The following is a 57,671-nucleotide window of genomic DNA, read 5'->3' as shown; positions in this document are numbered from 1 at the left end:
ATGGGATGGGGAATTTGTTTAGCGTGAGTAAAGCACTTGAGCGACTGGGCGCTGATTATTTTATTTCCGCCAATAAGAAGGAATTGCTTCAAGCTGATGGATTGATTCTTCCTGGGGTTGGTTCCTTTCGTGATGCGATGGAACTCTTGCCAGTGGAGACAATCAAGGAATTTGTGGCAACGGGTAAACCGCTCCTCGGTATCTGCCTTGGGATGCAGCTGTTGTTTGAGCAAAGTGAGGAAAATGGTCCAACGAAAGGGTTAGGATTGTTACCAGGAAGTGTTCGCCGCTTTCCAGGCCGAACACCTGAGGGAGCGACTTACAAGGTTCCTCACATGGGCTGGAATCGGCTTGAATTTGTTAACAACTCACCTCTGTTGAAAAATGTAGAAGAGGATTATGTGTATTTCGTCCATTCCTATTATGTGGATGCAAATAACAGCGATGTTTTACTGGCAAAGGCGGATTATCACGAACAAGTTTCAGCAGTTGTTGGCAGAGACAATGTGATGGGGATGCAATTTCATCCAGAAAAAAGCAGCAAGCTTGGGATGGCTCTTCTAGGTAATTTTTTACAAATGGTGGAGGAAAGGAAGACAGTCCGATGAGTTTAACAATATATCCGGCAATTGATATGCGGGGCGGCAATTGTGTCCGTCTCCTCCAAGGGGACTATGATCAAGAAACGATTTACGGGAACTCACCGTTTGATATGGCCAAGAGTTTTGCCGCTGACGGCGCAGATTGGATCCACATGGTGGACCTTGACGGGGCAAAGGATGGCAAGCGGGTTAATGACCGGTTCGTGATTGAAGCGGCCAACAAACTTGATGTAAAAATTCAAATTGGCGGCGGGATTCGTTCGGAAGAGGACATCATTCACTACCTTGAAAATGGTGTGGATCGGGTCATCATCGGAAGCATTGCTGTATCGAATCCAGAGTTTGCAATTGAGATGATAAAGAAATACGGTGGGAAAATTGCGGTTGGCATTGATGCGAAAAATGGCTATGTCGCCACACACGGATGGCTGGATACATCAGAACTAAAAGCTGTCGATCTCGGCAAGCGCTTTGCAGAAGCAGGTGCTGAGACGTTTATTTTTACCGATATTGCCACAGATGGGACACTTGCAGGTCCTAATATTGCCGCGGTTTGTGAAATGGCAAAAGTGACTGGAAAAAATGTTATTGCCTCCGGCGGGGTAAGCAGTCTTGCAGATTTAAAGGCGATAGCGAAAAACGGCATAAGCGGTGCAATTGTAGGTAAGGCGCTATACGAAAATCGTTTTACCCTGAAGGAAGCATTGGAACTGGCAGGAGTATAACACAGGAGTTTACATAGTATTCCCTGCAAAAAGAGGCATTGGAAGGTGAGAGTATATGACATTAACAAAACGAATCATTCCCTGCCTTGATGTAAAGGACGGTCGAGTGGTAAAAGGCATTCAATTTGTCCAGCTGCGGGATGCGGGGGACCCGGTTGAATTGGCACGATTTTACGACGAGCAAGGTGCAGACGAGCTTGTTTTCCTAGATATCTCAGCATCGGTTGAAGGTAGAAAAACGATGGTGGAAGTAGTGAAGGCTGTCGCTTCCGAACTGGCGATTCCGTTTACGGTTGGCGGGGGAATCAATGCCTTGGAAGATATGAAGAGAATTCTTCGGGCCGGGGCAGATAAAGTGTCACTGAACACAGCTGCCGTCTTGAATCCAGAGGTCATTAAAGAAGGTGCCAGTTACTTCGGTTCGCAATGTATCGTCGTAGCGATTGATGCGAAATTTGATGAAGAAATTGGGACATGGCGTGTGTTTACGCACGGCGGGCGGACTCCTACAGACAAACTAGTGGTTGAGTGGGCAAAGGAAGCAGCCGAGCTTGGAGCAGGTGAAATTCTATTAACCAGTATGGACAGTGACGGCGAGAAAAATGGATTTGATCTAGAACTGACAAAGGCGGTTAGTGAAGCCGTTCCGATTCCAGTCATCGCTTCGGGCGGAGCAGGGAATTCGGAACATTTTGAGGAGGCATTTAGTGCTGGGAAGGCAGACGCTGCCCTTGCTGCATCTATCTTTCACTATAAAGAGACATCAGTTCATGAAGTAAAAACCTATTTACGGGAAAAAGGAGTGACGGTTCGATGAATGTACGGTTTGATGAAAAAGGATTAGTGCCGGCCATTATCCAGGATGCTGGAACGAAAGAAGTATTAACGCTCGCATATATGAACGAGGAATCACTCGCGAAAACAATTGAAACGGGAGAAACCTGGTTTTTCAGCCGTTCTCGTCAGGAATTATGGCATAAAGGAGCGACAAGCGGCAATACGCAAACGGTTGTTAGCATCAACTATGACTGTGATCAAGATGCATTATTAGTGCTTGTCTATCCAAAAGGTCCTGCCTGCCATACGGGTGCGGTGAGTTGTTTTTCTGAACGTGGATTTAAGGGGACTTCGAGCTTGGCCGATTATCAGATCCTGCAATCGCTTGAAAAAGTGATCGTCGAACGTGAACGTGAGCGGCCAGAAGGGGCATACACAACCTATCTTTTTGAAAAAGGCGTCGATAAGATTTTGAAAAAAGTCGGCGAAGAAGCGGCCGAAGTGATTATCGCTGCTAAAAACCGTGACCCTGAGGAGCTAAGATGGGAAGCGGCAGATTTGCTTTATCACTTGCAGGTATTGCTTGTGGAACAAGGCCTCCCATTCAAAGATATTTTGAGGACATTAGAGGAAAGACACAAGGACCGGTCGTAAAAAGACCGGTTTTTTTTATTTAATACTGCATTGAGCAAAACTGAAGAGTAATTTTACAAATAGGCTACTATTATACAAAACTGAGAGCTTATTTTACAAAACGCACCGATAATTATACAAAAGTTAGATGAATTCGACGGAAATTGTAAAAACATTTCCATTTCTCCGTATCTTTCTAAAACAATCCGAAACTCCCCCATTACAATCCCTTCTCGAACAACTCCATGATGTGGTATACTACCTTAGTTATGTTAAAAATGTGGAGGACTTCATGGGTAAAGACGCGAAAGCAAGAATGCATATGGGAAAATTACTTTCATTTGTTCCTACGGGGGAATATTATTTCACGAAGGGTTTAAAGGCATTCCATCGACGTGATTTTATAAAAGCAAAAAAATATCTTGGGCGAGCGATGCAGCTTGAGCCGGGTGAACCGATGATTATATGCCAGTTGGCGATCGTGTCAACAGAACTTGGCGAGTTTGAAAATTCCAACCGGCTCTTGCACCTCATCCTTGAAGAACTAGATCAAGAAATGGTGGAATGCCATTACTTTTTGGCGAATAATTATGCCCATTTGGGATTTTTTAAAGATGCTTATCACCACGCCAAGCTGTATTTACAGCTAGATCCGGATGGTGATTTTAGCGAAGATACAGAGGATTTACTTGATGTATTAACATTTGAGTCAGAGGATCTTGAGGATGAACTTTATCCGCAAGATGACCTGATTGTCAAACAAGAACAAGCTCGTGACCTGCTGGAGTCAGGTTACTTTCCAAAAGCAATTGAGCTGTTAAATGATGTGGTCAAAGATTATCCAGAGTACTGGTCTGCTTACAATAACTTGGCGCTCGCTTATTTCTATCTAGGCAAAACAGAAAAGGCGGAATCCATCTTAGACGATGTGTTGGAGCGAAATCCGGGAAATCTCCATGCTCTTTGTAACAGACTTGTATTTGCTCATTATCAGGGCCAATTAAAGAATGTGGCTGGGTTGATTGCAACATTGAAGAAAATTCAACCGCTTCTTAGTGAACAGCAATTTAAGCTGGGTGCCTCGTTTGCATTGGTTGGTGAATATGAACTTGCCTATTTATGGCTGAAAAAATTATATAAACATGGCTTTGATGGCGATGGTCCGTATTATTATTGGCTTTCTTATTCGGCCTATTTCACAGGCCATGAAAATTTTGCAAAAAGCATCTGGAAAAAGGTGCTGGACCTTAATCCTGACAAAGAAGGCTCTGAACCGTGGAATAAAGAAAACGCATCAGCTAATGGTTTTGAGGACCTTTCCGGATCTATTTTTCAAAAGCTTGAAAGCGACTATGTAGAAGAGCGCTTATTTGCCCTTTTCCTAACGACCGTTTCAAGTAAAAAAGAGGAAATTATCACCTCTAAACGGCTTTTTAAAAACCAAAAATTTACGGCCTTGGAAAAGGATTATATCTCGTTAATCAGATCGGGAAAACCATCCAAAACTTCGGATGCACAAGAAATTGCCGAGCTTTTTTATGAAACCCATCAACCAATTGGCACCATTGAGGCTGGGTTATACCTCATGTGGTTTTCCGTGTATGTCGAGGTTTCCAAAGCTAAGCTTCGTTTGAAAAATAAACGAGCCTGGGCTGGTGCAGTTGAGTATATGTGGCACAAGCTGCGCAGTGAAAAGGTATCCCAGCAGGAAGTTGCTGAACGCTATGGGATTTCCACAGCAACGATTGGCAAATATGTAAAAATAGTGAATAGCTATTTGAATTAAGCATATTGGTGGACGATAAAACGATTGTTATATACGATTAAGTAAGGGAACAATATACTTAATCGTATTTTTTTATATTACTGTCTAGCTGCAGCGCCTAGGGGCTCTATGGTCTAAGCCAATCCGACGAGAAGGTAAAGAACAACCTTCCGGCCGGCTCGTCTTATGCTTGTCGCCCCTGACCAAGGCGCTTCCGCTTTTCTATAAAGGAGTGACAAAATATGTCTGAAGAAAAAATTTATGACGTCATTATTGCCGGTGCTGGCCCTGCGGGGATGACAGCGGCTGTTTATACATCTCGTGCGAACCTATCGACACTAATGATTGAGCGCGGGATGCCGGGCGGGCAGATGGCCAATACCGAGGACGTTGAAAATTATCCTGGCTTTGAAAGTATTTTAGGTCCGGATTTATCAACAAAGATGTTCGAACATGCGAAAAAGTTTGGCGCAGAATATGCTTATGGCGATATTAAGGAAATCATTGATCACGGCGACTATAAAATCGTCGTTGCCGGGTCAAAACAATATAAAGCTTACGCAGTTATCATTACTACGGGTGCAGAGTATAAGAAAATTGGTGTTCCAGGTGAAAAAGAACTGGGCGGCCGCGGTGTATCCTATTGTGCTGTATGTGATGGGGCCTTCTTTAAAGCAAAAGAGCTTTATGTGATTGGCGGCGGGGACTCTGCCGTGGAAGAAGGGGTTTATTTAACCCGTTTTGCTTCCAAAGTAACTATCGTCCATCGCCGTGATGAGCTACGTGCCCAAAAAATCCTCCAGGACCGTGCTTTTGCCAATGAGAAAGTGGATTTTATTTGGAATCACACGATTAAGTCAATTAATGACAAAGATGGCAAAGTTGGAAGTGTGACATTGGTTTCCACAGAGAATGGCGAAGAGCAAGTATTACCGGCTGACGGAGTCTTTATTTATATCGGCATGGTGCCATTATCGAAACCATTTACAAGACTAGGAATTACCAATGAAAATGGCTATATCGAAACAAATGACCGCATGGAAACGAAGGTACCGGGAATTTTTGCAGCTGGTGATATTCGAGAAAAAACGTTACGCCAGATTGTGACAGCAACGGGAGATGGAAGTATTGCTGCTCAAAGTGCCCAGCATTTTGTTGAGGAGCTTAAAGAAGAATTAAAACAGAAAAGCAGAAGCTAAAAAATCTTCCATTGTTTTTACAAAAACGTAACTCTGTTTTAATTCTCTTGTAACAGTAGTGAAATATTGTTAGGGTATGATAAAAGTAGTAATTGACCCCCTTTAAAAAATATATTCCTTTCATGCACAGGCCCGTAGCCTGTGCTATTTTTTTAGGCGGATCTGCTCGTAAGTATATTAATAAAAAGTATGTTAGCAATAGTGACTAACTATAATAATAATTACAGAAATATCAAATTTGTATTCATTGTGGCTGTATCCTAAAAATAGTATAATAAAAAGAATGAATTTAAAGTTATAGAGGGTTCTTTTGTAATTCGAGTAGAATTTGAAAAGGTCCTTTTTCAAAAAGGACAAGCGAATGCTTTTTCGAAGACTGCTAAAAACATGTATGCTTTATTAAGAGGGTGAATGTTGTGCAGCGTGTCACCAATTGTGTATTGATAAGAGACGAAAAAATATTGCTGCTGCAAAAACCACGCCGCGGCTGGTGGGTTGCTCCTGGTGGGAAAATGGAGCCGGGCGAATCGGTTCGAGACTCTTGCATCAGGGAATATCGTGAAGAAACGGGAATCTATTTGAAAAATCCACAGCTAAAAGGGATTTTTACAATGATTATGAAAGAAAACGACCAGCTTCTTTCCGAGTGGATGATGTTTACGTTTGTAGCAACTGATGCGGACGGCATCGATTTAGACGAATCTGAGGAAGGTAAGCTTGAATGGCAAATGATTGATCAATTGAAAAATTTGCCAATGGCTGCTGGCGATTATCATATTCTTGATTATATGATTCATGGAAAAGGAATTATTTACGGTACTTTTACTTATACAAAAGACTTTCAACTAATCAGTTATCGATTAGATCCAAGCTAACTAATAGGGGGAATTAATAATGAGTACCGGTGCTGCAAGTGACATTCAAATGGTGATTATTACAGGAATGTCTGGTGCAGGAAAAACTGTAGCCATTCAAAGTTTTGAAGATTTAGGTTTCTTCTGTGTCGATAATTTGCCTCCAACATTGCTTCCAAAATTCCTCGAACTTATGAAGGAATCCGGGAATAAGATGAATAAAGTTGCCCTTGTTATGGACCTGCGAGGAAGAGAATTCTTTGATCATCTATTTAAAGCATTGGATGAATTGGCAGAAACTTCGTGGGTGGCCCCGCAGATCTTATTTTTAGATGCGGATGATTCAACATTAGTGCGCAGATATAAAGAAACAAGGCGGTCGCATCCGTTAGCACCGACAGGCCTGCCACTTGAAGGAATTACGCTGGAGCGTGAACTTCTTGAAGAACTTAAAGGCAGGGCCCAATTGATTTACAATACTTCCCAGATGAAACCGCGGGAACTTCGTGAGAAAATATTAACGGAATTTACGGCGAATAAACAATCACTCTTTACTGTCAATGTCATGTCATTTGGCTTTAAGTATGGAATTCCTATTGATGCGGACCTTGTGTTTGATGTACGTTTCTTACCAAATCCTCATTATATCGAGCATATGAGACCTAAAACGGGGCTTGATGAGGATGTTTCCAGTTATGTATTAAAGTGGAATGAAACGCATAAGTTTTTGGAAAAAGTAACCGACCTGCTTTCTTTCATGCTGCCTCATTATAAAAGAGAAGGAAAAGCGCAGTTAGTGATTGCGATTGGATGTACAGGCGGACAGCACCGTTCAGTGACGCTTGCTGAACATCTAGGTAAATTTTTCCAACAAGACTATAAGACATGTATATCCCATCGTGACATTGAGAGGAGAAAGGAAAAAACAACATGAGCATTTACGGACAGCCTCGAATTGTCGTCATTGGCGGGGGAACAGGATTGCCAGTTTTATTGCGTGGATTAAAACAGTTTCCTGTTGATATTACCGCCATTGTGACAGTCGCGGATGACGGCGGCAGTTCAGGACGCTTGCGTGAAGACTTGCATATTCCACCTCCTGGAGATATTCGCAATGTGTTAGCCTCCTTATCAGATGTCGAACCGCTCGTTGAAGAAATGTTTCAACATCGGTTTAAAACATCGAATGAGCTTTCCGGACACTCGCTAGGAAATTTAATCTTGGCGGCAATGACCTCAATCACGGGTAATTTTGTTCACGCGATTCAGGAAATGAGTAAGATCTTAAATGTTCATGGTAAAGTTCTGCCTGCAGCAAATCAGAGTGTCGTCCTTCATGCTGAAATGGAAGACGGAACGATTGTCTCAGGGGAATCAAAAATTCCATACTCGGGTAAGAGAATTAAAAAAGTGTTTATGACGCCGGAAAATATTCGTCCCTTACCAGAGACCATTCAAGCCATCCGTCAGGCTGATTTAATTATCATTGGCCCAGGGAGCCTATATACAAGTATTCTGCCAAACCTGCTCGTTCCGAGAATCGGGGATGAGTTGTGCCAGTCACACGCCAAAAAGGTGTATATTTGTAATTTGATGACTCAGGCTGGGGAAACCCATGGCTTTACTGCGAGTGATCATGTAAAGGCCTTATATGATCATATGAGCTGTGCTTTTATTAATACGATTCTTGTAAATAATGAAGAGATACCACAGGATATTCAGCTCCGATATAATGAAGAACTGGCTGACCCTGTTCTATATGATCTGCCGCGCCTTTTTGAATTAGGACTAGAAGTCGTTCATGCGGACATCGCTTATCAGGAAAATGGTGCGCTAAGACATGATCCGAAGAAGGTTGCAAAAATTTTATATAATTTGCTTTTAATTGAAACCAAAAAGCGTTATGAAACGTAAATATAGTACTTACTAAAAACGCTTTGTTTTTTTAAGGGGGGTGAAGGGATGTCTTTCGCTTCGGAAACGAAAAAAGAATTAACTAACTTGGAAGTGAAAACGTGCTGCATTCAAGCGGAACTATCCGCTTTAATCCGGATGAATGGTTCCCTTTCATTCTCAAATCGTAAGTTAGTTGTTGATATTCAAACCGAAAATGCTGCGATTGCCAGAAGAATCTACACATTATTAAAAAAGAGTTACGATGTCCAGGTAGAGTTGCTTGTTCGGAAAAAGATGCGTCTGAAAAAGAACAACGTCTATATTGTCCGATTATCCCATCTGGCTAAAGAAATTCTCGAGGATACAAAAATTATTGGTGAGGGTTTTACCATCATCCATGATATTTCACCAGAGCTTGTAAAAAAGAAATGTTGTAAGCGTTCTTATCTACGCGGTGCATTTCTAGCTGGCGGTTCCGTCAATAACCCGGAAACATCTTCGTATCATTTGGAAATTTTTTCGCTCTATAAAGAACATAATGACTCTTTATGCGAATTGATGAATACATTTGGACTAAATAGCAAAACTCTCGAGCGCAAAAAAGGGTATATCAACTATTTAAAAGAAGCGGAAAAAATTACCGAGTTTTTAAATGTTGCAGGTGCCCATAACGCCCTTCTTCGCTTCGAAGACGTAAGGATTGTTCGAGATATGCGGAATTCAGTCAATCGTCTCGTAAATTGTGAGACCGCCAACCTTAATAAAACGATCGGTGCTTCGATTCGGCAGGTCGAGAATATCCGCTATATCAATGCAACGGTCGGGCTGCAAATTTTACCAGAAAAATTGAGAGAAATTGCAGAACTCCGTTTGAATTATACCGACGTGACCCTTAAGGAATTGGGGGAAATGGTTTCCGGTGGTGCGATCAGTAAATCAGGGATTAATCATCGCTTGAGAAAAATTGATGCGATTGCTGAGAAATTGCGTGCAGGGGATATGGTTACTCGAGAGTAGATTATCCTATAGTACAATAACATAGGTATAAGATAACATGTGAAAGACATAACATGTATCGAGTGAAGACTAACCTGAAAATAATAATTATGTACAAAGCTCCAAGAAAAATAGAGTAAAAAAACCATGAGGAGGAATTGTGTAATGTTAGTGAAACAAGTGGAAGTAAAATTAAAAACGGGTCTTCAAGCACGACCTGCGGCTCTTTTTGTTCAGGAAGCCAACCGATTTTCTGCGGATATTTTCCTTGAGAAGGATGGCAAGAAAGTAAATGCAAAGAGCATAATGGGCTTAATGAGCTTGGCCGTTGGCTCAGGTGTCATGATTGATATAGTAGCAGATGGCGATGATGAAGCATCCGCTATTGAAGCGTTAGCTGATTTTATCCAAAAAGAACATTGATCTGAAAGAGGACCGGAGCCAATTGGAACCGGCCTTTTTTGTTTTTTAGCAAAAAAAGCAACCGGCTGGATGCCGATTGCTTCTTTGTACTTATTTGTTTTTATTTTTCTCATCTTCGATTAAATTACGAGTGATGATATGGTCGATTAGACCGTATTCTTTTGCACGTTCTGCTGTCATGAAGTTGTCGCGGTCTGTATCTTTGCTGATTACTTCAAGCGACTGTCCAGTCCGTTCTGCTAAAATTCCATTTAATTTTTCGCGAAGGAAAAGGATACGCTTTGCAGCAATTTCGATTTCAGTTGCTTGTCCTTGTGCACCGCCTAGTGGCTGGTGAATCATGACTTCAGCATTTGGAAGCGCATAACGCTTGCCTTTTTCACCTGCTGCCAGTAAGAATGCACCCATGGATGCAGCCATACCGATACAAATAGTTTGTACCTTTGGTTTGATGAATTGCATGGTATCAAAAATAGCCATACCTGCGGTGATGCTGCCGCCTGGGCTGTTGATATATAAAGAAATATCTTTTTCAGGGTTATCCGCTTCAAGGAATAATAATTGTGCAACAATGCTGTTAGCCACATGGTCATCGATCGCACTACCAAGCATAATAATCCGGTCTTTTAACAGACGGGAATAAATGTCATAAGCACGCTCGCCCCGGTTTGTTTGTTCAATAACTGTAGGGATCAAATTCATTTTTCTTCCTCCTTTGATTGTAAAGATAAAAGTAATATGTATAGTTATCATACACTGATGGTCAATAAAGGTCAAACAATACCTCTTTAAAAATGTTCGACAACTTTCCCTAATTCAGCATAACCATTTCTGACTATTTTAAACAATTCTTTGCTTGCAATGTGACGGAACCTGGCATATAATATGTAAGTCGCAACAATTTAGCGCTCGTGGTGCAACGGATAGCACGTAAGCCTCCGAAGCTTAAAATGTGAGTTCGATTCTCGCCGAGCGCATCATAGATTCAATGAGTTCCTATGTTTGTATGAGTTTTATACAAGCATAGGAACTTTTTTGTTTGGGTGCTTTTCAATTGCGGATACCACGTAACGAATAACACGCAATTGGAGGGAAATAAACATGACAAGAAGAAATGGAACGACAAGCGTTAAAGTATTGGAGCAGATAATTCAAAAACAGGAGAAACCTTCAAAGAGTTTTCTTGAAGCTTCAGAGGAGTTTTTTAAGCATTGTAGAATCAAAGGTCTTTCGCCAGATACGGTCAAATTCTATCAGAAGGAATTGAAGGGTTTATTTAGAGCTATGATTGAAATTAACATACCATTGAGGGATATGAAGACAATGAAGACAGGAGACGTAGAGAGTTGGGTTGAGTTTATGTTGGAACAAAACAGAGCTGTATCCTCAATTAACGCAAGAATGAGAGCTGGAAGAACCTTTATGAATTACTGTTTAAAGAAAAGCTACATAGACCAGAACCCCTTTGACGGAGTTTCGCAATTGAAGAAGCGTCATACAGTCGGAGCAACATTCACAAAAAGACAATTGGAAAAGCTGTTGAATGCTCCAGATATAACCCAATTTGTTGGTCTTCGTGACCTTACAATTATGTTGACTTTTGCTCATGTTGGATTAAGACTAAAAGAACTTTGCTCACTTAAGGTTCAAGACATTTCATTTGACAGTAAAGGGGAAGTCATTATTCAACAAGCAAAGAACCGATATGCAAGACGAGTTCCAATGACTAAGCGATTAAAGACTGTTTTAAAAGCATATGTTGAAGAACGGGGAGTTCTCGAAAATGATGCCTTGTTTATAAGCATAGAGAATGCCCCTATAAACGCACGAACGGTTCAAGAGCGGTTAAAACATTATGGAGTGATTTCAAAGGTTGAGGACGAGGTTTCTGTAAGTCCTCACGCTTTCAGAAGGACATTCTGTCGGTTAAAAGTTGAAGCTGGAGTAAACTTGTTTATTCTCCAGAGGTTAACTGGTCATAGTGACCTTGAGATGCTCCAACGTTATGTTCAGATTTATGGAAAAGATCTTGAACAGGCAATTGAGAAAGGCTTTGAATAAATTCCCATCCTATTGGATTTTAAATATAATGGACTTAAATTTATTAGATATTCAGTGGTGAGAAGGGAGCAGTCAAATGACTGTTCTCTTTATTTTCCAATTAACAATGCGTTTTTATTATATTGCAATACTTTTGCTTTAATCTTGATTTTCACCAGAAACAAGAAGTTTTAAAGGAGATTGGTTAAATAACATTGAAATGTTAATACTTTTGTTTAATAATCAGACTAATCTATATTGGAAGAAAAGTTAGAAAATTCATTGACCAACAATTAAATTTGTGATATTAATATAACTAATAGGAAGAATTTATTTCCAATTTAATGCCATGGGTGGTGGTCTTAATGTTAGGCCAATCTTGCGATTTGTACAAAACCTGTGGAATGTGTGGGAGTACAAAGTGGTACAAGGAGTTCCCTTCCAAATGTTATAGAAGGAGGAGGTCGTATTGTAGAGAATGCAAAAATTTATACTCTTTCGATACCAATCAATTAGAAGTGTCAGATATTGAGGTTCGAGTCAAATTGACATCGAAAAGAAGAATTAGCTACATGGTTTCGTATGAAGAAGCAAAAATCCTTGTAAAGGAAGGTGTGGCGGGGATTGTTCATGAAAAACTAATCCACAAATTTTATGATAAGCAGACATTCAAAAAAAGAATATTAGAACGGGACAGTTATGTTTGCGTCTATTGTGGGCGAGATGGGGACACGGTAGATCACATTGTGCCAAAAAAAAGAGGTGGCATATCCAGCTATTCAAACTGTGTGTGTGCCTGCCAAAGATGTAATACCAATAAAGGTGATCTTTCTCTTAATGATTTTCTGAGTTGTATTAAACCGCTCTGGGTTAATGAACAAGTAAAGAGTAAGCGAGTAAAACAGCAATTATATTACATTAAGGAATTATTCGAATCAGTAAATGATAACCTTGTGTCTATAGAATTTCCAGAATTGAATAACAATGAGCAGATTTACTATCAAGTCAATCAAATTGACCAGTTGTTCAAAGAATTTAAAGATTACATACTCATAGATAGAAATGGGTGAATGAAACAAATCTTAAGTGAGATCAATCAAAAATAAGGGTGGGCTTAACGTTGGAAAAAATGGGGATTGTGTATGCTATTACAAATAAGTTATCTGGTAAAACTTACTTCGGTGAAACAACAAGAGATGGAGAGACAAGATTTAACGAGCATCTCTTAGCCTTATCCAAAGGGCAAGAAAGAAATAAGCCATTGCAAAAGGAGTTTTCTGAGATAGGGGCGAATTGTTTTACATTTGAAGTTATCATTGAAACTAATGAACATAAGCTTTGCGAATTAGTATTAGTTGAGTTGTTCTCCCGTATTGGACTAGGTTATAAACAAAGGCGGGGAGATGGTATTCAGAAGGTAATAAATGGAGAAGAGAAAATACCAGAAGAAGTATATGAGCAAATTGATGTTTACATAAGGCAAAAACTTAATAAAGAATATTACTACCTTCAGTTGCTAGATGAACTTAAAGATATAATGGAGAATGGATTTCAGTCTAAATCAGATGATATATTCAATAGGGAGTTCAAAAACCTTTTTTTGGTCGGATATAAAAATGAAACTCGTAGGGTAGATGAAGTTCGTTTTAAAAAGGTTGCCAGAATTGAAAAACGACTTCAAAAGGATTTGTACCATTTTACCTTCGAAGAAGTGGAAGAATTCTTATACTCACTAAATGCTAAGAGTTTAAGAAGTATACAAAATCACATATCTAGGTTGCGGAAGTATTTACAATTTGCCAAAGAACAAGGGATAACCGTAAACAAGGAAAATTATAATAAAAACTTAAGTAAGAAAGAAAATTGCTATAAGTACCTGTTTCCGAGGTTAAATGAATTTCCAGAATGGGGAGAATAACGCCTAATCACTCGAAGAAGAGCAGGTATAATACCAGCTCTTTTTCGAGTAGAAGTGTCTTTTGCAATGGGTATTTAACTGTTTTTATTTGTCTCTTCTTTTACTGATTTAAGTATTTTATCTTTACACTCTATAGTAAGGACACTTAGATCGTTTTCAAATAACCCAACAAAAAGGTCGAAATTAGTCCTATCTTTTCTCATTGATGTTATCAGGCTATACAGGTTTTTAATAACAGGTTCAAAGGTTTGCATGTTTTTGTTTATATTAAATGAAAGTTCTTTTTTTATTTCTTCGTTTATTTCTTCCATCTTCTCATACAGATCCATCATCCATTGACTTTCTAAGTTTATCTTACCATTTTTTAATGTGACGTTAGGATATTCTTGATCAGTATCAGTATCCATCTCTTCTTGTCTTTGAATCCACATTTCTTCAATTTCAGCTGCTCTCTTTTCCTCCCAGTTAGCTACTTCCTCTGATTCTGACGCAATCCTCTCTGGGGATTTAATTTGATAAAAATTGTCCAAAAATTCATCAATGCCACTCTCTGTAAATCCCAAATGCTTCAATATAGCAAAGGCGGTATTATAATCGGGCTTCTTAATTAATCCTCTCTCTAATTGGGAAATGTATGTTTCAGCTTTGCCTAATAGTCGAGAAAGTTCCCTAGAACCAACCCCTCTTTTTGTTCTTAATGCTTTTATATCTCTGCCAAAGTTATTAATACTCATGGATATGTTCCTCCGCAAACAAAATGTAATGTAGTATATGCAAATTATAACACACTACAATACGCTGTTAAAGTGTAGTATTGAAAATGATTTGTGCTACATTTTTATAAAAAAATATTTACAGTGTAGTATAATATTGCTACAATATGTTTAGTTGATTTAGGAATTGTAATCACATTAATCCAAACACTACGGTGAAAAACTCCGATACGATAAGGATTATTTCCTTTTTCTTTTAAAAGAAATACAGATTTATTTTATTTAACTAGTTGATTTTAGGGGAGGAGTCATTATCAATAAAAGATGAAAACGTGAAAAGCCGAATGGTCAGTAATTGTAAAGAAGAAGTTAGAATATCGTTCCTAAAGCATAATAAAAATAACATTAATTTGGAGGAAATAATTTTGAAAAACACTATGACTATAACCAAAAAGGAATCAAGACATTTACAATTTAACGAAATTACAATGAGTAAACAACAATTTATTTATATGGTTAAGGATGAATTGTTAAAATTTTATACCAATAAGCTTACCGATTTCGATTCTTATTCTAATTCAGAAAAAGAAAAGTTAATTAACTTATTACAGAGTTTAGCATATGGGAAATACAATAAAATAATAAGTGATAAAATTCCTAATGATTTCCCTTTCGATCAAGCCTATAACGCTAAAATTGTCATAACGGACGACCTTGAAGGTTGCGGAAATCTTGAACTTAAGATTAGCTTTAGCCCATCAATGGAAGTCCTGGATTGGATACAAAATTTGGAGGATGATAATAGTTGGTTAGAGGAATTGAGACTTAAATTAGAAACTATTTGAAGGAAATGCTAAGGAATTAACTACCTTAAGTCATCAAAAAGGTAACTTAAGGTATCTATCCGTCTTAATCATTACTATAAAATTCATTGAGGAGTTTTTCTCATTACCATAGTGTTCAACCTTTTAAAGTTCTGTTTGTTTGAATAATATCATCTACCAAATATTAGTCTTGCCATTCTAATTTACGTCTGTACACACAAATTTGTATGGTCATAAGTATGCGATGAATTCGAATTAACTCATTCGACCACTTTTTGATTGCCAAAAAACCTCCATAATTAACCATCTCTTTGATTTACTAATAGAAGATTAATAGTTATAAAGACTATGATCCGATGATTTAAAAGATGGGAATTCAATATTATTTATGGGTCTATAAAACAAACTCAATTTCTATTAATAGGGAAAACTGAGTCTGAATTTTAAACCTTTAGTTGAAAAACTGAGACTGAAATTTAGGTTCAGTTCGGTACTGTAATAAGAGAGAAAAGAATAAGAGAGAAGAAATTAAAAAGATAGAAATGTAACGCCCCTCGAGGGGGTCGTTACATTAATCGATAGAATCATAATAATTTAAAAAGAAAGAGGTATTAAAATTGACAGAAAATTCAACGCCAAGACACCTTGAAAATAAGGAATCATTTATACATGTACCTAAGCTATTTAGGTATGATGATTATACGGAGTTTGAAATATTCCTGTATGCAGTTATTGAAGGTTTATCTAGAAACCCAATAGGCGCAACACAAATAGGAGTGAATCAACTCATTGCACTTATGGGAATGTATGAGAATACAAAATTGAAATCAAAGGTAAAAGGAACTTTAGAGAGTTTAAGGAAGCTTGAATTAATTGAAATTTATGAGGATAACTTACTAACAAAAAAAGTTGAGAAAATTAAACCTGCAAATTCATATTTCATAAGAACAAAAGAAAAAGAAAGGGAAATTGGGTTTACTAAAGTTTTTTATGAAGACTTCTACAAAATTTTAACATTAGATAATAAGTATAAGATGAAAATCTTTAGCGTATATTTTGAAATAATGTCTTATATCTATTATACCAATTCAAATTCAAGAGTTGCTTACCCAAATATCGATACTATTGCTAAGGCAACTGGTATTGATAGAAAATCCATTATGAAGTATTCAAAGATATTAATGGAAAATGAAATACTTATTTGTCTTACAGTTTCAATAGGAAAGAAAAATAAAAATTTTTACGCACGATGGATTCATAAAGAGGAAATAGTACAACAAATTAAACATGAAGCGAAGAATGATGGTGGAATAATTAAGCCTGTATGGGAACAGAACGAAGCTGCTTAGTGGCTAAATAAAACACATGAAGGAAGAGCATATTTTTGCTCCTTTTTTTTTTGAATAAGATGATTAAGTGTGGTGTTGAACCAAATCTTAACACAATAAACTAATAAAACTCGTCTTTTATTGTTTGACATTAGTCTATTTTGATTGTGAAGGAATGTACTTAAGCTAAAGGGGCAGTTTAGTTCAAGAAGACTTTTTTAAAATTGGAGGAAATAAAAAAATCCAGTTTCAATTACTGGATTTTGATCGAGAGATGAATAATTGATAGGGGTAAATAACAAGAGCGAAAAATATGGAAACGTAAAAAATATGTTTGGGCTTATAATTGACTAATTTATATACCTTAAATTTTTGCATTAACCAGTTAATTGGAAATGCAAGAAATAAGTCCATAAACGTATTAGTCAGAAGATATAACCAAAATTTCCCGAAAGTCAAACGGAAAATCCATATTGTGCCTATAAAGAATGGTCCTAATATAAAGCTCAAATCATTAAAAACTTTGTTTAATAATCCGCCTTTTACTGTCCACCATTTAAAAGGAACAGATAACATACTATTAATAACAACAAGTAAACATGCAAAGGCTGAAACGGGTGTATATTTTTTAAACACATTTTTGGGAATAAAGAAAACAGTTAACCATGGTATTAAAAAAAGACCGATTCTAATTATAGCTACAAACATTTTAATACTCCTTAGCTGTTTTCATTTATGTTGCTTTTTACAGGAAAAAATATACACTTTTTTTCTTTATTAAAAAAATCCGCTGTTTGTTGAAATTGTGACTTGTTAAACTAACTGGGTGCAAGAGTTGAAGAACAGGGCTGTCGTTGCGGCAGCTTTTTTCTTATTGTGCTAACGAAGCAGGATAGTTGAAGAAGGGTTTCGAGTTATATAAATAGAATTATTAGTAAAGTTCTTATGATAAAGGTGGTCAAATGGATAAATTAAGAGGGACATCATTACACTGAACATGGCATTTAAATCTGGTTTATAAAGAGTATTATGAAGCAAGCCAAAACAAGATCAAGGTTTAGGAATAAGAGACGAAATAGAAAAATAAAAGCAGAACTAAACGAATAAAAAATTAAGCAATATTCAATTGGTACTTAATCAATAAAGGATTCTAGATAATAAAAATGACCTTATAAACAAGGTCATTTTTTAATGGGTATTTAATGGAAATCAAATGAAAAATCATTATAAATATCCCATTTAGTAAAAAAAGTGTATAATTTTTATTAACGTGTGGCTAGATTTTTTCGCTTGTGTTTCGCAAGTGTTGACAAAAATGGTGGGAACATTAGCTTCTCCGATTCTAATTATCTGCATGGTGGTATATTTCACGGTTTATTCGCCGCCTTTCGCCTAATGAGTAGCCACACGTTTATTTATGAAGGAGTTTTATATGATGGAATTTCACGATATAAAAACACGAAATCACCTTGCTGATTTTCTGAAGATTCCCAGAAAAAATCTTAGTTATCTATTGTATAAAAATGACATTAATACTTTGTACACTTCGTTTGAAATAGATAAAAAAAATGGTGGCGTTCGAAAAATTAATGCTCCATTAGCAGAACTCAAAGACATTCAAAGAAAACTTGCAGTGGCATTGTATAAGCATAAGAAAAAAAACCAGAAGATAAAAAATAATCTCTCTCATGCATTCGAAAAAGAAAAGAGCATCATAACCAATGCAAAAATTCATCGGAATAAAAGATTGGTTTTGAATATTGATTTAGAAAACTTTTTTGAAAGTTTTCATTTTGGTCGTGTAAGAGGTTTTTTTATTAAGAATAATAATTTCTTATTATCTAGTGAAGTAGCCACAGTTATTGCACAATTAACATGTTACGAAGGAAAACTGCCGCAAGGTGCGCCAACTTCTCCAATCATTACAAACCTAATTTGTGAGATACTTGACCAAAGATTATTGAAAATCGCAAAAAAATACAAGTTGGATTATACACGTTACGCAGATGATTTGACATTTTCTACTAATGATAAAATTTTTTTGGATCTACAAACGGCATTTTATGAAAGATTATCAAGTGAGTTAATACGAGCTGGGTTTAAAATTAATGAAAAGAAGAAAAGGTTACAACTTAGAGATTCAAGACAGGTGGTAACAGGACTTGTTGTAAATAAGAAAATCAACGTTAATAGAATTTATTACAAAGAGACTAGGGCAATGGCTCATCAACTCTATAAAGAAGGAAAGTTTGAGATTAATGGTAAACTCGCCAACCTTAATCAATTAGAAGGAAGATTTGCCTTTATAAATCAATTAGCTAGGTACAATAACAAAATAGATGGTGATAAACATAATTTTAATAATTTGAGTTCGAGAGAACTTCAATATCAAAAGTTTCTTTTTTATAAATACTTTTATGCTAACCCCAAGCCAATAATTGTGACGGAAGGTAAAACAGATATTGCTTATTTAAAAGCAGCTTTAAAAAATCTCTATAACGAATATCCTAATTTAATTACAAAAGATAGTGATGGATCATTTGAGTTTAAAGTATCTTTTTTAAATAAAACTAAGAGATTAGCATACTTTCTGGGGATTTTCCAGGATGGGGGGAGTGCACTAAATAATATATATAATTTCTTTGATGCTAAGACTAAGAAATCCACTCCTAGTTATTTGAGTTATTTTAAGAAGATAAGCAACACTTTACCTAAAAACCCCGTAATTTTAATGTTCGATAATGAGATTAAGAGTGGGAAGAATAAACCTATAGGTAATTTTATTAACCATTCAAAGCTTGATGATAAAAAAAAGGGTATCTTAGAGGATAAATACATGGTTAATATCATTGACAATTTATACCTTTTAACTGTACCGTTAATTGATGGAAAGCCCGAATGTGATATAGAAGACTTATTTGAAAAAAATACCCTGTCGCAAAAAATAGATAGAAGAGAATTTTGCAAGAAGGACAAGTATGATCACTCGAAGTACTATGGCAAAGAAATTTTCTCTAAGTATATTTTAAATAACTATACTGATATAAACTTTAATAAATTTAGATCGGTTTTAAATAACATAAACAATATAATAGAAATATACACAAAGGGGTTTGTTGATACGGGGGGTATTCTTGAAGTAAAAAGTTTAGATAAGAGTAGTGAGAACAAAGTTCCTTTAGAAGTCTAAAAGTAGTGAGGTTATGCACTACTCAAAAACATAAATCCAATTTGTGAAATTAAAAATTTAATCAGCATATAAATGGGGCTTCACTATGTGAGGTTTTTTTTCTTTTCTTAGATCACTAAGGGCAGTCCTGTAAAAACTAAATGTATTAGAATTTGTAAAACCACCTACTTAAACAGCTCTCTTATGTTACCTGTGCAGCAGTCCTGTAATAAAATAAATGTGATAACAGGATTAGTTTGTGAAGAATTGTACTTAAAGTAACGGGTGCTTTACTTAAACAACTGGTGATGATTTCAATGCACTATTCAAAGGGTAGTTATGAAAAAGTGTAGAATGGGGATGACTCAGATGTTGAGTTATCCTTTTTTGTATTGGAACGAATGATTGGACATAGGGGGAGTTCAAGACATAGCTGCACAGGGATTAATAAATCTGTGATTTCATTAACAGTAGATACCCCTTTCACTCACAGCAATATTAGATACTCATATAAAGATGATAATTCTAACAATAAGGTAAGCCACGATCGTGGCTTACCTTTATTCAGTTCATCATAACTATTCTCTAAATTTTAACAATCTGATTGCATTTAAAATCACAATTAATGCTGCACCTGTATCACTTAATACTGCCATCCAAAGTGTAAGCCAATTAGGTATGATTAAGGCTAGTGCAATAACTTTAACAATTATTGAAAACCATATATTTTGTTTAATGATTCGCATGGCTTTTCGGCTCAATTTCATGGTGTAAGGTAGTTTTTCTAGGTTATCTGCCATTAAAACAATATCTGCCGTTTCCATTGCGGTATCCGTTCCTGCTCCCCCCATAGCAATACCTAAATCTGCTGTTGCTAGTGCTGGAGCATCATTAATACCATCTCCAACCATTGCCACCTTATGACCTTCCTTTTGCAATTCCTTTATGATATCTACTTTATCTTCTGGCAACAATTCTGCAAAATAGGAATTAACATTTGCTTCTGATGCAATCATTTTTGCTGTTCCTTCATTGTCCCCAGTTAACATAACAGTTTGATTAACTCCACTTTGTTGCAATTCATTTAATGCCAATGCCGAAGTTTTACGTATTGTATCCGAAACCGCCATTAAACCGAGGATTTGATGTTGTGTTCCCAAGATTACTACTGTTTTCCCTTTGTTTTGTAAATCCAAAACAAGATTGTTTACATTATCTAATGGTAATTTAATTTCATCAAATAGTTTGAGATTACCAGCGTAATAAATGTCTCCTTCAATTGTTGCTTGAACACCTTTCCCAACAATATTTTTAAAGAACTCACCATTTTTAGGAGTAACTCCTCTGTCCAAGGCATAGTTAACAATTGCTTTTGCTATTGGATGAGTCGAGTAATTTTCTAATGTCAAAGCTACCGATAATAATTCGCTTTCTGATACCTTTATCGCCTTAATTTGAGTTACTTTTGGCTTTCCTTCAGTCAATGTGCCTGTTTTATCAAATGCTATGGCATTGATTGTTCCTGCTACTTCTAAAAACGTACCACCTTTAATTAACACTCCATTCCTTGCGGCATTTCCAATAGCGGAAACTATTGCAACAGGAGTAGAAATTACTAATGCACAAGGACAAGCTATAACTAGTAGTTCAAGTCCTCTATAAAACCAATCGCCCCAAGTACCAAATCCAATAAAAGGTGGTAATACCATAATAACTAGTGCTAAAACAAAGACAATAGGTGTATAAACCCTAGCAAATTTATCTACAAATGCTTCTGTGGAAGCTTTTTGTTCTTGTGCTTCTTCAACCAAGTGAATAATTTTTGAAATTGCTGTATCTTCAACTAACTTTGTGACTTTAATTTCAAGTGAACCATTTTCATTTATAGTCCCTGCATATACTGTGTCACCGATTTCCTTATCTACAGGAATTGACTCACCTGTAATTGGAGATTGGTTGACACTTGATATACCATGAATAATCTCACCGTCTAGCGGAATTTTATCTCCTGCTTTAACAATGATTGTCTCACCCACAGATATTTCTTCAACAGGCTTCTTTACAATCTCAGAACCAACTTTCACCCAAGCCTCTTGAGGTGCTAAATCCATTAGGTTACGGATAGAATCCCTTGTCTTTTCAATAGACTTATTTTGTAATAGAATACCCAAAGCAAATAACCAAACAACGGTAGCACCTTCAAACCATTGACCTATCAGAGCAGCACCAATAGCGGCTACAGACATTAGAACATTCATATCTAATGAATGACTTTTGATTGCAAAGAAAGCACTTTTAACAGGCTTATATCCACTTATAACCATTGCTAAAGCGTATAGTAATGTAGATATTAATGAAGAAATACCATTGTATGAACCGATGAAACCAAGAGCAATTAATACTCCAGATAAAATGATTATTCCATTTCCTTCTTTGTTTTTGGGGGCGTTGGCAGATTTACTATTGTTCGACTGCAAGGATGCCTTATAACCAATTTTAGATACTTCAGAAATGATTTCTGAAACACTATTCTCATGCTCGATTTTCATTTTTCCAGTTGAGAAATTAACACTGACTTCCTTAACTAGAGGATGGGTTTTTAAGTGTTTCTCAATGCTTTTAGCACAACTTCCACAATCCATTCCTTCGATATTGTATGTTTTTAAATTTCTGTTTTGTTTAAGTGGTTCAATCGTATAACCAAGTTTTTGAACCATACTCTCTACTTGGTCAAATGAAGAAATTTCTTCGCCTACTACTTGAAGTTTAGCGGTATTGTAATTTACTTTTACTTCTTGTATACCTGTTAGTCCATTCAATCCTTTTTCAATGGTTAATGCACAAGAAGGACAATCCATTCCGTGGATTCGATATTCCACCTTTTCTCCAATAGCAGAAGAAATGTTATTAAGTGATAATTCTTCAGCTTTACTGCTACAACAACTCGATTTCTCCGTACCTGTATTATGTTCTTCACTTTTGCTACTGCAACAAGATGTGCTATTCTTCATTGCGACCACATCTCCAAGAGATGCTTTACTACTGCTACAACATGAGGAGTTTGTAGGCTTTACATCGATTACAACCAATGAGGATTTAGCACTGCAACAACTATCAGTTTCTTTATCATCTTTTAATTCAGCTTTACCTTTCTTACTGCTGCAACAGCTTTCATTATCTTGAGCAAGAATTTGTTCTTTTTCTTTTGAACTACAGCACTTCTCTGACATTTACCTCAACTCCTAATCAATATGACGTTCACAACAATTCATTTCATTTTGAACATCTTCAAGAACTACATCAAACATCGCTAATAAATCTCGTATGTTTTGGTTACGTAAACTGTAATAGCAGTATTTTCCTTCATTTCTTCCCACAATAATTCCACACCCCTTTAGACATGCAAGGTGTTGTGAGATATTTGATTGATTGCCATTGATTTCTTCGACAATCTGGGAAACAGTTTTCTCTTGTTCTTTAATACTTTCGAGAATTTGAATCCTTGTCTTATTAGAAAAGCCATTAATCAGTTTAACTTTCATATTCATATCAACATTTCGCATAAATTTCCCCCTTTCATATTAGATATCACTAATATGTTTGTTGCTATCATATTAGCAACCACTAATATGTGTGTCAAACAAATAAAGATTAAAGAATAAAATGAGGTACGAAAATAAAGACCCACAGACGACCAGAATGGCTCTTGGTGAGGTGAAGTCCTTTTCCCCTATGTTGGCTTTGGATTGAATCTGATGGCATTCTGAAAGCCTACTGTGAATTGTGTTGGTATGATACAGAAACCACTCTCATTCACAAACTGGCATTTGGTAATTTTCCGACACGACTCAAATAATCGCTATGTTTAAGTGGGTAAAGTGATAAAACGGATAGTGATAAGCTGATGTTGTTCGAGAAAAGTAATCGATAACAGAGGTTATCCTAATAGTGATATCAATGAAAAGATATCGCTGCTTTTATCATGTTGTTATCCATAAGCTTTGTGTAAATCTGGAGCGTGCCTTAAGCTGCATTGGTTAAGTATACCAATATGGTAATTCTAGAGTGCGAATTCAAATTGATTTACAAAATGTAAATAAAGTCATTGAACCTATTTTTACAATATGTTATCTTTGATTCATCAGATACATACGGAGGAACGATGAACATGAACATAGCATATATCAGAGTATCAACAGTTGAACAGAATGAAGCAAGACAAGTTGAAGCAATGAAGCAGTATAACATAGATAAGGTGTATCAAGAAAAGGTGTCTGCTAAGAATACAGATAGACCTAAGCTACAAGAGATGTTTGATTTTGCAAGAGAAGGAGATGCAATCTACGTTGCAGACTTTTCAAGATTAGCACGATCCACAAAAGACTTGTTAGAAATAGTCGAACTGTTTGATTCAAAAGGCATTCAACTTGTATCAATTAAAGAGAAAATCGACACTTCAACTCCAAATGGAAAACTAATGCTAACTATGTTAGGTGCAATTAATGAGTTTGAAAGAGCGAACATGTTAGAGCGGCAGCGTGAAGGCATTGCTATAGCTAAAGCAGCAGGAAAGTACAAAGGACGAAAAGAAGTATCGATCCCAGACTTTGACAAGCAATATCAAAGGTATATGAATCGTGAAGTATCAAAGTCTCAGCTAGCAAAGGAATTAGGTGTATCAAGACCAACACTAGACAAACTAATTAAAGAGCATCAACAAGTGACTATTTAAAGGGACTTCCAGAAGGGAGTCTCTTTTCATTTGTGTAGGATATAGGGGGGGTAATTCTCACATTTTACCTACCCTTTTATTAAAGGTAGCGGGTAAGTAGATTGATCTCCACACCACTAAAAATTACGTTTCGACCCATTTGAGTAGGATTCTTAAGGAACAAGTTAGACAGTAAAAATTATTTCATGAACTTGGATCTTTAGTATAGTAAGATAAATGTAGGATTGACTTCGATTAATAATTGTTTAAAAACAGATAGGTTGGTGGAGTCATGCAAAATAGTAGCAGGGATATTAGGTATACACTGGTAGAATGGACTGGAGGTCAGGAAGCAGCTGAACGTATTGGTGGACGTGTTTTAAGTTCAGAGGGATATGAATCTATTGATCCTACACATCCTTTAGGTGGTCCAGACGGTAAAAAAGATTTGAAATGTATCAAAGATGGTATCCAGTTTATTGGGGCATGTTATTTCCCAAGAGGAAAAAAGACCTATTCAACAGTTAAAAAGAAATTTTTACAAGACCTTGAAGGGGTCAAAACAAATAATGTACAGGGACTTGTTTTTATTACAAATCAAGAAATAACAAATACGCAAAGAACAAAACTAAAAGAACTATCGAGTCATCCTGTTCATATATTTCATTTAGAGAGAATAATCGAGATATTAGACCGTCCTAACAACTATGCTTTTAGATCGAAAACCTTGGAAATTCCTTTAACCCTTGAAGAAAACGTATCGGTTATTGCTCATAACAACGAATTACTAAGTGAAATCAAAGAATTCCAACGCTATCTTCCTCTTCTTGCTAAGGCTTACGAGCAGAGTAAAGATCAAAAGGTTGATGCCGGGGCTGAGGACAAAAGTATTCTTTTAGAAAAAAAAACCATAGACATTAATGTAAATAAGGGAGATGTTTATTTAGCGGATTTAGGTAAGGGTTTTGAATCTGAACAAGGTGGGATTAGACCAGTGGTGATTGTGTCTAATCATATAAATAATAGATATTCTCCTACAGTAACAATTGTACCTGTTACAGGTCAAATTACAAAAGCTAAACTACCTACACATGTTGAACTTGGTTTTTTGATAAACCAAGAAAGAGAGAGTGTAGTTATGGTGGAACAAATTAAAACCATTAGTAAAAAGAGGTTAATGCAATTTATTACAACCTTAGATAGAGAATTAATAGCTGATATTGATGATTCTATAAGTATTCAAATGCAGCTAGTTGATTTTTAAGTAGGTTAAAAACAATCATAATTTTCCAAGCTGATTTTAATCAACTTCTAAGTTTTTAAGTTTTATTCTGGGGACAATTCTGTTAACGGCATTAACAATCGAGTTGGCCTGTATTAGCCATTGCTATTTGTGACTGTGGTTCTTCCTTTAAACAGTGAAGAATGTAGGTACTAAAATAATATAGATTGAGCATCTTACCTAGAAATGGTTAGATGCTTTTTTTGTGGAGTAAGGTAGATGACGACAATTAATGAAATATCGATTTTAATAGCTACTATCACAGTCTACTATTAAATTCAAATAGACTTTTTGTTATAGAAACATTTGGTAGTATGATATTATTAGATGGGATAAAAACTCTATGGAGGGAATTTATGTATATTGATATTTTTGTTAGTAGACCGAATAGTGTAGATGAAAACCAAGATCAAACTATGCAAAAGATAGAAGAACTCTTAAATGGAAGAGGAATGAGAGCCAGAACAATCGGTAAGACAGATTTTCCAAATGTCGCTCCGATGAAAGCTGTTGAGCATTTAATGAGACAATGTTCTGGTGCTGTTATTATAGGGCTACCCCAAACATTAATACAAAAGGGAATTTCTAAGCCTGGAACAAGCAAACAAAAGCCTGTTAAGAACCTTCTATTACCTACCCCTTGGAATCATATTGAAGCCGCTATGGCGTTTATGCTGAATTTACCTCTATTAGTTATTAGAGATCAAGGTATAGAAGGCGGTATATTCGATAAAGGGGCTACGGAAAAATATATTCATACATTTCAATTGGATACTCAAGAATGGTTGGGAAAACCTGATTTCATACAGCCATTTAATGACTGGCATAAGGAAGTTGTAGAAAGTTTAAAAGTATCAAAAATTAATTAATTAATATTAAATGAGGTGAATTGATAAGTGAAGAAGAGAATAGCATATGTGGGCCTTTCAACTCCTATTGGGTATGATTACCGAAATGAAGCATCAAGAACTAAAGCTGATTTAACAAGCTCTCCTAATCCAATTTTGGATAGTCCATTTGGATTGTTTCTTTTATTTGATGAAATTTGGTTTTTATCAAGGAGTCTGTGTCCAGATAACTTAAGGGATGCGTCGTTCGTGAAATTTTTGGATGAAACTCATGCCACTTTCATTAATGAAATTGACTTTGACATCATAATACAAGAAGTAGGAAAACAAGAAAGTGAAATTTATGCACAAAACACACATAAAAATAGAGTTGATTTTCAAACGGTGATAAACAAATTAGATGTTGATTGGGATATAGGTTTAGATAATCATACACATGGAATTTCAATAGGTAATTCAATATTATCTGGCAATGTAACACTCGATAAACTATTATTTGACATGAAAGTTGTAAAGATGTTTGAAGAAGATGGTGTCGAATTAATAACCAATACCCTTACACAAAGATGGTTTGAAAATGAAAACCAAAATCATTACGAAATAGAGCTTTCAGAGATATTAGTTATTGAAAATATACCTAACTTTCTTACCCCACATGGACCATACCATTCCTGTGTTGAAGAAGCTAGAGATAATTCATATTTAAAAGATTTTAGGAAATGGATAACTTCTCAGAATTTAAATTCTAAAAGAAATGAACTCGAAGATATCAAAAAAGAGGTTGAAGAAGCAATTCGTAAAGCCCAAGAAGAATTATTCCTTAAATCATTTGATTATAAATCGCATTATAAGAGTGTAGGGAAATCTATGATTGGTGATGCAGTTGGAGTTCTAATTCCGGGGGCGTCTACAGTTGCAACTGCATATGAGGAAACAAAAAGTTTTCTCAATAATCGTGAACGTAGATGGCAAGCATTTATAGTGTCACTACGTAATCAGAATCATAATTAGTAGAAATAATATTCAGCTAAGAGATCATCAATATATTATTTGTTTATGGGAATGTTACATTCTTTTGAAGATGCAGACAACAAGTAGGATGAATCTTCAAATATTTACCTTCTAAACAAGATGAAATGACAGTGGGCTAAAATAAATTGTCTCACTGTCTTTTTGTATTAACAAATTTAAGTAGTAGTGTTAGGAAACACTTTAGGAGAGATAAGAGGTAAAGTTTATAGGTTACAGATGACATATGACCGTCGATATGAGATATCTGTTAAAGACATCGAGTAATGATGTCTTTTTGTTTTCGAATCCATACATTTATTTCTAATCACTTATATTAAAGTGTCTAGGGGGATTTCTGATCTTAAGTCGCTCAAAAAGTTATGGTTAGACACTACAAGTTATAATCCTATGAATGAGTTCTTACTTAATATCTTTGGTAGGTTTAGCACAGCTAGAACGTAGACTACATTGCAACGGGAACGTGATGGAATACAGATGGCAAATAGAGAAAGTAAATTTAAGGGACGTAGGTAGAGGGAACAGATGGTGGTAAGAAGACTGAGAAGGCTGCACAGGCAGTTGAGTGGTATAAGAATGGTAAATCAATACGGTTTATATGGAAAACCTTATCCATAGGGACAGGTACTTTATATAGATTATTAGAAAGAAAAGGATTAAAATGAAGGATTCCATATAAGTGGAAGTTGGTTTAGACAACGGGTATCAGTAGGAACTGAAATGTTCTATTATGAAAAATACCACTAATATTTACAAGTTATGATAAAATATTCATGTTTACGAAAAGGATTTACTAACGTGGTTAGGATGTGTAAAAAGTGTCATATTTAGGGATTTCAATTAGTGGTAAAGATATCTATTTATCACTATTTGAAGACAAAGAGAACGTTGCACTCAGAATAGAAAAATTTACGTTATCGGATGGATTTGGTGAATCTTTAAAGGATTTTTATAGTTATATAGAATTATATCTAAGCAAAGTGGAAAACTTGGAAAGAATTATCTTCGAAACTGCAAGCCCCGGACCACGATCTCATTCTTTTGAAAGACTTAAAGTTGAAGGAATCTTAGAATTGCTTTTAGCAAACCATAGTTTGTTAGCGCAGACAGTGAGAATAAAGTCACAAAAGAAAAGAAAGAAGTACAATGAGATTACTAATACACCAGTATGGAAGCAAATGGGGAATGTTACTTACTTTAAGAAAATCGAGCAAATAGCAGCCTATATGTGTTTAGAGGAAATAATATGAACAGCACTATCGATTTATATCAAGATACCTATTTAAAAGAAAGAAATATACGACTAATTAGGGAGATCGAGGGTGGTAGTACTAGTTCAACATACGAAGGATATCATGAGAATTTTGGGAAGAAATTATTTGTTAAATTCATTCCAGTTCCATGGCAAGAAGGTGAAAACATTGATGACGAAGTTAAAGCATTGATAAGTCTAAAGGGTAAAAAGAATATTATTGAGGTATTAGATGCTTTTTATGATGCAGCAACTGACTCTCAATTGGTGATTATTACTGAATACCTTGAAGGAGATACATTAGACAAGTATTGCGGGTTACAGAATGTTTCCATCAAGCGAGCAATTGATATTACCATGGAGGCTTTATATGCTGTCGGACAAATTCATAGTAATGGTTTAGTACATAGAGATATAAAATTAGAAAATATTGTTTATAATCGAAACGTTCCAATTGTCGTCGATTTAGGATCAGTGAAAACTCCAAATTCAAAAGTGAAAATTGATGATCCAATACCGTATCTATATCGTTCATCTGAAGTTTTTACCAAGTCGATATATTCAATTAGATCAGATTTATATCAGTTAGGGTTAGTGTTATTTCAATTAATAAATGGTAAATTGCCACTTGATCCGATGTTTTACGCCACTAGATTGAAGGGGAATTATGAGGTGGGTGAACTAGACAAGGTTGCGAACATGGAAGTTATGAAATTAGTAACCAAAAATAAGCTCATTGGTACTATTGAACACAATCCATTTTTTTGTTCCAAAATTAAACGTGTTGTTCATAATGCGTTAACATTAAGGTATCAATCCTCAGATGCTTTTTACAAAGATTTAACAACGCTTAAGGCATCCATACCAGATTGGTATCAATCGGATGATGTAACTTATCATTGTAGTTGGAATAAGAAAAAATATGAGGTAGTAAAGGAAAATGGCGGATTTAAGATTTATAAAGTTGGAATGGTTAGAAAAAAAGAATTGCATTTTGAAAAAACAGGTGAAGCTGTAAATAGGTTTATTCAAAAGATAAAGTAAAGGTTTATTCCTAATTTATGGGGGGGATCTTTTAATGTTTTGAAAAGAATATGACTTGAATTAAAATCCAAGTATGATTATTATAATCGATTGAAAGTAACAAATATCTTAGTGAAATTGCAAAGACCTGGCTCATAACGAGGTTGGTCTTTTTTTGTTTGCAATTAAGTGCTTGATTCAGTATCATTGTTTTTAGGAATAACATGCAATGAAAAACACTTAAACAAGCATAAACTATTGATATGATGCAGTTTATCGACCATAGAGCCAAAGAGTGGTGCAACGGATAGCACGTAAGCCTCCGAAGCTTAAAATGTGAGTTCGATTCTCGCCGAGCGCATCATGAAAACCTCCTGTTTTTTTAAAACAGGGGGTTTTTTAATTTGAAAAAGGGTTCTGATTTTCCAATAAAAGGTTAATTGCACAAAACTCTTCCAAAATGGCACAAAACATGCTCGAAATGGCACAAAACCTTTCAAAAATGGCACATAACACGGAAAATCGGCACAAAACCACCGGAAATCGGCACAAAACCAAAACTTCATCCAAAAACGACTTAGCTTTTATTCCTCAAAAAGGCTTACTTCCATCCTCGAATATCATTTTCTAATACCCGAAATTCCCTCTATCGTGTAAAATAGAAAACAGGGGGGATCCGAATGAACTTGAAGGCCGGTTTATGGCAGCAGCAAACATTAAAATTGGCGATGACACAGGAGCTATCGCAGGCCATTGCATTGTTGCAGTACTCTGCCCATGAGTTAACTGCTTTTTTAGAAGATAAGGCACTTGAAAATCCCCTATTGCAGATTGAAAATGTCAATATCAAGCCAATGAATCCGCTCATTGACCGTAATCGTCGCAAACACCAAAAAGCGGAAAAGGACTGGATTGATCAAATTGCTGACAAACCATTTTCGCTTGAAGATTATTTACTGTCTCAAATAAAAATAACGAACCTAACGGTGGAACAATTAAGTGTGATACGCCATCTTATCCAAAATTTAGATGAAAACGGTTACTTTATTGGGGACCTTAGCGAAATCGCCAAAAACCTAAGGGTAATGGAAGATTCAGTTGAAGAATGCTTGGCCATTATCCAAACACTGGAGCCAGCAGGCATCGGGGCAAGAAACCTTCAAGAGTGCCTATTGATGCAAATATATTATCTAAATCCAGATAACGAACTCGCGCAAAAAATAATTGGCGATCATTTCATTCCATTCGCCGAAAAGAAGTGGAAGAAAATTGCTAAAGAACTGAAGGTAACCCTTAAGGATATACAAGATGTTTACGATCAAATTCAAACATTGAATCCTAAGCCTGGGGCCATTTTAGGAAAAGAAGCAACCACGTATATTATCCCAGATGCAATCGTTGAGCAATTAAGCGAGGGACTAACCGTACGGATGTCTGATGAATCGCTGCCAAGGATTAGCCTCAATGAGCAGTATTATCATAAATTCAAAGACCAAGACCAACAGGTAAGCCGCTTTCTACAAGATAAACTCCAGGATTACCAGTGGATCCAAAAAAGCATTGAACAGCGTAAAGAGACGTTGACAAGGGTTGTAGCAAAAATCATTGAAAAACAGGCTTCATTTTTCCAAAAAGGGTCACAATACTTAGTGCCGATGACGATGAAGGAAGTTGCTGGAGAACTTGATATCCATGAATCCACCGTCAGCCGAGCAGTCCGGGAAAAGTATGTGCAAACACCGATTGGGACGTTCGCGTTGAAAACATTTTTTACAAGTACCATACAAACCGTTTCGGATGATGAAAATACATCTTCCACACAGGTAAAGAAGAAAATTGCGACATTAATAGAAAAAGAGAATAAACAAAAACCGCTATCTGATCAAGAAATTGTCGAACATTTAAAAATAGAGGAAGGTATGGTGGTTTCAAGAAGGACGATCGCTAAGTACCGGGATCAATTGGGAATTCCCTCCTCTTCGAAAAGAAAAAGGTTTGAATGAAAGGAACAAAAACGATGGAGCAAACAACAATCACATTATATACAAGGAAAAGCTGCCCGCTATGTGACAAGGCAAAGTCTACACTTCTAGAGCTAAACAAAGACTCGGAGTTTGCCTTAGAAGAAATTGATATTGAATCCAGTGATGAATTAACCGAACAATATGGTTTAATGATTCCAGTTGTTTATATTGACGGAGTAGAAGCAGGATTCGGTGTAATTAACAAATTTGACATAAGTAACCGTTTGCATGAAAAAAAAGCCAATTTTAATAGTTGAAATAGATTTTCACTCCTGTTACAATAAAAAACGTAGCAGGGGTGATTTTTTTTGAATGTAGTGGGACATAATTTGTCTATGGTGGACATTTTGAGACCAACTACATATAATAAAGGAGCATGAGATTCATGCAGTCATTAATCGATATCCAAAAAAGATTATTACCCGACCTCCTGCAGGTCCTACAGAAGAGATATTCTATCCTAAGGTACATTGGTTTTATGCAGCCGGTAGGAAGACGGAGTTTAGCAGTCAGTCTCGGGTATACCGAAAGAGTCCTTCGCGGTGAAGTTGATTTCCTAAGGGAGCAAAATTTAATCTACACGAATAATGTGGGAATGAGTTTAACACCTGAAGGGAAAAATTTGCTTGAAGACTTGGAAGGCTTTATGCGTGAGTTAAAGGGTATTGATGTGATGGAGTTGGAATTGAAGCACAAGCTCGGCATTAAAAAGGTCGTCATTGTACCTGGCGATAGTGATGAATCGCCCATGGTAAAAGGTGAGCTTGGCAAGGCAAGTGCTATTTGCATGAAAAAGCTTCTCAGCGAAAAAAATATCATTGCTGTAACTGGCGGTTCAACGATGGCTGCTATCGCAGAAAGACTATCACCAGAGCTTACCCAAAAGGAATTACTGTTTGTACCAGCAAGAGGCGGAGTAGGCGAGGATGTTCAGAATCAGGCAAATACGATTTGTTCGATTATGTCCAGAAACACCCAATCCAAACATCGAGTGTTCTATGTTCCTGATCAGGTCAGTACAGATATCTACGAATCGCTTATCAGAGAACCTGACATTCATGAAGTATTAAAACTAATTAAATCAGCTAGCATGGTTCTTCATGGAATTGGAGATGCTATCACAATGGCTGAACGGCGAAAAACCAACCCTGAGATTCTAAGTATGCTTGAAAGCAGCAAGGCTGTGGGTGAAGCTTTTGGCTATTATTTTAATGAACAAGGCGAAATTGTTCACAAGGTATTAACGATTGGCCTGCAGTTAGAAGATCTGGTTGGCATTCCAAATGTCATCGCGGTTGCAGGCGGGAGTTCCAAGGCTAAGGCCATCAAGGCATACTTAAAACAAGCACCAGCATCGACGATTTTAATCACAGATGAAGGTGCAGCGAGAAAGTTATTAAAAGGGTAAATCCTTTTTAAAATAAAAAACATCCTTACCCAATTAAAGGAGGAAATTTATCATGTCAGTAAAAGTTGGTATTAATGGATTTGGACGTATCGGTCGTAACGTATTTCGTGCGGCTTTAGGAAATAGCAATGTGGAAATCGTTGCAATTAATGACTTAACTGATGCAAATATGCTTGCACATCTTCTAAAATATGACACTGTTCACGGGACTCTACAAGAAGATGTTACTGTTGATGGCGAATACCTAGTAGTTGGCGGACACAAAGTGAAAGTTATTGCAGAACGCGATCCAGCACAATTAGGCTGGGGCGATCTTGGCGTGGACGTAGTAGTTGAATCAACTGGCCGTTTCACAAAGCGTGAGGATGCTGCGAAACATCTTGAAGCAGGTGCGAAAAAAGTAATCATTTCTGCTCCAGCAGATAACGAAGATATCACAATCGTAATGGGTGTTAACGAAGATCAATATGATGCAAATAACCACCACGTATTATCTAATGCTTCTTGTACTACAAACTGTCTTGCACCGTTTGCGAAAGTATTGAATGATACATTCGGAATCAAACGCGGTATGATGACAACGATTCACTCTTATACAAATGACCAACAAATCCTTGACTTACCACACAAGGATTACCGTCGTGCACGTGCAGCAGCTGAGAACATGATCCCAACTTCAACTGGTGCTGCCAAAGCAGTTGCTCTTGTTCTACCAGAACTTAAGGGTAAATTGAATGGTATGGCAATGCGTGTTCCAACTCCAAACGTTTCAATCGTTGACTTAGTTATGGAGTTAGAAAAAGACGTAACAGCTGAAGACGTTAACGCAGCATTAAAAACAGCTGCTGAAGGTCCATTAAAAGGAATTTTAGCTTACAGCGAACTTCCATTGGTTTCTACTGACTATAACGGAAGCACTGCTTCTTCTACAATTGATGCATTATCAACAATGGTTCTTGAAGGCAATATGGTAAAAGTATTATCATGGTACGATAACGAAGTTGGCTACTCTAGCCGCGTTGTAGACCTTGTTGACTACCTTGCACAAAAAGGACTTTAATATATCGGAACGGACGATGATTGGTTGTCAATCATAAGAAGTTGAACATTACAAAGGTTTTCCAAAGGGGAGCGGGGAGTATATGCCCCCCTCCCCTTTTTTTACTGATTTTAGATAATTCATTTTCTTCATACCAAACTTTCGGAGGTCCTTTATGAATAAGAAAACTCTCAAAGATGTCGATGTAAAAGGTAAACGCGTATTTTGCCGAGTGGATTTTAACGTTCCTATGCAGGATGGTGCAATTACGGACGACACGCGGATCCGTGCGGCATTGCCAACGATTCAATACTTAGTAGAACAAGGTGCGAAGGTGATTTTAGCCAGCCACTTCGGCCGTCCAAAAGGAAAAGTAGTCGAAGAAATGCGCTTAACTCCAGCCGGTGTCAGATTATCTGAACTGCTTGGTAAAGACGTGAAGAAGGCAGATGAAGCTTATGGTGATTCTGTAAAAGCGTTGATAGAGACAATGACGGAAGGCGATGTCCTACTGCTTGAAAATGTCCGTTTCTACCCTGGCGAGGAAAAGAATGATCCTGAGTTGGCGAAATCTTTTGCAGAATTAGCTGATGTTTATGTAAACGATGCCTTTGGTGCTGCACACCGTGCCCATGCTTCAACTGAAGGTATTGCTCATATTCTGCCAGCTGTTTCAGGTCTTTTGATGGAAAAAGAACTCGATGTACTTGGTAAAGCACTTTCTAATCCGGAACGCCCATTTACAGCGATTATCGGTGGAGCCAAAGTAAAGGACAAGATTGGTGTTATTGAAAATCTTTTAGAATTAGTCGATAACTTAATTATTGGCGGCGGTCTTGCTTATACATTTATCAAAGCACAGGGCCATGAAGTGGGTAAATCACTTCTTGAAGCAGACAAAATTGATCTTGCAAAATCGTTTATTGAAAAAGCTAAGGCAAAGGGTGTTAATTTCTATATGCCTGTAGATGCTGTCGTTGCAGATGATTTCTCTGCAGACGCTAATTCCAAAGTAGTTGCGATTGAGGAAATTCCTGCTGATTGGGAAGCACTTGATATTGGACCGAAAACAGCTGAGATCTATCGTGACGTCATTCAAAAATCAAAACTAGTAATTTGGAATGGACCAATGGGTGTATTTGAAATTGATAAATTTGCTGGCGGCACAAAAGCCGTTGCCGAAGCACTTGCTGAAGCAGAAGGTACATATTCAGTTATTGGCGGCGGAGACTCAGCAGCAGCTGTTGAAAAATTCAATTTAGCAGACAAAATGAGCCACATCTCCACAGGGGGCGGCGCTTCCCTTGAATTTATGGAAGGTAAAGCACTCCCAGGTGTAGTTGCGCTGAACGATAAATAAGTTTAAAACATGAAAGGATGTGCCAGTATGCGTAAACCAATTATTGCAGGTAACTGGAAAATGAACAAAACACTTTCTGAAGCAAAAAGCTTTGCAGAGGAAGTAAAAGGACTTGTACCTGCTCCAGAAAAAATGGAATCCGTTATTTGTGCGCCTGCTTTATTTTTACAAAGTCTTGTCGAAGCCACACAAGGCAGCAATGTGAAAATTGGAGCTCAAAACATGCACTTTGAAGAAAGCGGAGCATTTACAGGTGAAATCAGCCCGAAAGCACTTGCTGACCTTGAAGTTCAATATGTCATTATCGGACACTCAGAACGCCGGGAAATGTTCAATGAAACAGATGAATCTGTAAACAAGAAAGCTCTTGCAGCCTTTAAATATAATTTAACTCCGATCGTATGCTGTGGTGAAACACTAGAACAGCGTGAAAATGGTGAAACTAACCAATTAGTTGGAGACCAAGTTGCGAAAGCATTAACTGGTTTAACTGATGATCAAGTTAAGCAAACGGTTATTGCCTACGAACCGATTTGGGCGATTGGAACTGGTAAATCTTCCACTTCAGCTGATGCAAATGAAGTTTGTGCCCATATCCGTCAAGTAGTTGCACAACAATTCTCGCAAGACGTTGCCGATGCGGTAAGAATTCAATATGGCGGCAGTGTCAAACCAGAAAATATTAAAGAATACATGGCACAACCAGATATCGATGGTGCATTAGTAGGTGGAGCCAGCCTTGAAGCACAATCCTTTTTACAATTACTGGAGGAAGGCAGCTATGAGTAAATCTCCAGTTGCTCTCATCATCCTTGATGGTTTTGGATGCAGGGGCGAAACAAAAGGGAATGCAGTCGCACAATCGAAAAAGCCTAATTTTGATCGGTTTTGGAGCGAGTATCCACATTCTCATTTAACAGCTTCTGGTGAGGCAGTCGGTCTGCCACAAGGTCAAATGGGTAACTCAGAGGTTGGTCACTTGAACATTGGTGCCGGTCGAATTGTTTACCAAAGCTTAACACGAGTGAACATTGCCATTCGTGAAGGTGAATTTGAAAAAAATGAAACCTTTACAGGTGCGATGGAGCACGTGAAGAAAAACGGCACAGCCCTTCATTTATTCGGATTATTGTCAGACGGCGGTGTTCACAGCCATATTCAACATATGTTTGCTCTGCTGAAACTGGCAAAAGAAGAAGGCGTCGAAAAGGTATACGTGCATGCATTCCTTGACGGCCGCGATGTCGGTCAGAAAACAGCAGCTAAATTTATTCAACAGACACTGGATAAAATGAAGGAATACGGTGTGGGTGAATTTGCTACGATTTCAGGGAGATACTACTCTATGGACCGTGATAAGCGCTGGGAACGTGTCGAGAAATCTTACCGTTCCATGGTTTATGGTGATGGCCCTACCTATACGAATCCATTAGAAGTGGTTGAGGATTCTTATTCTCATGGAATTTTTGACGAATTCGTCATTCCATCTGTCATCACTAAAGAAGATGGCCAGCCGGTTGCAACGATTCAGGACAATGATGCTGTTATTTTCTATAACTTCCGTCCGGACCGGGCAATTCAGATTTCTAATACATTTACAAATGAAGACTTCCGCTCCTTTGACCGCGGGCCGAAGCATCCGAAAGATTTATTCTTCGTGTGCTTAACCCATTTCAGTGAATCAGTGGATGGATATGTTGCCTTTAAACCGACGAACTTAGACAACACCCTTGGTGAAGTCTTATCGCAAAATAATATGAAGCAATTAAGAATTGCCGAAACCGAGAAATACCCGCATGTCACGTTCTTTATGAGCGGTGGACGTGAAGAGAAGTTCCCTGGCGAAGAGCGGATTTTAATCAACTCTCCGAAGGTGGCAACCTATGATCTTCAACCTGAAATGAGTGCTTACGAAGTGACTGACGCACTCCTTAAAGAAATTCAGGCGGACAAGTTTGATGCCATTTTACTGAACTTCGCGAATCCAGACATGGTAGGGCATTCAGGTATGCTTGAGCCAACAATTAAAGCAATTGAAACTGTCGATGAGTGTCTTGGAAAAATCGTTGATTTGATTCTTGAAAAAGGCGGATCTGTGATTATCACCGCTGACCATGGGAATGCTGATGAAGTAATCACACCTGAAGGCGATCCAATGACAGCACATACGACAAATCCAGTGCCGGTAATTGTGACAAAACAAGGAATTCAATTGCGTGACGGTGGAATCCTTGGGGATTTAGCGCCAACTATGTTAGACTTATTAGGTCTTGAAAAGCCAGCCGAAATGACTGGGACATCATTAATAAAGTAAACGAAAAAACAATTTAATTTTTAAGGAGAGATTTTTAAATGCCATTTATTGCAGACGTATACGCTCGTGAAGTATTAGATTCCCGTGGTAACCCTACTGTTGAAGTTGAAGTATTTACTGAATCAGGTGCCTTTGGCCGCGCAATGGTTCCAAGTGGTGCTTCCACTGGTGAATATGAAGCCGTTGAACTACGTGACGGAGACAAAGAACGTTACCTTGGTAAAGGTGTTCTAAAAGCAGTGGACAACGTAAACGAAATTATCGCTCCACATCTTGTTGGCGAAGAATTCAGCGTTCTTGACCAAGTTTCTGTTGACCAAGCTTTAATCGAACTTGATGGAACTGATAACAAAGGTAAACTAGGTGCAAACGCAATCCTAGGTGTATCTATGGCGGTTGCGCATGCAGCAGCAAATTACTTAGATATTCCTTTATATCAATACCTTGGCGGTTTCAATTCAAAGCAGCTTCCAGTGCCAATGATGAACATCGTTAACGGCGGAGAGCATGCTGATAACAACGTAGATATTCAAGAATTCATGATTATGCCTGTTGGTGCTCCAAACTTTAAAGAAGCGCTTCGTATGGGTGCAGAAATTTTCCATACGTTAAAATCTGTTCTTAAAGGCAAAGGTCTTAACACAGCAGTTGGTGACGAAGGTGGTTTCGCTCCAAACCTAGGATCAAATGAAGAAGCTCTTCAAACCATTGTTGAAGCAATCGAAAAAGCTGGCTACAAGCCAGGTGAAGAAGTTATGCTTGCTATGGATGCTGCATCTTCTGAGTTTTACAACAAGGAAGATGGAAAATACCATCTTGCTGGCGAAGGTGTTGTGAAGACTTCTGCAGAAATGGTTGATTGGTACGAAGAACTTTCATCTAAATACCCAATCGTTTCAATCGAAGACGGTTTAGATGAAAATGACTGGGAAGGTCACAAGCTATTAACTGAACGCCTTGGTAAAAAAGTTCAATTAGTTGGTGATGATTTATTTGTTACCAATACACGTAAACTTGCAGAGGGTATTGAAAAAGGAATCGGTAACTCCATCCTGATCAAAGTTAACCAAATTGGTACCCTTACTGAAACATTTGATGCGATTGAAATGGCAAAACGTGCTGGGTACACTGCTGTTATCTCCCACCGTTCTGGTGAAACAGAAGACAACACCATTGCTGACATCGCTGTTGCTACAAATGCTGGTCAAATCAAGACTGGTGCGCCATCTCGTACTGACCGTGTCGCAAAATACAACCAATTGCTTCGCATTGAAGATCAATTAGGTGAAACAGCTCAATACTTAGGGAAGAAAACATTCTATAACCTAAGCAAATAATTTTTCACGATATCAAAGGCGCACATTTTCGGATGTGTGCCTTTTTAATCATTCCATAAGACACAATAACGACTATTGTTTTAAGCGATGAAATATGATAGATTTAATATACTGTGAATTGTACGTCTAACAGGAGGTGGCCTTTATGCATACATTAGTTGTAATCTTATTAGTAATTGTAAGTATCGGACTTATTGGTGTTGTTATACTTCAATCAGGTAAAAGCGCTGGATTATCAGGTGCCATTTCAGGTGGTGCTGAATCACTTTTCGGCAAGCAAAAAGCAAGAGGACTTGACTTGATTCTACATCGTATTACGATTGTATTAGCAGTATTATTTATCCTGCTTTCTATCGCAGTAACTTACTTTAAAATCTAATTATTTACACTCAAACCTGGCCTCAAGCGCCAGGTTTTTTGTTTGGTTAATTAAAATAAATACCGACTAGATAAGCGTTTTTCTGGAATGTTCATCATTGCTTTGTTAAAACTAAACTATATGACTTGAAATTAAGGGAGTTTTTATCATGAAAGTTGCTACACCTAAGCCATTTACTTTTGCAGGAGGAAAAAGAGCAGTTCTTCTGTTACACGGCTTTACCGGAAATTCAGCGGATGTTCGTATGCTAGGACGTTTTTTAGAAAAAAAAGGCTATACTTGTCATGCTCCACACTATAAGGGTCATGGAGTTCCACCCGAAGAGCTTGTTCACACAGGACCAACGGATTGGTGGCAGGACGTACTAAAAGGCTATGAATTTTTAAAAAATAAAGGCCACTTAGAAATTGCCGTAGCGGGATTGTCTCTTGGTGGCGTATTTTCCTTGAAATTGGGATACACTGTACCTATAAAAGCCATTATACCGATGTGCGCACCGATGCATATAAAAAGCGAAGAGGTCATGTACGAAGGAATTCTTGATTATGCTCGTGAATTTAAAAAACGTGAAGGAAAAACAGACGAGCAAATCGAAATGGAAATGAATGAGTTTAAGAAAACACCAATGAAAACGTTAAAGGCCTTACAGGCATTAATCGCAGATGTACGCGAAAATGTGGATACGATTTATGCGCCCACGTTTGTCGTTCAGGCACGTCATGACAAAATGATAAACACAGAAAGTGCCAACATTATTTACAATGAAATCGAATCAGTTGTGAAGGAACTGAAATGGTATGAAGAATCCGGTCATGTGATCACGCTCGACAAAGAACGGGAACAATTGCATGAGGATGTCTATACCTTTTTAGAAAAGCTCGACTGGCGCGATTAACAAAGCACCCACAAAGGAGGATTAGTTTGGAAGATAATATACAAAAGCATATTGATAAGGTTTTACAATATATGAAGGATGAAGCATACAAACCATTAACCGTTCAGGAACTTGAAACAGCCTTTGGCATCCAGGATTCTAGTGATTTTAAGGAGTTTGTGAAAGCACTCGTGCAAATGGAGGAAAAGGGCTTAGTTGTCAGGACGCGAAGCAACCGTTACGGACTTCCGGAGAAAATGAACTTAATCCGCGGAAAGCTCATCGGTCATGCCAAAGGATTTGCCTTTGTGGCACCAGATGAGCCAGGGATGGATGATATTTTTATCCCGCCAAATGAAACCAACACAGCCATGCATGGTGATATCGTTTTAGCGCGTGTTTCCTCAGAAAGCGCTGGGCAGCGCCGGGAAGGAAGTATTATCCGCATCATTGAACGCGGTGTGCAGCAAATTGTCGGAACGTATGTAGAAAGCAAAAGCTTTGGCTTTGTCATTCCGGATGATAAAAAATTTGCGAGCGATATTTTTATTCCAAAGGCAGCGTCCAAAGGGGCAGTCGAGGGACATAAAGTTGTTGTTAAGCTGGTTACGTATCCAGAGGGGCGAAAAAGTGCAGAGGGCGAAGTCATTACCATTCTCGGACACAAAAACGACCCGGGTGTGGACATCCTGTCAGTCATACATAAGCACGGCTTACCAATGGCCTTCCCAGACGAGGTGTTAAAACAAGCCAACGAGGTGCCTGACACCATTGATGAAAGTGAATTGGCCAATCGCCGCGATCTTCGAAATGAAACGATTGTCACAATTGATGGGGCCGATGCTAAAGACCTTGATGATGCGGTAACTGTGACAAGGCTTGAGAACGGCAACTATAAGCTTGGCGTCCATATCGCAGACGTTAGCTATTATGTAAAAGAAGGCACGCCAATTGACCTGGAAGCGGAAGAACGGGCTACGAGTGTGTATTTAGTCGACCGAGTCATCCCGATGATTCCCCATCGTTTATCGAATGGAATCTGTTCCTTAAATCCGAAGGTAGACCGCTTGGTCCTATCCTGCGAAATGGAAATTACCTCAGAGGGAGCCGTTGTTTCGCATGAAATTTTTCAAAGTGTGATTAAGACAACCGAACGGATGACCTATCATGCTGTAAATATGATTCTTGCTGAACATGATGAAGAAACGCGAGCTAGATACGAACCGCTTGTGCCCATGTTCGAAATGATGGAAGAGCTGGCCGCTATCTTACGAAACAAACGGATGAAGCGGGGAGCGATCGACTTTGATTTTAAGGAATCAAAGGTCCTAGTTGATGAAGATGGAAAGCCGACCGATGTCGTGCTTCGTGAGCGCTCGGTGGCTGAAAAATTAATTGAAGAGTTTATGCTTGCTGCCAATGAAACAGTGGCAGAGCATTTTCACTGGATGGAAGTTCCGTTTATTTACCGAATACACGAGGATCCGAAGGAAGATAAACTACGTAGATTTTTCGAGTTTATCACCAATTTCGGGTACATTGTAAAAGGGACTGCTAATGATGTCCATCCAAAGGCCCTTCAGGAAATCATTGAAGAGGTTCAAGGAAAGCCAGAGGAAATGGTTGTTTCGAAGGTTATGCTTCGCTCGATGCAGCAGGCCAAATATGATCCAGAAAGTCTTGGACATTTTGGTTTATCAACAGAGTTCTATACCCATTTCACCTCGCCGATTCGTCGTTATCCGGATACAATTGTTCATCGTTTAATCCGGACCTACTTAATCGAAGGAAAGCTTGATTCAACCACGCAGGAAAAATGGAATGCACGCTTACCTGAAATTGCCGATCATTCTTCAAAAATGGAGCGACGCTCGGTGGATGCCGAGAGAGAAACGGACGATTTGAAGAAAGCAGAGTACATGGCTGACAAAATTGGTGAGGAGTATGATGGAATTATCAGCTCCGTGACCAATTTTGGAATGTTTGTTGAACTTCCAAATACGATTGAAGGCCTTGTCCATGTTAGTTACATGACCGATGATTATTATCGATATGACGAGCGTCATCTTGCCATGATTGGTGAGCGAACCGGAAATGTGTTCCGAATTGGTGATGAAATTACAATTCGGGTTGTAAAAGTAAATAAAGATGAGCGTGCGATTGATTTTGAAATTGTGGGCATGAAGGGTACACCTCGTCGCGAACGGTCGGAAACGCCAAAGGTTTTCAGTACGGGCAGCGATACCAAGAAGCCGCGGAGGAATAAACAGCAAGGCGGCGGCGGTCGTAGTCAAGGCGGCAATTCCAATGCCAAATCTGAAGGCGGCAGCGGTCAAAGTAATAAAGCGAAGAAGAAACGTAAATTTTATGATAATGTGCCAAAAAACAAAAGTACGAAGCGAAAAAATAAATGAACATTGTAAGGGGGCCTTTATAAGGCTCCTTTTCATTGTCCTATCAAGTGCGTTCTGTTAAAATAAATCCAAAGAATGAGGTGAAAAAGATGCCAAAAGGTGAAGGAAAAGTGGTTGCCCAAAACAAAAAGGCTTACCATGACTATTTTATTGAAGAAACCTACGAAGCTGGAATTGTCTTGCAGGGAACAGAAATCAAATCGATTCGGGCCGGAAAAGTAAATCTAAAGGATTCCTATGCACGGATCCAAAATGGAGAAGCCATTCTATTCGGGATGCACGTCAGCCCCTATGAGCAAGGAAATCGTTTTAACCACGACCCATTAAGAACACGGACACTGCTTTTACATAAACGCGAAATTAGTAAATTAATCGGAGAAACCAAAGAAGCGGGATATTCGCTTGTTCCATTAAAGCTCTATTTGAAGAATGGTTTTTGCAAAGTGTTAATTGGGCTTGCGAAAGGTAAGAAGAATTATGATAAGCGCGAATCCTTAAAGCAAAAAGAAGCCAAGCGTGAAATTGAACGTGCCTTCCGTGATCGCCAAAAGATGTAATGTGGTTGGTCGTCTGCTAGACTGGAAATTATTTTACAGATACTTACAATTGAAAAATCCCTACAGTGTGTTATAATAAGTTTGTCGCTAAGTTAGCGATGAGATACTTTGCTCAAAGAACATTGTTGAGCATCCTAACGTCTACAGCTTTAATCTTTCATTAGATTGCAGCTCCTTTTATATATGGGGACGCTACGGATTCGACAGGGGTAGTTTGAGCTTAGGTCGCGAGTCGAGGGGATCGGCCTCGTTAAAACGTCAAAGCCATAACTGGCAAAACTAACAACAACCTCGCTTTCGCAGCTTAATACTGCATAGCGGTTCCTCCCTCCATTGCCCATGTGGTAGGGTAAGGGACTCACTCTAAGTGGGCTACGCCGGATTCCACCGCCTGAGGATGAAGGAAGAGAACAACCAGGCTAGCTGACCGGACGCCGGTCGATAGGCAGAAGAATCAGCGAAACACCAATATATCGACTACACTCGTAGAAGCTTAAGTGGCGATATCTTTGGACGTGGGTTCGATTAGTAATTAGTCGCCTTATGTGGTAACACATAAGTGAAAATTCGGCTTTATCGGTGAAACCTAAGTCACTTCCATGTGATAGGGCAATGCCGAGCGGTATGTGGAGTAATCCAACAGCCGTGTATCGACTTATAGGCTGCCATGTAAATGGTAGTACTAGGATGCGAAATCCATACCTTGTAGGGGTAAATTTATGATTCGCATAAGACGCCGGAGGACCTGTTTGAAGACAGGTTCAAGATATAGTCAGTGCCATGTCGAAAGCATGGAAGAGCACGTCCCACCGTCTCCACTACATAGTGGAAAGAAAGGCCAGCATATTTGCTGGTCTTTTTTATATTCTAAAAAAGTTGTCTTCAAATGCAATCTTCTTTGTTAATAATAAAGAATTATATTTTCCATTTCGGGGAGTAACCTTGTCATAATTTTCGAGTATCCATAGAGCACGCTTTCTTTTTTTATCCACCCGAAGATAGGGTGATATTTTTTTTAAAAGAGTAACAACTGAATCTTTTTTCTTTATAGTTAGAGTATAAGAATCCTTATGCCGTTCAGGGTTATAGTTTTTTTTACTATTAATAGTTCCTTCGGTTAAAGAACGAAGATACACTAAAAGTTCCTTATCTGTTGAAGCAACTGTAATACAAGGCCGTCGATTTTCATTTTCATGCATTCTAGTTAATGTAATAGACCCTTCTCCATCAATAATCCCAGCAAAATAGGCGGCTTCCCATGATTCCATCTACACTCCTCCTAAGGTTCGTTCTAAATCCCACTATCAAAACGTATGTTCTGTTATTATTTTACTATCTAAATAAGCGCTTTTCAAATTTTAAATAAACAAGCTATCCTAAAAAATAGGATAGCTTGCAATTAATTCACTCATTAATATAAAAGTTTTTAATGATTCATATTAGAATTCATATTCATATTTCCATTCATGTTCATATTGTTAGTTTGCGGCATTCCTTGTGCAGGGGCGAAGGCATTAAGCAGTTGATTCATATCCTGCTCGGCAAGCTGTGGTACTTGATAGTAATGATGTTTATTTTGATAAATCGAGATTTCATAGGCCATTTCAATGCAATTCGGAACAGAGTCAGCTAGCACACGACGGACAACTGGATTCGTAACTTCTAAAGCTGCCATAGTCTTCATCGATGCACCTGATTTTACACATCCAAGCATCATGCTGGAAATACACTCATCAGTAAGCTCAGAAACGGATTGCAGCGGCTTTTTCGGCTGGGCTGGTTTTAGCCCATAAACAAAGTCATTTCCTTGGTTCATTTTATAGCTTTGGGTTCGTTTTGAAGGATCTTGTCCCGATTTGAAACATTCTAAAGTAATGTTATATTCATCCTGCATAAATTGATATTGGCGATCCAGAATATCAAGTAATTCTGGGTCTTTTACATGTTGGCGTAACATCATGTATTGGTCTAATGTTCCTATTGCTCCTGATAGCACCTCATGGACATCGAACACTTCATGGCCGCCGTGATTTAATTGTTGAGGTATATTCCCTGTATGCATGTTTTGGTGCATTTGCCCCTGTTGATTTTGCATCATTTTTTATCTCCTCCTAAAGGTATTGGTATAACCATATTATTATGTTTCATTAAAGAAGGGTTATTCTCGTAAATACACTTATTAAGCAGTCACATAATTGTTACAAAACGCAAACTAATTAAAGCTAAATAGGTATTAAAAGCGTATACTAGCGTCAATAATGACTGTAATTCAATAGCATGACTAAAGCCTTAACAAAAGTTGAGGTTTTTTTCATGCTTTTTAAAGCAGCAAAAACAGCAGTGGTTCATCATGATGGATAATATTTATACAAAAGTATAAAAATTGTGTAAATTTTACCCATTAAGAAAAATTTAAGGTTTGTAAATGATAGGATAAAACGTTTGTTTAATCGGAATTATATGAATTTTCAATCTTGGCACAATAATTGCATTATGGTTATAGTGTAAAATCTTTTACCTAGGGGGAATTCAAGGTGCACACAATTGGCTTTTTTAAAAATCCAACTCAGATTATGTTTGGTTTAGGAGTAACGGACCAACTTCGAAAAATTATCGATGAACAAAATTTTAAAAACGTTCTTATTATCACAGATAAAGGACTTGTTAAGACGGGCCTAATAAATCAAATTACAAGGCAATTAGATAATATCAATTATTCTATCTATGATCAAACACAGCCCAATCCAACTGTAACCAACTGTAATGATGCAGTTAAGCTACTTCATGAGATTGATGCTGATGCGGTTATAGCGATGGGCGGTGGAAGTTCAATTGACGTTGCAAAAGCAGTGTGTCTGCTGGCCACAAATGGTGGATCTATTGTTGAATATGAAGGAATTGATACGTGTGACAATGAACTTTTGCCATTAATCGTAATACCAACAACTGCAGGAACTGCAAGTGAAGTCACAACTTTTACCGTTATCACTGATGAAGTAAGACAATACAAGCTAACTGTAGGTGGAATAAAGCTTGCACCGAAATGGGCGTTAGTCGATCCGCTTGTTACTTTAACACTGCCAAAGCATATTACCGCATCGACTGGACTTGACGCATTAGTTCATGCAATTGAATCGTATACGTCTAAAATGGCTAACTCAATTACGAAAGCGCTTGCAAGGGAAGCAATTCGAAAAATCAGTGAAAACTTGAGGCAAGCTGTTTACAATGGTGACAATATCGTAGCTAGAGAAAATATGCTTATGGGAAGTTTACTTGCCGGATTAGCATTTAACAATACACGTTTAGGAAATTGTCATGCCTTAAGTCATCCAGTAAGTGCAATTTATGGTGTTGCACATGGGGTAGCTAATTCGATTTTAATTCCCCACATTATGGAATTTAACTCTTTGGCCGTACCGGAACTGTTTAGCGATATTGCGGATGATATGGGGGAAAATCTTGAGGGATTAACGTTAATGGAAAGAGCAGAAGCTGCAGTGAATGCTGTTAAAAAACTTTCAAGGGATATTGGAATTCCAACTACTTTCGCAGAATTCCAAATTGATGAGTCTCAATTAGATCGGATGGTAAAGGACGCTATGTTAAGTGGAAATATCGCGGTAAATCCAAGGACTACTACATATGAAGATGTCATCGAACTGTATCGGAAATCAATTGGGGGTGTATTAGTTGAGGTTATTTAATTTAAGCGGTAAAACAGCCCTGGTTACGGGAGGAGGACGAGGCATAGGTAAAACGATTGCCCTTGCGCTTGCAGAAGCAGGTGCCAACGTAGCTGTTATTAGTAGAACAGAAAGTGAACTCAAAGAAACAGCAGGGGCGATTAAAAACTTCTCTAGAAATGCGTATTATGCGACAGTGGATGCGCGAAATTCAGAGGAAATTAGAAACTACGTAAAAGAAATCGTGAACAATGAAGGGAAAATAGATATTTTAGTGAATGCGGCTGGCACAAATGTACGCTCTTCGTTTTTGGAAGTAACCGAAGAAGATTGGGATTTTGTGATGGATATCAATCTGAAAACAGCCCTAATTACCTCACAGGCAGTTATTCCTTACATGAAGGAACAAAAATATGGAAAAATCATCAATATCGCTTCACTGACGAGTGAAATAGCTTTTCCTAACATGTCCGCATACGCGGCTAGTAAGGGCGGGATTTCCCAATTAACAAAGGCAATGGCGGTAGAGTTTGCGGAAGATGGAATTTTAGTTAATGCAATTGGGCCAGGCTATTTCAAGACAGAAATGACAAAAGTTCTTTTTGAAGACGAGAAAAAGGTAGAGTGGATGAAATCTCGTATTCCTCTAAAAAGAACCGGTGAACAAGAGGATCTAAAAGGAGCAGCCATCTTCCTAGCTTCAAGTGCATCAGATTATATAACCGGTCAAACAATTTATGTCGATGGCGGATGGCTAATCAGTTAAAAAATTAAGGGGGGACAATTTATGAAAAAGATTTTATCTCTAATAATGATAGGTTTTCTATTGCTATTATCTGCCTGTAGTGGATCCAATCAGGCTAGTGGAGATGATAAAAGCAGCAAGGTGTTAAAAATTGGTGCTGTATTTCCAATGTCTGGAGGTTTAGCACTGCTAGGTGAAGAAAGCTATCGCGGAGTGGAGCTTGCAATTGAACAAAGAAATAAAAATGGCGGTGTAGCCGGTGGTAAAAAAGTCGAGCTCGTTAAAGGGGACGCACCTGACGCTGATGCTGCACAGGCGGAAGCAAACCGCTTAATAAACAAGGAAAATATTAAAACCATTGTTGGTTCTTATTCATCTGGTATCGCACAGGCTGCCAGTGAAGTAACTGAGAGGAACGGAGTCTTGTTTTGGGAGTATGGTGCCGTTGCTGATTCGATTACGGACCGAGGTTATAAATATGTGTTACGTACGAATCCGCCAGCATCCTATCTATCAAAAAAACACATTGAATTTATCAAAAATTATTTGGCAGGAAAGCTTGGGAAGTCCTTAGGTGATCTTAAAGTAGCGATTGCTCATGAAGATTCATCTTATGGAACAACCATTGCAGATGAAGCAGTAAAGTTAGCCAAAAAAGAAGGCATTAACATTGTAACGGTCCAGCCATATAGTGCTACATCAAACGACTTAAGCTCAGTCGTCCTAAACCTAAAGAAAGCTCAACCTGATGTTCTTATAGAAGTATCTTATTTAAATGATGGAATTCTATTGCAGCGACAAAGTCAAGAATTAGGATTAAAAGTTCCAGTTATTGTTGGCTCTGGTGGAGGTCATGATATGGCTGACTATATTGAGGGTGTTGGTGACAGTGGGAATGGAATCTTTGATGTAGCCTTTCCACAATACCAAATTAACCATGAATTCACTCCGGGAATGGAAGATTTCGTTAAGTTATACAAAGCAAAATATGGTGAAGAGCCGCGATCTGGGCACTCTCTTGTACATTTTATGGGAACGAATGTCCTTCTTGATCTGATTAATAAAGTTGGAGAGATTGATCCTGATAAATTACGTGCTGCAGCTATGAAATATAAAGTAGAACCTGGTAAAACCGTGACTGGCTGGGGTGTTAAATTCGATTCTAAAACGGGTCAAAACACGCTGAGCGAACCATATGTTCATCAGTGGGTTAACGGAAAACTTTTAGCTGTATGGCCAGAAAAAGTGGCGGTGCAGGAACCACAACTTAACCCAAATAAATAACTATTTTAAAGGTGGTATTCCATGAAGAAAATTGTAAGCGTTATAATGGTGAGTTTTCTTTTCCTTTTATCAGCTTGCTCGGGTGGAGCGAGTGGTGATGGTAACGGTAGTGGTAAATCGGAAACATTAAAAGTTGGTGCTCTATACCCTTTATCAGGTGGCTTAGCGCTTCTTGGTGAAGAGAGTTTTCGTGGTGCCGAGCTTGCAGTTGAAGAAGCAAATAAAAATGGCGGTATTGCAGGCGGGAAAAAAATTAAATTAGTTAAGGGTGACGCTGTTGATGCAGATGCTGCTCAAGCAGAGGCGAATCGTTTAATTAATCAAGAAAACATAAAGTCGATTGTTGGATCGTATTCTAGCTCCATCTCTTTTGCTGCTAGCGAAGTTGCTGAAAGAAGCGGTGTCTTGTATTGGGAGCTTGGGGCCGTATCTGATTCCATTACAGACAGAAATTACAAATATGTTCTACGAACTAATCCTCCTGCTTCTAATTTCTCTAAGGTGCATATTGATTTTATTAAAAATGTGGTAACAAAAAAACTAGGGAAAAGTTTAGAAGATATTAAGGTTGCTATTGCCCATGAAGATTCTTCCTATGGGACAACCATTGCAGATGAAGCTACTAAGCTTGCAAAAAAAGAAGGAATTAATGTTGTAGCAAACCAAGGATACAGCGCAGGTACTAATGATTTAAGTTCAGTCATTTTGAATATTAAAAAGGCCGCACCAGACGTAATTATTGCCGTTTCATACTTAAACGATTCCATTCTTCTAGCTAGACAAAGTGAAGAATTGGGACTAAAGGTTCCAGTATTTATTGGTTCCGGAGGTGGTCATACAATGAGTGACTTTAAAGATGCGATGGGAGAAAAAGCCAATGGGATATTTGATATTGACTTCCCACAATACCAAATTAATCGTGAAGTCACGCCTGGAATTGAACAATTTATCAAGCTGTACAAAGAAAAGTATGGTATAGAGCCACGTTCTGGTCATTCTTTAACAAACTATATGGGAATGAAAGTCGTACTCGATACAATGGATAAAGTTGGCGAAGTTGACCCGGATAAATTAAAAGAAGAAGCTTTGAAATACACAGCTAAAGTAGGTTCAACCGTTACTGGCTGGGGAGTAGAGTTCAATAAGAAAAGCGGACAAAATAAGTTGAGCCAACCATACGTTCATGAGTGGATCAAAGGTGAACTTAAGACGGTTTGGCCGGAAAATGTTGCTGTAGAAGAACCCCAAATTGGAAATCAATAAAGTAATAGTTTTACAAAAAGGTAGCTAAAAGGATAACCCAGGATTAAGTGCTTGGCATCAGCGGAAAATAAATAGTAGAACCAAGACCAGTCTAATCTGCCAATAGAAACTGCTAACGGGTGCTGGGCACTTATGGGTAAACCCCATTTTAAAATGAAACAGCGAGGTGTAAATATGACATTAGTTCAAACACTTATCTCGGGTCTATTGTTAGGTGGTATATATTCTTTAATCAGCATGGGCTTAAATTTAATCCTTGGAGTCGTAAGAATCGTTAACTTTGCGCATGGTGAACTGCTAATGATTGCCATGTATATAAGTTTCCTATTTTATTCGACGTTGGGTCTAGATCCATATGTTTCTGCTATTCTAGTAATCATCTGTCTTTTCTTGCTGGGTGTCATAACGCAGAGAATTATGATTCAGCCAATTTTGGATACACCTGCTTCAACGAAAATATTTGCAACATTAGGATTATCGATTACACTTCAAAATCTTGCTTTAATGACTTTAAGTGCGAATCATCTTTCAGTTAAAACAAGTTATCAGACACAAGTTATAAATATAGGAGAATTTGCTATTAGCGTTCCTAGATTAATTGCATTCGGAGTTGCCGTAGCAGTAGCTGTATTTTTATATCTATTCTTGCAAAAGACGATGACTGGAAAAGCCATCCGAGCGGTTGCTATGCAACGGCAAGCAGCATTTTTGATGGGGATTAACGTCAAAAGAATTTATCTTTTAGCTTTCGGAATCGGTTCAGGTTTGGTAGGTCTTGCAGGTGCTATGCTCATGCCAATTTACTCGGTCTATCCAACAATTGGAACATCCTTCGTACTTATTGCGTTCGTTGTCGTTGTTTTAGGTGGTATGGGGAGCATGTTCGGTGCATTCTTCGGCGGGTTAATAATAGGAGTAGTAGAAGCGCTTTCCGGTGTTGTGTTTGACCCAGGTCTCAAGGAAGCAATATACTTTGTCATTTTCATATTGGTATTACTAGTACGTCCAGCAGGAATTTTTAGTCTTGGTAAAGGAGCAGAGGAGGTAGGATTGAAATGATGCAGCTATTATCAAAACAAAAATTTCTTATTTTCTTTGGGATTTTACTATTAGTAACTCCGTTTGTTGTTCAAAATAAATTCTATTTAAATATTTTCATTCTTATTTTATTGTATGCGACAATTGCTGGAGCATGGAATATTCTAGGCGGATACGGTGGTCAATTATCACTCGGCCATGCGATCTTTTTTGGATTAGGGGCTTATTCCTCATCGCTTTTATATCTTAAATTTGGTGTTAGTCCGTGGTTAGGATTTATCATTGCAGCAGTGATTTCCATAGTGATTGGTGTCTTAATCGGATGGCCTGCTTTCAGATTAAAAGGAACATATTTTACTTTAACAACTATTGCATTTGCAGAGGTTATCCGCCACTTGACATTATATTTCAAAAACGTAACAAATGGAGCAATCGGTGTAAACATTCGTTTTGATCCAGGTATAAAAAATCTTATTTTTAGAGAATACAGCGCCTACTATTTTCTTGTGTTAGTATTGTTTGTCATTAGTATAGCAATTGCTATTTGGGTTGATAAAACAAAGGTTGGATATTACTTGAAGGCCATTCGTGAAGACGAAGATGGTGCTGAAACGCTTGGTATTAATGTAACGAAATATAAAATGATCGCCATGGCTATCAGTGCTGGAATGACGGGAGTTGCGGGTGTGTTTTACGCACAGTATATGTTGTTCTTTGAACCAATTTCTGTTTTCAACTTAAACTTTTCCATTGAAATTGCTTTGATAGCAATTATCGGCGGAGTAGGAACTGTTTACGGGCCAGCTTTAGGAGCTTTTATCATCATCCCATTAAATGAGCTTTTACGCTCTACATTCCCGTCCTTAAGTGGAATGAATTATTTAATATATGGGATTGTATTAATTTTAATCGTGTCGTTTTTGCCGAATGGATTACTTCCAATCCTTAAACGCATTCCTCACAAATTAAAAAACTTAAATAAGAAAAACATCAAAGTAGTGGAGGGTGAAAAAGTTGATTATTCAAGTTAAAGAACTCTCAAAACATTTTGGTGGGTTAAAAGCGGTAAAAAATGTTTCTTTTGATGTAAATGAAAACGAAATTGTCGGGATCATTGGGCCAAACGGGGCTGGTAAAACGACATTGTTTAACCTGATTTCTGGATCACTCGGAGTAACATCTGGAAAAGTAATATTCAATAATGAAGATATTACTAGTCAAAAACCCTACGTTATTTGCAAAAAAGGTATTGGCAGAACCTATCAAATTGTTAAGCCATTTGGCAATATTTCTGTACTTGAAAATGTGATGGTTGGAGCTTTTAACAAAGCTTCTAACACAAGAGAAGCAAGAGAATACAGTATGGAAATTTTGAAAAAAGTTGGTTTAGACAAAAAGAAAGACCAAGTTGGAAAAAGCTTAACCATCGCTGATAAAAAGCGTCTTGAAGTAGCGAAAGCATTGGCAACCCAGCCAACGGTGTTACTCTTGGATGAAGTTATGGCTGGTTTGAATCCAAGTGAAGTGAAGGAAATAATGCCAATGATTAAGGGACTAAGAGACAGTGGAATTACGATTATTCTTATTGAGCATATAATGGAAGTCGTCATGAATGTTTGTGATCGGATTGTCGTAGTGCATCATGGTGAGAAAATAGCCGAGGGTACTCCAAAAGAAATCGCAAACAATCCAGAAGTAATTAAAGCTTATCTTGGGGAGGAATTGAGCTTTGCTTAACTTACAAAACGTAAACTTATTCTACGGCGAAATTCAAGCCTTATGGAATCTTTCAATGGAAATTCATGAAGGTCAAATTGCTGCATTACTAGGGGCGAACGCGGCTGGAAAGTCTAGCACAATCAATGCTATTTCTGGAATAGAAAAAATTTCGAGTGGTGAAATTACATTTTTCGGCAAAGAGATTCACAAAATGAGCCCGCATGAAATTGTTGAAGAAGGGATTATCCAGGTACCAGAAGGAAGAAAGCTTTTTAATTATATGTCCATTCAAGAAAATTTGGAATTAGGGTCTTATTCCAAACGGGCGAAAAAAGATTTCAAAAAAAACCTCCGCTTCGTGTATGAATTGTTTCCAGTTTTAGAAGAAAGAAAAAATCAAATGGCCGGAGACTTGAGTGGCGGACAACAGCAAATGGTTGCTATTGCCAGGGGATTAATGGCTAATCCTAAACTTTTAATTATTGATGAGCTATCGCTTGGATTAGCACCGATATTGGTTCAACAGTTATTAAAGGATTTAATTAATATAAGAAATAAGGGAATTACAATTCTTCTAGTGGAGCAAAATGTACAGCAATCATTGGCTATTGCTAGTGATGCATATGTATTAGAAAATGGGCGATTGTCGTTATTTGGAAAATCTGCAGATTTAATTAATGATCCACATCTGAAAAAAGCTTACCTTGGAATGTAGGGGTGTCATGTATGAGAGTGGCCATGAAAACAGAAAATGCTGGCGAAATTATCCTTCAAGAAAAAGAATTACCAAGTCTCTGCAGTAATGAAGTGTTAATTAAAGTAGAGTTCTGCGGTGTATGCGGCAGCGATCTTCATGCATATAAGCATTCAAAAGGCTATGAGTTTGTACTTAAACCCATTATTTTAGGCCATGAATTTTCAGGTGTTGTTGTTGACTGCTTTGATGCCTCCTTAGAACACTTAAAGGGAAAACGTGTCATCGTGGAATCAATGAATTATTGCGGCCACTGTGAAAACTGCCTAAAAGGGCGGAAATCTATCTGCGCTCAGAATAAAGTCATAGGTCTTCATTACGATGGCGGCATGGCACAATATGTTAAAACAAATGTGCAATATGTAAAAGAAGTTCCAGAGGATTTACCGCTTCATTTAGCAGCGTTAAGCGAGCCAATGGCAATTGCAGTCCATGCTGTACGTCAAGCAGGAGATATAGCGAAATCTGATAAAATTCTCGTTCAAGGTCCAGGAATAATTGGGTTTTTTGTAAGTTTAATACTCGCCCAGAAGGGTGCGAAAGTTTATTTGTCGGGTCTAAAGCGTGATTATGAAAGCAGATTGTCAAAATGCCAATCATTTGGAGTCACCTCACATATTGTTGAATCAGGGAATTTGGAAGAAAAGGTAGACATCGTTTTCGAATGCTCCGGATCCAGTGCTGCGGTAAGGTCAGGATTCGGTAGTTTGAAAAAAGGTGGAAAAGCCATTTTTGTTGCTTTGTACGAACATGAAACGACCCTCTTTTTAACGGAATTAGTAAGAAATGAGGTACTCATCAATACAAGCTATGGTTGTAATCCCGAAGACTATAATGAAGCATTTGAAGTTTTAAATTCATTATCAGAGAAGTTAATGGATATAATGACCATTTATCCTTTGACAGATGTATCACAGGCTTTTGAAGATGGTCTTAATCAAGTTGTCCTCAAGCCGGTACTGGCAATAAGTTAATGAAGGGGGTAGTTATATGACTATTGAACAACAATTAGATACAACACTCGAACTTTTACGCAGTCATACTTCTATAAGAGACTATAAAAAGGAAGGCCTGCCTTTGGGAATGCTAGAAAAATTGTTGGTTTCGGCGCAACATGCTGCATCCTCTCATTTTGTTCAAGCATATTCAGTTATTCATATTACAGACCCAGAGAAAAAGGAAGCTATTGCATCACTTTCAAATAATAGAAGGCAAATCGAATCAGCACCTGTTTTGTTATTATTCTGTGCAGACTTGAAACGCTTGGAATATGCATGTGAAAAACAAGGAACAAGCATACAAAATGAAATTCTTGAAAATTTCCTTGTCGCAGTCATTGATACAGCGCTATTTGCTCAAAATTTTGTTGTTGCTGCAGAATCTCAAAACTATGGCATTTGCTATATAGGAGGGGTCCGAAATAACCCTGAAGAAATTAGTAAAGTTGTTGGTTTACCAGATAAAACAATTCCTTTATTCGGTATGACAGTTGGAATCCCGAATGAAACTCAATTGGTTAAGCCACGTTTACCAGTAGAAGCAATCCTTCATGAAAATCTATATAACGAAGAAAAATATCATTTGGTTTTGGATCAATATGACTCTCAGTTAAAAGAATACTACAGAAGTCGTCTGACAAACCAAAAAGAGGCCAATTGGACAGAATCAATGAGTGATTTTTTATCCACTCCCAGAAGAAAACATATGAAAGACTTTGTGAATTCAAAAGGCTTTCAATTAAAATAACCTTTCTGAAAAATCGAGGTATGTAAAATGAAAAAAAATAAAATAGCTTTAGTTACGGGTGGCGGGGCAGGTATCGGACGAGCGATTGCTCTAAGATTAGCTAATGATGGCTTTGATGTAGCTCTGAATGACATTAGTGAGGAATCAATTAAACATGTAGCTTCAGAGATTGAAAAGTTAGGACAAAGAGCCTTCCCCGTTGTCGCAGATGTCAGCAATAGAGAACAAGTTTTTTCGATGGTTGATCAAGTGGTAGAACATTTTGGGCGTCTTGATGTTATGGTTTCAAATGCTGGCATTGTCCAAGTAAAGCCATTGCTTGAAATTACAGAAGAAGATATGGAAAGAATTTTTCGTATCAATGTGTTCGGAACGATGTTTTGCATGCAAGCAGCAGCAAAAGTGATGATCAAACAAAATGGCGGAAAAATTATCAATGCAAGCAGTACTTCCGGAAAAAGAGGTGTAGAATTTCTGGGTCACTATTGTGCGACAAAATTTTCTGTCATCGGTCTGACTCAAACTGCCGCAAAAGAACTTGCAAGTCACGGAATTACGGTTAATGCATATTGTCCAGGTATTGTAGGAACAGGAATGTGGGAAGAAATTGACCGTAAAATGAGTGAATATATGAATGTGCCTTTAGGAGAAACGTTGAAAAATAAAATTAATGGAATTCCTTTAGGGAGAATTGAAGAACCGACAGATGTTGCAAACTACGTTTCATTTCTGGCATCTGAGGATTCAAATTATATGACAGGACAAGCGGTAGTAATTGATGGCGGGATGGTATTTTCCTAAAAATAATCCGGTAATAAGTTAATTTTTTATCTAATTAAGAATGGGAGGAATTACAATGTTACAAGCTACAAAACTATTAACTTTGATTGACTTAGAGAATATTAAATTATTCATTAACGGTGAGTGGAAAACGGCAAGTAACGGTTCTACATTTTCAGTGAAAAATCCAAATACCGGTAATGTTGTTGCTGAGGTTCCAAGAGGTGCAAAAGAAGAAACGAAAGCCGCCATTGAAGCTGCAAATGCAGCATTTCCAAAATGGGCTAAGCTTACAGCAAATGAAAGAGCGGATTATTTATTAAAAGTACGTGATTTAATGTTGGAGAACGAGGCTGAACTAGCAACTATTATGAGTATGGAAATGGGTAAAGCCTACTCAGAAGCATGTGGAGAAGTGAAATATGCTGCTAGCTTCTTATCGTGGTATGCAGAAGAAGGCCGCCGTATATATGGAGAAACGGTTCCAGCTTCCTCTCCAAATAAAAGATTGTTTGTTGTGAAGCAACCAGTTGGTGTAATTGCTGCCATTACCCCTTGGAATTTCCCGTTAGCCATGATGACTCGAAAGCTAGGACCTGCTTTGGCTGCCGGTTGTACCGGAATTGTCAAACCAGCAAGCCAGTCACCGCTTTCAGCCCTTGCTTTTGCTAGCCTTGTTGAAAAAGCTGGTATTCCAAGTGGAGTAGTGAATATTGTGGCAGGTGCTACGAGAGAAATATCTGATGAAATCTTTGAAAGCCCAATAGTTAAAAAGGTCTCTTTTACAGGATCTACTGAAGTTGGTAAAAAATTAGTGGAAAAATCCGCAGAACAATTGAAAAAGCTCTCTTTAGAGCTTGGCGGACATGCTCCTTTCATCGTCTTTGAAGATGCAGATTTAGAAAAAGCAGCTGAGGGAGCAGTAGCGAGTAAATTCAGAAAT

Annotated in this window: 54 protein-coding genes, 1 tRNA gene and 1 other RNA gene (2 of these 56 cut by a window edge); 49 read left to right on the top strand and 7 right to left on the bottom strand. The window is 37.7% G+C overall.

The genetic code is table 11. The features are described 5' to 3' along the window. From hisH to J7E63_RS11070, 11 genes are all read left to right on the top strand, one after another. On the top strand, nt 1-608 hold the 3' portion of the coding sequence (gene hisH, locus J7E63_RS11120) for an imidazole glycerol phosphate synthase subunit HisH (RefSeq protein WP_214715556.1). Its footprint begins 19 nt before the window's first position; only the last 608 of its 627 coding nucleotides appear in the window; its start codon lies beyond the left edge, outside the window; it ends in the stop codon at nt 606-608. Then, on the top strand, nt 605-1,327 hold the full coding sequence (gene hisA / locus J7E63_RS11115; RefSeq protein WP_214715557.1) for a 1-(5-phosphoribosyl)-5-[(5-phosphoribosylamino)methylideneamino]imidazole-4-carboxamide isomerase: 723 nt from the start codon (nt 605-607) through the stop codon (nt 1,325-1,327). Before hisH ends, hisA begins: the two co-directional genes overlap by 4 nt. 55 nt (nt 1,328-1,382) lie before the next feature. Beyond that, on the top strand, nt 1,383-2,144 hold the full coding sequence (gene hisF / locus J7E63_RS11110) for an imidazole glycerol phosphate synthase subunit HisF (protein WP_214715558.1): 762 nt from the start codon (nt 1,383-1,385) through the stop codon (nt 2,142-2,144). Then, complete coding sequence (gene hisIE, locus J7E63_RS11105; RefSeq protein ID WP_088089562.1) at nt 2,141-2,758, top strand: bifunctional phosphoribosyl-AMP cyclohydrolase/phosphoribosyl-ATP diphosphatase HisIE; 618 nt, start codon at nt 2,141-2,143, stop codon at nt 2,756-2,758. The genes hisF and hisIE overlap by 4 nt, the downstream gene beginning before the upstream one ends. A 271-nt stretch (nt 2,759-3,029) precedes the next feature. Next, on the top strand, nt 3,030-4,523 hold the full coding sequence (locus J7E63_RS11100; protein WP_215011997.1) for a tetratricopeptide repeat protein: 1,494 nt from the start codon (nt 3,030-3,032) through the stop codon (nt 4,521-4,523). A gap of 221 nt (nt 4,524-4,744) precedes the next feature. Beyond that, nucleotides 4,745-5,701 (top strand): thioredoxin-disulfide reductase, encoded by a 957-nt coding sequence (gene trxB, locus J7E63_RS11095; protein ID WP_215011996.1) that lies wholly within the window; start codon nt 4,745-4,747, stop codon nt 5,699-5,701. A gap of 416 nt (nt 5,702-6,117) precedes the next feature. After that, complete coding sequence (locus J7E63_RS11090; protein ID WP_088089559.1) at nt 6,118-6,576, top strand: NUDIX hydrolase; 459 nt, start codon at nt 6,118-6,120, stop codon at nt 6,574-6,576. A 19-nt stretch (nt 6,577-6,595) separates the two neighbouring features. Further along, nucleotides 6,596-7,489 (top strand): RNase adapter RapZ, encoded by an 894-nt coding sequence (rapZ, locus tag J7E63_RS11085; RefSeq protein ID WP_088089558.1) that lies wholly within the window; start codon nt 6,596-6,598, stop codon nt 7,487-7,489. Then, on the top strand, nt 7,486-8,469 hold the full coding sequence (locus J7E63_RS11080; RefSeq protein WP_215011994.1) for a gluconeogenesis factor YvcK family protein: 984 nt from the start codon (nt 7,486-7,488) through the stop codon (nt 8,467-8,469). Before rapZ ends, J7E63_RS11080 begins: the two co-directional genes overlap by 4 nt. 48 nt (nt 8,470-8,517) lie before the next feature. Further along, the gene (gene whiA / locus J7E63_RS11075) at nt 8,518-9,468 is read left to right on the top strand and encodes a DNA-binding protein WhiA (protein WP_215005548.1); all 951 of its coding nucleotides are present in this window, start codon (nt 8,518-8,520) and stop codon (nt 9,466-9,468) included. 144 nt (nt 9,469-9,612) lie between these two features. Beyond that, nucleotides 9,613-9,870, top strand: coding sequence for an HPr family phosphocarrier protein (locus J7E63_RS11070; RefSeq protein ID WP_066258757.1), 258 nt, complete (start codon nt 9,613-9,615; stop codon nt 9,868-9,870). A 90-nt stretch (nt 9,871-9,960) separates the two neighbouring features. On the opposite strand, the gene clpP is transcribed toward J7E63_RS11070, so the two are convergent. Then, nucleotides 9,961-10,572, bottom strand: a complete 612-nt coding sequence (clpP, locus tag J7E63_RS11065; protein WP_088089556.1) for an ATP-dependent Clp endopeptidase proteolytic subunit ClpP — start codon at nt 10,570-10,572, stop codon at nt 9,961-9,963. A gap of 203 nt (nt 10,573-10,775) precedes the next feature. Here clpP and J7E63_RS11060 point away from each other — a divergent pair. From J7E63_RS11060 to J7E63_RS11045, 4 genes are all read left to right on the top strand, one after another. After that, nucleotides 10,776-10,847, top strand: a tRNA-Arg gene (locus tag J7E63_RS11060). Between the two features lie 124 nt (nt 10,848-10,971). Further along, nucleotides 10,972-11,931 (top strand): tyrosine-type recombinase/integrase, encoded by a 960-nt coding sequence (locus tag J7E63_RS11055; protein ID WP_215011992.1) that lies wholly within the window; start codon nt 10,972-10,974, stop codon nt 11,929-11,931. A gap of 551 nt (nt 11,932-12,482) precedes the next feature. Further along, a complete protein-coding gene (locus tag J7E63_RS11050) occupies nt 12,483-12,980 on the top strand; it encodes an HNH endonuclease (RefSeq protein ID WP_215011984.1) in 498 nt (165 codons plus the stop codon). 59 nt (nt 12,981-13,039) lie between these two features. Further along, on the top strand, nt 13,040-13,828 hold the full coding sequence (locus tag J7E63_RS11045) for a phage lytic cycle repressor MrpR family protein (RefSeq protein ID WP_251033491.1): 789 nt from the start codon (nt 13,040-13,042) through the stop codon (nt 13,826-13,828). A gap of 74 nt (nt 13,829-13,902) precedes the next feature. Here the strand turns inward: J7E63_RS11045 and J7E63_RS11040 are convergent, their stop codons facing one another. Next, complete coding sequence (locus J7E63_RS11040; protein ID WP_215011975.1) at nt 13,903-14,562, bottom strand: helix-turn-helix domain-containing protein; 660 nt, start codon at nt 14,560-14,562, stop codon at nt 13,903-13,905. A 404-nt stretch (nt 14,563-14,966) separates the two neighbouring features. On the opposite strand from J7E63_RS11040, the gene J7E63_RS11035 reads away from it, so the two are divergent. Further along, on the top strand, nt 14,967-15,386 hold the full coding sequence (locus J7E63_RS11035) for a hypothetical protein (RefSeq protein ID WP_215011974.1): 420 nt from the start codon (nt 14,967-14,969) through the stop codon (nt 15,384-15,386). A gap of 596 nt (nt 15,387-15,982) precedes the next feature. Then, nucleotides 15,983-16,714, top strand: coding sequence for a helix-turn-helix domain-containing protein (locus J7E63_RS11030; protein ID WP_215011971.1), 732 nt, complete (start codon nt 15,983-15,985; stop codon nt 16,712-16,714). Between the two features lie 228 nt (nt 16,715-16,942). On the opposite strand, the gene J7E63_RS11025 is transcribed toward J7E63_RS11030, so the two are convergent. Further along, the gene (locus J7E63_RS11025) at nt 16,943-17,401 is read right to left on the bottom strand and encodes a hypothetical protein (RefSeq protein WP_215011959.1); all 459 of its coding nucleotides are present in this window, start codon (nt 17,399-17,401) and stop codon (nt 16,943-16,945) included. A gap of 724 nt (nt 17,402-18,125) precedes the next feature. Between J7E63_RS11025 and J7E63_RS11020 the strand changes: the two genes are divergently transcribed. Further along, entirely contained in the window at nt 18,126-19,883 is a 1,758-nt protein-coding gene (locus J7E63_RS11020) for a retron Ec67 family RNA-directed DNA polymerase/endonuclease (RefSeq protein ID WP_215011957.1), read from the top strand. A gap of 557 nt (nt 19,884-20,440) precedes the next feature. Here J7E63_RS11020 and J7E63_RS11015 read toward each other — a convergent pair. Together J7E63_RS11015 and J7E63_RS11010 are read right to left on the bottom strand one after the other, a co-directional pair. Further along, a complete protein-coding gene (locus J7E63_RS11015) occupies nt 20,441-22,873 on the bottom strand; it encodes a heavy metal translocating P-type ATPase (protein WP_483861484.1) in 2,433 nt (810 codons plus the stop codon). A 231-nt stretch (nt 22,874-23,104) separates the two neighbouring features. After that, entirely contained in the window at nt 23,105-23,425 is a 321-nt protein-coding gene (locus J7E63_RS11010) for an ArsR/SmtB family transcription factor (RefSeq protein ID WP_215011948.1), read from the bottom strand. Nucleotides 23,426-24,030: 605 nt separating this feature from the next. Here J7E63_RS11010 and J7E63_RS11005 point away from each other — a divergent pair. The 19 genes from J7E63_RS11005 to ssrA all read left to right on the top strand — a co-directional run bounded on the left by J7E63_RS11005 (nt 24,031) and on the right by ssrA (nt 44,241). Further along, nucleotides 24,031-24,594: a recombinase family protein gene (locus tag J7E63_RS11005; RefSeq protein ID WP_215011941.1), complete on the top strand. Its 564-nt coding sequence runs from the start codon at nt 24,031-24,033 to the stop codon at nt 24,592-24,594. A gap of 895 nt (nt 24,595-25,489) precedes the next feature. Next, a complete protein-coding gene (locus J7E63_RS29575; RefSeq protein WP_308161943.1) occupies nt 25,490-25,837 on the top strand; it encodes a type II toxin-antitoxin system PemK/MazF family toxin in 348 nt (115 codons plus the stop codon). A 374-nt stretch (nt 25,838-26,211) separates the two neighbouring features. Then, complete coding sequence (locus J7E63_RS10995; RefSeq protein ID WP_215011938.1) at nt 26,212-26,724, top strand: hypothetical protein; 513 nt, start codon at nt 26,212-26,214, stop codon at nt 26,722-26,724. Between the two features lie 27 nt (nt 26,725-26,751). After that, nucleotides 26,752-27,714: a hypothetical protein gene (locus J7E63_RS10990; protein WP_215011936.1), complete on the top strand. Its 963-nt coding sequence runs from the start codon at nt 26,752-26,754 to the stop codon at nt 27,712-27,714. Between the two features lie 836 nt (nt 27,715-28,550). Beyond that, nucleotides 28,551-28,982, top strand: coding sequence for a hypothetical protein (locus tag J7E63_RS10985; RefSeq protein WP_215011934.1), 432 nt, complete (start codon nt 28,551-28,553; stop codon nt 28,980-28,982). Beyond that, on the top strand, nt 28,979-30,028 hold the full coding sequence (locus J7E63_RS10980; RefSeq protein ID WP_215011933.1) for a protein kinase domain-containing protein: 1,050 nt from the start codon (nt 28,979-28,981) through the stop codon (nt 30,026-30,028). The genes J7E63_RS10985 and J7E63_RS10980 overlap by 4 nt, the downstream gene beginning before the upstream one ends. Before the next feature lie 659 nt (nt 30,029-30,687). Next, complete coding sequence (rpoN, locus tag J7E63_RS10975; protein ID WP_215011925.1) at nt 30,688-32,010, top strand: RNA polymerase factor sigma-54; 1,323 nt, start codon at nt 30,688-30,690, stop codon at nt 32,008-32,010. A 14-nt stretch (nt 32,011-32,024) separates the two neighbouring features. Next, a complete protein-coding gene (locus J7E63_RS10970; protein ID WP_215011923.1) occupies nt 32,025-32,288 on the top strand; it encodes a glutaredoxin family protein in 264 nt (87 codons plus the stop codon). A 128-nt stretch (nt 32,289-32,416) separates the two neighbouring features. Further along, complete coding sequence (locus tag J7E63_RS10965) at nt 32,417-33,439, top strand: sugar-binding transcriptional regulator (RefSeq protein ID WP_215011921.1); 1,023 nt, start codon at nt 32,417-32,419, stop codon at nt 33,437-33,439. Nucleotides 33,440-33,491: 52 nt separating this feature from the next. Then, nucleotides 33,492-34,499: a type I glyceraldehyde-3-phosphate dehydrogenase gene (gene gap, locus J7E63_RS10960; protein WP_214715566.1), complete on the top strand. Its 1,008-nt coding sequence runs from the start codon at nt 33,492-33,494 to the stop codon at nt 34,497-34,499. Nucleotides 34,500-34,653: 154 nt separating this feature from the next. Further along, complete coding sequence (locus tag J7E63_RS10955) at nt 34,654-35,838, top strand: phosphoglycerate kinase (protein WP_215011919.1); 1,185 nt, start codon at nt 34,654-34,656, stop codon at nt 35,836-35,838. A 27-nt stretch (nt 35,839-35,865) separates the two neighbouring features. Next, nucleotides 35,866-36,627: a triose-phosphate isomerase gene (gene tpiA, locus J7E63_RS10950; protein WP_214715568.1), complete on the top strand. Its 762-nt coding sequence runs from the start codon at nt 35,866-35,868 to the stop codon at nt 36,625-36,627. Next, a complete protein-coding gene (gene gpmI, locus J7E63_RS10945) occupies nt 36,620-38,152 on the top strand; it encodes a 2,3-bisphosphoglycerate-independent phosphoglycerate mutase (RefSeq protein WP_214715569.1) in 1,533 nt (510 codons plus the stop codon). Before tpiA ends, gpmI begins: the two co-directional genes overlap by 8 nt. 38 nt (nt 38,153-38,190) lie before the next feature. Then, complete coding sequence (gene eno / locus J7E63_RS10940) at nt 38,191-39,489, top strand: phosphopyruvate hydratase (RefSeq protein WP_168245645.1); 1,299 nt, start codon at nt 38,191-38,193, stop codon at nt 39,487-39,489. A 145-nt stretch (nt 39,490-39,634) separates the two neighbouring features. Beyond that, nucleotides 39,635-39,868 (top strand): preprotein translocase subunit SecG, encoded by a 234-nt coding sequence (gene secG / locus J7E63_RS10935; protein WP_088089548.1) that lies wholly within the window; start codon nt 39,635-39,637, stop codon nt 39,866-39,868. A 148-nt stretch (nt 39,869-40,016) separates the two neighbouring features. Continuing rightward, complete coding sequence (locus tag J7E63_RS10930) at nt 40,017-40,763, top strand: alpha/beta hydrolase (protein ID WP_215011918.1); 747 nt, start codon at nt 40,017-40,019, stop codon at nt 40,761-40,763. A 71-nt stretch (nt 40,764-40,834) separates the two neighbouring features. Further along, entirely contained in the window at nt 40,835-43,156 is a 2,322-nt protein-coding gene (gene rnr, locus J7E63_RS10925) for a ribonuclease R (RefSeq protein WP_374102981.1), read from the top strand. Between the two features lie 89 nt (nt 43,157-43,245). Beyond that, nucleotides 43,246-43,713: an SsrA-binding protein SmpB gene (gene smpB, locus J7E63_RS10920; protein ID WP_088089545.1), complete on the top strand. Its 468-nt coding sequence runs from the start codon at nt 43,246-43,248 to the stop codon at nt 43,711-43,713. Between the two features lie 193 nt (nt 43,714-43,906). Then, nucleotides 43,907-44,241, top strand: a transfer-messenger RNA (tmRNA) gene (gene ssrA / locus J7E63_RS10915). Nucleotides 44,242-44,573: 332 nt separating this feature from the next. Here the strand turns inward: ssrA and J7E63_RS10910 are convergent. Further along, the gene (locus J7E63_RS10910) at nt 44,574-44,981 is read right to left on the bottom strand and encodes an LAGLIDADG family homing endonuclease (RefSeq protein ID WP_215011916.1); all 408 of its coding nucleotides are present in this window, start codon (nt 44,979-44,981) and stop codon (nt 44,574-44,576) included. Between the two features lie 158 nt (nt 44,982-45,139). After that, nucleotides 45,140-45,808, bottom strand: a complete 669-nt coding sequence (locus J7E63_RS10905) for a spore coat protein (protein ID WP_215012053.1) — start codon at nt 45,806-45,808, stop codon at nt 45,140-45,142. A 439-nt stretch (nt 45,809-46,247) separates the two neighbouring features. Between J7E63_RS10905 and J7E63_RS10900 the strand changes: the two genes are divergently transcribed. From J7E63_RS10900 to J7E63_RS10845, 12 genes are all read left to right on the top strand, one after another. Continuing rightward, a complete protein-coding gene (locus J7E63_RS10900; protein WP_215011914.1) occupies nt 46,248-47,420 on the top strand; it encodes an iron-containing alcohol dehydrogenase in 1,173 nt (390 codons plus the stop codon). Continuing rightward, entirely contained in the window at nt 47,407-48,165 is a 759-nt protein-coding gene (locus tag J7E63_RS10895) for a glucose 1-dehydrogenase (protein WP_215011912.1), read from the top strand. The genes J7E63_RS10900 and J7E63_RS10895 overlap by 14 nt, the downstream gene beginning before the upstream one ends. A 21-nt stretch (nt 48,166-48,186) precedes the next feature. Next, nucleotides 48,187-49,428 (top strand): ABC transporter substrate-binding protein, encoded by a 1,242-nt coding sequence (locus J7E63_RS10890; protein ID WP_215011911.1) that lies wholly within the window; start codon nt 48,187-48,189, stop codon nt 49,426-49,428. Nucleotides 49,429-49,449: 21 nt separating this feature from the next. After that, entirely contained in the window at nt 49,450-50,691 is a 1,242-nt protein-coding gene (locus tag J7E63_RS10885) for an ABC transporter substrate-binding protein (protein WP_215011909.1), read from the top strand. A gap of 174 nt (nt 50,692-50,865) precedes the next feature. Continuing rightward, on the top strand, nt 50,866-51,750 hold the full coding sequence (locus tag J7E63_RS10880; RefSeq protein ID WP_215011907.1) for a branched-chain amino acid ABC transporter permease: 885 nt from the start codon (nt 50,866-50,868) through the stop codon (nt 51,748-51,750). Beyond that, nucleotides 51,747-52,760 (top strand): branched-chain amino acid ABC transporter permease, encoded by a 1,014-nt coding sequence (locus J7E63_RS10875; RefSeq protein ID WP_215011905.1) that lies wholly within the window; start codon nt 51,747-51,749, stop codon nt 52,758-52,760. The genes J7E63_RS10880 and J7E63_RS10875 overlap by 4 nt, the downstream gene beginning before the upstream one ends. After that, on the top strand, nt 52,744-53,466 hold the full coding sequence (locus J7E63_RS10870) for an ABC transporter ATP-binding protein (protein ID WP_098930942.1): 723 nt from the start codon (nt 52,744-52,746) through the stop codon (nt 53,464-53,466). The genes J7E63_RS10875 and J7E63_RS10870 overlap by 17 nt, the downstream gene beginning before the upstream one ends. Further along, the gene (locus tag J7E63_RS10865) at nt 53,459-54,163 is read left to right on the top strand and encodes an ABC transporter ATP-binding protein (protein WP_215011903.1); all 705 of its coding nucleotides are present in this window, start codon (nt 53,459-53,461) and stop codon (nt 54,161-54,163) included. Before J7E63_RS10870 ends, J7E63_RS10865 begins: the two co-directional genes overlap by 8 nt. A gap of 11 nt (nt 54,164-54,174) precedes the next feature. After that, on the top strand, nt 54,175-55,176 hold the full coding sequence (locus J7E63_RS10860; RefSeq protein WP_215011901.1) for a zinc-dependent alcohol dehydrogenase: 1,002 nt from the start codon (nt 54,175-54,177) through the stop codon (nt 55,174-55,176). Nucleotides 55,177-55,192: 16 nt separating this feature from the next. Beyond that, nucleotides 55,193-55,948, top strand: coding sequence for an NADPH-dependent oxidoreductase (locus J7E63_RS10855; protein WP_215011894.1), 756 nt, complete (start codon nt 55,193-55,195; stop codon nt 55,946-55,948). 27 nt (nt 55,949-55,975) lie between these two features. Then, nucleotides 55,976-56,749 (top strand): acetoin reductase, encoded by a 774-nt coding sequence (locus tag J7E63_RS10850; protein WP_215011892.1) that lies wholly within the window; start codon nt 55,976-55,978, stop codon nt 56,747-56,749. 55 nt (nt 56,750-56,804) lie between these two features. Further along, nucleotides 56,805-57,671: the 5' portion of an NAD-dependent succinate-semialdehyde dehydrogenase gene (locus tag J7E63_RS10845; protein ID WP_215011885.1), read on the top strand. 600 nt of this gene lie beyond the right edge of the window; 867 of the gene's 1,467 nt are visible here — the first part of the coding sequence; the start codon lies at nt 56,805-56,807; its stop codon lies off the right edge, out of view.

Source organism: Bacillus sp. ISL-75 (assembly GCF_018613095.1).
This window is presented reverse-complemented; position numbering and strand designations above follow the sequence as displayed.

Excerpts from the sequence above, each read along its gene's own strand:
- eno (WP_168245645.1), top strand. The coding sequence starts at position 38,191 with ATGCCATTTATTGCAGACGTATACGCTCGTGAAGTATTAGATTCCCGT.
- rnr (WP_374102981.1), top strand. The coding sequence starts at position 40,835 with ATGAAGGATGAAGCATACAAACCATTAACCGTTCAGGAACTTGAAACA.
- J7E63_RS11070 (WP_066258757.1), top strand. The coding sequence starts at position 9,613 with ATGTTAGTGAAACAAGTGGAAGTAAAATTAAAAACGGGTCTTCAAGCA.
- tpiA (WP_214715568.1), top strand. The coding sequence starts at position 35,866 with ATGCGTAAACCAATTATTGCAGGTAACTGGAAAATGAACAAAACACTT.
- J7E63_RS11045 (WP_251033491.1), top strand. The coding sequence starts at position 13,040 with ATGGGGATTGTGTATGCTATTACAAATAAGTTATCTGGTAAAACTTAC.
- J7E63_RS11050 (WP_215011984.1), top strand. The coding sequence starts at position 12,483 with ATGGTTTCGTATGAAGAAGCAAAAATCCTTGTAAAGGAAGGTGTGGCG.
- J7E63_RS10905 (WP_215012053.1), bottom strand. The coding sequence starts at position 45,808 with ATGCAAAATCAACAGGGGCAAATGCACCAAAACATGCATACAGGGAAT.
- hisIE (WP_088089562.1), top strand. The coding sequence starts at position 2,141 with ATGAATGTACGGTTTGATGAAAAAGGATTAGTGCCGGCCATTATCCAG.
- J7E63_RS10980 (WP_215011933.1), top strand. The coding sequence starts at position 28,979 with ATGAACAGCACTATCGATTTATATCAAGATACCTATTTAAAAGAAAGA.
- J7E63_RS10995 (WP_215011938.1), top strand. The coding sequence starts at position 26,212 with ATGTATATTGATATTTTTGTTAGTAGACCGAATAGTGTAGATGAAAAC.
- J7E63_RS10955 (WP_215011919.1), top strand. The coding sequence starts at position 34,654 with ATGAATAAGAAAACTCTCAAAGATGTCGATGTAAAAGGTAAACGCGTA.
- J7E63_RS11005 (WP_215011941.1), top strand. The coding sequence starts at position 24,031 with ATGAACATAGCATATATCAGAGTATCAACAGTTGAACAGAATGAAGCA.
- smpB (WP_088089545.1), top strand. The coding sequence starts at position 43,246 with ATGCCAAAAGGTGAAGGAAAAGTGGTTGCCCAAAACAAAAAGGCTTAC.
- J7E63_RS11055 (WP_215011992.1), top strand. The coding sequence starts at position 10,972 with ATGACAAGAAGAAATGGAACGACAAGCGTTAAAGTATTGGAGCAGATA.
- hisF (WP_214715558.1), top strand. The coding sequence starts at position 1,383 with ATGACATTAACAAAACGAATCATTCCCTGCCTTGATGTAAAGGACGGT.
- J7E63_RS10885 (WP_215011909.1), top strand. The coding sequence starts at position 49,450 with ATGAAGAAAATTGTAAGCGTTATAATGGTGAGTTTTCTTTTCCTTTTA.
- J7E63_RS11080 (WP_215011994.1), top strand. The coding sequence starts at position 7,486 with ATGAGCATTTACGGACAGCCTCGAATTGTCGTCATTGGCGGGGGAACA.
- J7E63_RS10910 (WP_215011916.1), bottom strand. The coding sequence starts at position 44,981 with ATGGAATCATGGGAAGCCGCCTATTTTGCTGGGATTATTGATGGAGAA.
- gap (WP_214715566.1), top strand. The coding sequence starts at position 33,492 with ATGTCAGTAAAAGTTGGTATTAATGGATTTGGACGTATCGGTCGTAAC.
- whiA (WP_215005548.1), top strand. The coding sequence starts at position 8,518 with ATGTCTTTCGCTTCGGAAACGAAAAAAGAATTAACTAACTTGGAAGTG.
- J7E63_RS11015 (WP_483861484.1), bottom strand. The coding sequence starts at position 22,873 with ATGAAGAATAGCACATCTTGTTGCAGTAGCAAAAGTGAAGAACATAAT.
- rpoN (WP_215011925.1), top strand. The coding sequence starts at position 30,688 with ATGAACTTGAAGGCCGGTTTATGGCAGCAGCAAACATTAAAATTGGCG.
- J7E63_RS10970 (WP_215011923.1), top strand. The coding sequence starts at position 32,025 with ATGGAGCAAACAACAATCACATTATATACAAGGAAAAGCTGCCCGCTA.
- J7E63_RS10875 (WP_215011905.1), top strand. The coding sequence starts at position 51,747 with ATGATGCAGCTATTATCAAAACAAAAATTTCTTATTTTCTTTGGGATT.
- J7E63_RS10890 (WP_215011911.1), top strand. The coding sequence starts at position 48,187 with ATGAAAAAGATTTTATCTCTAATAATGATAGGTTTTCTATTGCTATTA.
- J7E63_RS10880 (WP_215011907.1), top strand. The coding sequence starts at position 50,866 with ATGACATTAGTTCAAACACTTATCTCGGGTCTATTGTTAGGTGGTATA.
- J7E63_RS10965 (WP_215011921.1), top strand. The coding sequence starts at position 32,417 with ATGCAGTCATTAATCGATATCCAAAAAAGATTATTACCCGACCTCCTG.
- J7E63_RS10930 (WP_215011918.1), top strand. The coding sequence starts at position 40,017 with ATGAAAGTTGCTACACCTAAGCCATTTACTTTTGCAGGAGGAAAAAGA.
- J7E63_RS11020 (WP_215011957.1), top strand. The coding sequence starts at position 18,126 with ATGATGGAATTTCACGATATAAAAACACGAAATCACCTTGCTGATTTT.
- trxB (WP_215011996.1), top strand. The coding sequence starts at position 4,745 with ATGTCTGAAGAAAAAATTTATGACGTCATTATTGCCGGTGCTGGCCCT.
- J7E63_RS10850 (WP_215011892.1), top strand. The coding sequence starts at position 55,976 with ATGAAAAAAAATAAAATAGCTTTAGTTACGGGTGGCGGGGCAGGTATC.
- clpP (WP_088089556.1), bottom strand. The coding sequence starts at position 10,572 with ATGAATTTGATCCCTACAGTTATTGAACAAACAAACCGGGGCGAGCGT.
- J7E63_RS11010 (WP_215011948.1), bottom strand. The coding sequence starts at position 23,425 with ATGCGAAATGTTGATATGAATATGAAAGTTAAACTGATTAATGGCTTT.
- secG (WP_088089548.1), top strand. The coding sequence starts at position 39,635 with ATGCATACATTAGTTGTAATCTTATTAGTAATTGTAAGTATCGGACTT.
- J7E63_RS11025 (WP_215011959.1), bottom strand. The coding sequence starts at position 17,401 with ATGTTTGTAGCTATAATTAGAATCGGTCTTTTTTTAATACCATGGTTA.
- J7E63_RS10860 (WP_215011901.1), top strand. The coding sequence starts at position 54,175 with ATGAGAGTGGCCATGAAAACAGAAAATGCTGGCGAAATTATCCTTCAA.
- hisA (WP_214715557.1), top strand. The coding sequence starts at position 605 with ATGAGTTTAACAATATATCCGGCAATTGATATGCGGGGCGGCAATTGT.
- J7E63_RS11040 (WP_215011975.1), bottom strand. The coding sequence starts at position 14,562 with ATGAGTATTAATAACTTTGGCAGAGATATAAAAGCATTAAGAACAAAA.
- gpmI (WP_214715569.1), top strand. The coding sequence starts at position 36,620 with ATGAGTAAATCTCCAGTTGCTCTCATCATCCTTGATGGTTTTGGATGC.
- J7E63_RS10855 (WP_215011894.1), top strand. The coding sequence starts at position 55,193 with ATGACTATTGAACAACAATTAGATACAACACTCGAACTTTTACGCAGT.
- J7E63_RS11100 (WP_215011997.1), top strand. The coding sequence starts at position 3,030 with ATGGGTAAAGACGCGAAAGCAAGAATGCATATGGGAAAATTACTTTCA.
- rapZ (WP_088089558.1), top strand. The coding sequence starts at position 6,596 with ATGAGTACCGGTGCTGCAAGTGACATTCAAATGGTGATTATTACAGGA.